At 55.9% G+C, this 57,671-nt stretch carries 43 protein-coding genes and 2 CRISPR repeat arrays (2 of these 45 cut by a window edge); of the genes, 25 read left to right on the forward strand and 18 right to left on the reverse strand.

Going from position 1 to position 57,671, the window contains the following annotated elements:
* The 21 genes from HWX74_RS04530 to HWX74_RS04630 all read left to right on the forward strand — a co-directional run.
* Nucleotides 1–1,782: the 3' portion of an HlyD family efflux transporter periplasmic adaptor subunit gene (locus HWX74_RS04530; protein ID WP_176012417.1), read on the forward strand. Its footprint begins 339 nt before the window's first position; the window shows 1,782 of its 2,121 coding nt (coding positions 340–2,121); the start codon falls outside the window, past its left edge; its stop codon occupies nucleotides 1,780–1,782.
* A 202-nt stretch (nucleotides 1,783–1,984) separates the two neighbouring features.
* On the forward strand, nucleotides 1,985–3,622 hold the full coding sequence (locus HWX74_RS04535) for a peptidylprolyl isomerase (protein ID WP_176012418.1): 1,638 nt from the start codon (nucleotides 1,985–1,987) through the stop codon (nucleotides 3,620–3,622).
* A 3-nt stretch (nucleotides 3,623–3,625) separates the two neighbouring features.
* Entirely contained in the window at nucleotides 3,626–4,447 is an 822-nt protein-coding gene (gene speD, locus HWX74_RS04540) for an adenosylmethionine decarboxylase (protein WP_303048084.1), read from the forward strand.
* A gap of 99 nt (nucleotides 4,448–4,546) precedes the next feature.
* Nucleotides 4,547–5,404, forward strand: coding sequence for a spermidine synthase (speE, locus tag HWX74_RS04545; RefSeq protein WP_176012420.1), 858 nt, complete (start codon nucleotides 4,547–4,549; stop codon nucleotides 5,402–5,404).
* A gap of 258 nt (nucleotides 5,405–5,662) precedes the next feature.
* Nucleotides 5,663–6,679 (forward strand): IS110 family transposase, encoded by a 1,017-nt coding sequence (locus HWX74_RS04550; protein WP_176014518.1) that lies wholly within the window; start codon nucleotides 5,663–5,665, stop codon nucleotides 6,677–6,679.
* A 46-nt stretch (nucleotides 6,680–6,725) separates the two neighbouring features.
* Entirely contained in the window at nucleotides 6,726–7,097 is a 372-nt protein-coding gene (locus tag HWX74_RS04555) for a VOC family protein (protein WP_176012421.1), read from the forward strand.
* A gap of 451 nt (nucleotides 7,098–7,548) precedes the next feature.
* Nucleotides 7,549–10,629: a type II CRISPR RNA-guided endonuclease Cas9 gene (gene cas9, locus HWX74_RS04560; RefSeq protein WP_176012422.1), complete on the forward strand. Its 3,081-nt coding sequence runs from the start codon at nucleotides 7,549–7,551 to the stop codon at nucleotides 10,627–10,629.
* Complete coding sequence (cas1, locus tag HWX74_RS04565) at nucleotides 10,622–11,503, forward strand: type II CRISPR-associated endonuclease Cas1 (RefSeq protein WP_176012423.1); 882 nt, start codon at nucleotides 10,622–10,624, stop codon at nucleotides 11,501–11,503. The genes cas9 and cas1 overlap by 8 nt, the downstream gene beginning before the upstream one ends.
* Before the next feature lie 32 nt (nucleotides 11,504–11,535).
* On the forward strand, nucleotides 11,536–11,832 hold the full coding sequence (gene cas2, locus HWX74_RS04570; RefSeq protein WP_254872337.1) for a CRISPR-associated endonuclease Cas2: 297 nt from the start codon (nucleotides 11,536–11,538) through the stop codon (nucleotides 11,830–11,832).
* Between the two features lie 114 nt (nucleotides 11,833–11,946).
* A CRISPR array of direct repeats spans nucleotides 11,947–12,780; the repeat unit is 36 nt; unit sequence AATGTAGCACACTTTTCAAACTCTACAAGCCCCAGC.
* A 297-nt stretch (nucleotides 12,781–13,077) separates the two neighbouring features.
* Nucleotides 13,078–13,449, forward strand: a complete 372-nt coding sequence (locus HWX74_RS04575) for a hypothetical protein (RefSeq protein ID WP_217704850.1) — start codon at nucleotides 13,078–13,080, stop codon at nucleotides 13,447–13,449.
* Nucleotides 13,450–13,639: 190 nt separating this feature from the next.
* Nucleotides 13,640–16,186, forward strand: coding sequence for a CRISPR-associated helicase Cas3' (gene cas3 / locus HWX74_RS04580; RefSeq protein WP_176012425.1), 2,547 nt, complete (start codon nucleotides 13,640–13,642; stop codon nucleotides 16,184–16,186).
* Entirely contained in the window at nucleotides 16,183–17,694 is a 1,512-nt protein-coding gene (gene casA, locus HWX74_RS04585; protein WP_176012426.1) for a type I-E CRISPR-associated protein Cse1/CasA, read from the forward strand. The genes cas3 and casA overlap by 4 nt, the downstream gene beginning before the upstream one ends.
* Nucleotides 17,695–17,699: 5 nt before the next feature.
* Entirely contained in the window at nucleotides 17,700–18,224 is a 525-nt protein-coding gene (gene casB, locus HWX74_RS04590) for a type I-E CRISPR-associated protein Cse2/CasB (RefSeq protein ID WP_176012427.1), read from the forward strand.
* Nucleotides 18,211–18,798: a type I-E CRISPR-associated protein Cas6/Cse3/CasE gene (cas6e, locus tag HWX74_RS04595; protein WP_176012428.1), complete on the forward strand. Its 588-nt coding sequence runs from the start codon at nucleotides 18,211–18,213 to the stop codon at nucleotides 18,796–18,798. Before casB ends, cas6e begins: the two co-directional genes overlap by 14 nt.
* Nucleotides 18,799–18,844: 46 nt before the next feature.
* A complete protein-coding gene (gene cas7e / locus HWX74_RS04600; protein WP_176012429.1) occupies nucleotides 18,845–19,897 on the forward strand; it encodes a type I-E CRISPR-associated protein Cas7/Cse4/CasC in 1,053 nt (350 codons plus the stop codon).
* A 17-nt stretch (nucleotides 19,898–19,914) separates the two neighbouring features.
* Nucleotides 19,915–20,607 carry a type I-E CRISPR-associated protein Cas5/CasD gene (gene cas5e / locus HWX74_RS04605; protein WP_217704851.1) on the forward strand — a complete coding sequence of 231 codons (693 nt, stop codon included), beginning with the start codon at nucleotides 19,915–19,917 and terminating at the stop codon, nucleotides 20,605–20,607.
* 57 nt (nucleotides 20,608–20,664) lie between these two features.
* Entirely contained in the window at nucleotides 20,665–21,522 is an 858-nt protein-coding gene (gene cas1e, locus HWX74_RS04610; RefSeq protein WP_176012430.1) for a type I-E CRISPR-associated endonuclease Cas1e, read from the forward strand.
* Nucleotides 21,519–21,812, forward strand: coding sequence for a type I-E CRISPR-associated endoribonuclease Cas2e (gene cas2e, locus HWX74_RS04615; RefSeq protein ID WP_176012431.1), 294 nt, complete (start codon nucleotides 21,519–21,521; stop codon nucleotides 21,810–21,812). The genes cas1e and cas2e overlap by 4 nt, the downstream gene beginning before the upstream one ends.
* Nucleotides 21,813–21,863: 51 nt before the next feature.
* Nucleotides 21,864–26,164: direct repeats of the CRISPR family, unit length 26 nt; unit sequence CTTCCCCGCGCACGCGGGGGTGTTTC.
* Between the two features lie 399 nt (nucleotides 26,165–26,563).
* Entirely contained in the window at nucleotides 26,564–27,535 is a 972-nt protein-coding gene (locus HWX74_RS04620; protein ID WP_176012432.1) for an ABC transporter ATP-binding protein, read from the forward strand.
* Between the two features lie 26 nt (nucleotides 27,536–27,561).
* Entirely contained in the window at nucleotides 27,562–28,017 is a 456-nt protein-coding gene (locus HWX74_RS04625) for a Fur family transcriptional regulator (protein ID WP_176012433.1), read from the forward strand.
* Complete coding sequence (locus HWX74_RS04630; protein WP_176012434.1) at nucleotides 28,014–28,697, forward strand: hypothetical protein; 684 nt, start codon at nucleotides 28,014–28,016, stop codon at nucleotides 28,695–28,697. The genes HWX74_RS04625 and HWX74_RS04630 overlap by 4 nt, the downstream gene beginning before the upstream one ends.
* 112 nt (nucleotides 28,698–28,809) lie before the next feature.
* On the opposite strand, the gene HWX74_RS04635 is transcribed toward HWX74_RS04630, so the two are convergent.
* The 8 genes from HWX74_RS04635 to HWX74_RS04670 form a co-directional block, all read right to left on the reverse strand.
* Complete coding sequence (locus HWX74_RS04635) at nucleotides 28,810–31,008, reverse strand: alpha-galactosidase (protein WP_176012435.1); 2,199 nt, start codon at nucleotides 31,006–31,008, stop codon at nucleotides 28,810–28,812.
* Nucleotides 31,009–31,172: 164 nt separating this feature from the next.
* Nucleotides 31,173–32,210 carry a Gfo/Idh/MocA family protein gene (locus HWX74_RS04640; RefSeq protein ID WP_176012436.1) on the reverse strand — a complete coding sequence of 346 codons (1,038 nt, stop codon included), beginning with the start codon at nucleotides 32,208–32,210 and terminating at the stop codon, nucleotides 31,173–31,175.
* 3 nt (nucleotides 32,211–32,213) lie between these two features.
* On the reverse strand, nucleotides 32,214–32,948 hold the full coding sequence (locus tag HWX74_RS04645; protein WP_176012437.1) for a ThuA domain-containing protein: 735 nt from the start codon (nucleotides 32,946–32,948) through the stop codon (nucleotides 32,214–32,216).
* 75 nt (nucleotides 32,949–33,023) lie between these two features.
* The gene (locus tag HWX74_RS04650) at nucleotides 33,024–34,145 is read right to left on the reverse strand and encodes a Gfo/Idh/MocA family protein (protein WP_176012438.1); all 1,122 of its coding nucleotides are present in this window, start codon (nucleotides 34,143–34,145) and stop codon (nucleotides 33,024–33,026) included.
* Nucleotides 34,146–34,167: 22 nt separating this feature from the next.
* Complete coding sequence (locus HWX74_RS04655; protein WP_176012439.1) at nucleotides 34,168–34,965, reverse strand: sugar phosphate isomerase/epimerase; 798 nt, start codon at nucleotides 34,963–34,965, stop codon at nucleotides 34,168–34,170.
* Nucleotides 34,966–35,240: 275 nt separating this feature from the next.
* Nucleotides 35,241–37,067, reverse strand: coding sequence for an ABC transporter substrate-binding protein (locus HWX74_RS04660; protein WP_176012440.1), 1,827 nt, complete (start codon nucleotides 37,065–37,067; stop codon nucleotides 35,241–35,243).
* Between the two features lie 19 nt (nucleotides 37,068–37,086).
* On the reverse strand, nucleotides 37,087–38,565 hold the full coding sequence (locus HWX74_RS04665; RefSeq protein WP_176012441.1) for a rhamnulokinase family protein: 1,479 nt from the start codon (nucleotides 38,563–38,565) through the stop codon (nucleotides 37,087–37,089).
* 92 nt (nucleotides 38,566–38,657) lie between these two features.
* Complete coding sequence (locus HWX74_RS04670) at nucleotides 38,658–39,704, reverse strand: 3-deoxy-7-phosphoheptulonate synthase (RefSeq protein WP_176012442.1); 1,047 nt, start codon at nucleotides 39,702–39,704, stop codon at nucleotides 38,658–38,660.
* Nucleotides 39,705–39,924: 220 nt separating this feature from the next.
* On the opposite strand from HWX74_RS04670, the gene HWX74_RS04675 reads away from it, so the two are divergent.
* The 4 genes from HWX74_RS04675 (at nucleotide 39,925) to HWX74_RS04690 (ending at nucleotide 46,341) form a co-directional block, all read left to right on the forward strand.
* A complete protein-coding gene (locus HWX74_RS04675) occupies nucleotides 39,925–41,589 on the forward strand; it encodes a hybrid sensor histidine kinase/response regulator (RefSeq protein WP_176012443.1) in 1,665 nt (554 codons plus the stop codon).
* Nucleotides 41,590–41,760: 171 nt separating this feature from the next.
* Nucleotides 41,761–45,078 (forward strand): AMP-binding protein, encoded by a 3,318-nt coding sequence (locus HWX74_RS04680; protein WP_176012444.1) that lies wholly within the window; start codon nucleotides 41,761–41,763, stop codon nucleotides 45,076–45,078.
* Between the two features lie 122 nt (nucleotides 45,079–45,200).
* A complete protein-coding gene (locus tag HWX74_RS04685) occupies nucleotides 45,201–45,500 on the forward strand; it encodes a 50S ribosome-binding protein YggL (RefSeq protein ID WP_176012445.1) in 300 nt (99 codons plus the stop codon).
* The gene (locus HWX74_RS04690) at nucleotides 45,481–46,341 is read left to right on the forward strand and encodes a metallophosphoesterase (protein WP_176012446.1); all 861 of its coding nucleotides are present in this window, start codon (nucleotides 45,481–45,483) and stop codon (nucleotides 46,339–46,341) included. Before HWX74_RS04685 ends, HWX74_RS04690 begins: the two co-directional genes overlap by 20 nt.
* Nucleotides 46,342–46,818: 477 nt before the next feature.
* Here the strand turns inward: HWX74_RS04690 and HWX74_RS04695 are convergent, their stop codons facing one another.
* The 10 genes from HWX74_RS04695 to HWX74_RS04740 form a co-directional block, all read right to left on the reverse strand.
* Nucleotides 46,819–47,691: a glycerophosphodiester phosphodiesterase family protein gene (locus HWX74_RS04695; RefSeq protein WP_176012447.1), complete on the reverse strand. Its 873-nt coding sequence runs from the start codon at nucleotides 47,689–47,691 to the stop codon at nucleotides 46,819–46,821.
* A 137-nt stretch (nucleotides 47,692–47,828) separates the two neighbouring features.
* Entirely contained in the window at nucleotides 47,829–49,010 is a 1,182-nt protein-coding gene (locus HWX74_RS04700; RefSeq protein ID WP_176012448.1) for an FtsW/RodA/SpoVE family cell cycle protein, read from the reverse strand.
* A gap of 87 nt (nucleotides 49,011–49,097) precedes the next feature.
* Nucleotides 49,098–50,369, reverse strand: coding sequence for an adenylosuccinate synthase (locus HWX74_RS04705; RefSeq protein WP_176012449.1), 1,272 nt, complete (start codon nucleotides 50,367–50,369; stop codon nucleotides 49,098–49,100).
* A 138-nt stretch (nucleotides 50,370–50,507) separates the two neighbouring features.
* Entirely contained in the window at nucleotides 50,508–50,696 is a 189-nt protein-coding gene (locus HWX74_RS04710) for a hypothetical protein (protein WP_176012450.1), read from the reverse strand.
* 129 nt (nucleotides 50,697–50,825) lie between these two features.
* On the reverse strand, nucleotides 50,826–51,929 hold the full coding sequence (locus HWX74_RS04715; protein ID WP_176012451.1) for a substrate-binding domain-containing protein: 1,104 nt from the start codon (nucleotides 51,927–51,929) through the stop codon (nucleotides 50,826–50,828).
* Between the two features lie 198 nt (nucleotides 51,930–52,127).
* Entirely contained in the window at nucleotides 52,128–54,542 is a 2,415-nt protein-coding gene (locus HWX74_RS04720) for a hypothetical protein (protein WP_176012452.1), read from the reverse strand.
* A 358-nt stretch (nucleotides 54,543–54,900) separates the two neighbouring features.
* Complete coding sequence (locus HWX74_RS04725) at nucleotides 54,901–55,605, reverse strand: type II secretion system protein (RefSeq protein WP_176012453.1); 705 nt, start codon at nucleotides 55,603–55,605, stop codon at nucleotides 54,901–54,903.
* 247 nt (nucleotides 55,606–55,852) lie between these two features.
* Nucleotides 55,853–56,176, reverse strand: coding sequence for a hypothetical protein (locus tag HWX74_RS04730; RefSeq protein WP_176012454.1), 324 nt, complete (start codon nucleotides 56,174–56,176; stop codon nucleotides 55,853–55,855).
* A complete protein-coding gene (locus tag HWX74_RS04735; RefSeq protein WP_176012455.1) occupies nucleotides 56,155–56,832 on the reverse strand; it encodes a type II secretion system protein in 678 nt (225 codons plus the stop codon). Before HWX74_RS04735 ends, HWX74_RS04730 begins: the two co-directional genes overlap by 22 nt.
* Nucleotides 56,833–56,891: 59 nt before the next feature.
* Nucleotides 56,892–57,671, reverse strand: partial view of an endo alpha-1,4 polygalactosaminidase gene (locus tag HWX74_RS04740; protein WP_176012456.1) — the 3' portion only. 105 nt of this gene lie beyond the right edge of the window; only the last 780 of its 885 coding nucleotides appear in the window; its start codon lies beyond the right edge, outside the window; the stop codon is at nucleotides 56,892–56,894.

The raw sequence follows: 57,671 nt of genomic DNA on the forward strand, positions 1-57,671 counted from the left end.
CGGGCGTTCAAGCGCAAACTGCTGCTGCAGATCGCCCTGTCCAGTTACCTGTTCTTCCGGATCCCGCTGTTGCGCCCGGACCGTTTCCTGAACCGCACCGTCGGGGCAGTCACCAAGATCTTCAACCATTGGACGTTCCTGTTGTTATGGACCCTGGTCGCCATCGGCTATCTCGGCCTGATCGTCAACTACGACCGCTTCGCCGACATGTTCGTCGCCTCCATTTCGTTGCAGGGATTCATTCGTTACTCGATTGCCGTCACCGTCATCAAGGTCATCCATGAATTCGCTCACGCCTATACCGCCAAAAGCGCCGGCTGCCGGGTCCGCCGCATGGGAATCGCCTTCGTCTTTTTTCTGCCGCGTTTTTATACGGATCTGACCGACAGTTGGCGGATTACCGACCGCCGGCGCCGCTTTTTGATCGACGGGGCCGGCATTTTCAGCGAACTGGTCATCGGCGGCTTGGCGGCGTTGGTCTGGAGTTTTTCACGTCCCGGCCTGACCAGCACGGTTTCCTACTATATCTTTGCCGTCAGCATCATCAACACCGTCTTCATCAACGGCAATCCGTTCATCCGTTATGACGGCTACTATCTGCTGATGGACCTGCTCAACCTCGACAATCTGCAACGCCGCGGTACGGACCTGTTGAAATCCTTCTGGCGGCGCCACCTGTTCGGGCTGCCGCTGCCGGTGGAACCCATGCCGGCCAAACAGCGGGCCGGCTTGTTCTTTTACGGCATCTCCGCCTTCACCTATCGGATTTTTCTTTATACGTCGATTATTTTGATTGTCTACTTTAACTTTACCAAAACGCTGGGTATAGTATTGCTGTCACTGGAAGTTTATCTGTTGATCCTCAAACCGATTTACGACGAAGGGAAATTTCTGTACATGAGCCGCCGCCAGATGCGCAACCGCAATGTTCTGCTGTCATTGACCGGCACGTTATGCATCGTGCTTCTCCTGGTATTGCCGCTGCCCTGGAACGTCACGGCGCCCTGTGAGGTCAAAGCGGCCAACAGCATGATGGTATACGCCTCCATCAGCGGTTTTCTGGAAACGATGCCGGTTGAAGACGGCCGGCTGGTAAAACGCGGCGATCTGCTTTACTCGCTGCGCAATCCATTCCTCGAGTGGCGGCATCGGGAAGCGGAGCTGGACGAAGCACTCAGCCTGACGGAACTGGACCAGGCCCAGCGCAATGCCGACCGGCTCGGGGAAGTCGATATCATCCGCCAGGCGCTGGACAACAACCATACCATGCTGGCGGAGCTGGAGCGCAAGGAAGCGCAGCTCAACACGCTGAGCAATCTGGACGGTGTTTTCGCGCTTCACAACCAATACCTCAAACCGGGACAATGGATCAACCGCGGCGAACTGCTCGGCGAAGTTTTCGATCCCCGGGAACGTTTCATCGTCGCCTATCTGGACGAAAACGACATTCAATCCATCCGCCTCGACGACCGGGTAACCGTCGTTCTCAACCGGGAGTTGACCCGTTATCCGGGCCGCATCGTCCGGATCAAGCCGGTGCCGGAAGAGTTTGCGCCGTCACCGCTATTGAGCGTCTTCGGCGGACCGGTGTTGAGCGTGCCGACCGAGGACGGCCGTTTTCTGCCGGCGCAGGGATGTTATGAGATCACCGTGGCGCTCGACAACGCGCCGGCGCTGCCGATCGGCCGTACCGGCAATGTCTACCTGCGGAAATTTTCCAGCGTCGGCGGCAATATTCTCCGTGACACCGTCCAGGTTCTGCGCCGGGAACTCTCTTTCTGACCGTTCCGGGAACCACCCGGCGGTTTCAGCGGCGCGTCCTCCCCCTTCCGCCGCAATAAAAATCGGCATTTTCCGGCTTGCCGACTTGCGAAAACGGCCATTCCATTCTACATTAAATGATTATGTAAATATCGAAAGCGATGTTACAACCGGAACCGAAAATTTTATCAAGATCAATATATTCAGGGAATGTAAACAAGAGATGGCAATCAGCAAAATCAACACTGTTTTCGCCAAGCACAGCCGGGTGCTTTTCGGTGTCATCACCGTCGTTATCATTATCACTTTTGTCGGTTTTCTGTCGCCGAGCGGCCTGACGGCGCTGTTTCCCGGCGGCGATTCGGAACAGGTCGGTTCCATCTTCGGCAAGAAAGTAACCTACAAGGACGTTGCCAAAGAGGTTCGTCTGATGCAGATTTTCTATTTGATCCAGATGGGTCAATTGCCTTCCGCCGACCGGTTGTCCGAGCAGGCCTTCGAGATCATGTGCTGGACGGCCGCCGCCGAAGCCCGGGGTATCCGGATCAGCGATCAGGAAATCGCCGATTTCATCATCGCGCTTCCGCAATTCCAGAAAGACGGCAAATTCGACCAGACGCTTTTCAATACCTTCCTGCAGGAGAAAGGGGTGACCGGTGAGGATTGCGACAATGCGATCCGCCTGATGCTGACGCTTCAACGCGTCCAGGATGAAATTTTCAACAACGTCATCATCACCCCGAATGAAGTGGAGCTGTTTGCGCTGCAGCGCAATGCGGAATTGCACCCGCTGGTGGCCTATTTCAACACCGTCGATTTCGAAAAACAGGTAAATCCGACCGACGAGCAACTGCAACAGTATTTCACCGAATGCCAGGAAGGCCCGCAGCCGCGTTATATCCAGCCGGCCAAATTCAAAGCGGAAATCGCGGAAATTTCCTATAAGACGCCGGCCATTCTGAGCGCCGCGGCCAAAAGCGCCACGCCGGAAGCGGTGAAAAAATATTACGACACCAATCCGCAACAGTTCACCAACAGCGAAACCGGCACGGCGGAGCCTTTCGACGGCAAAGGCGAGCAAATGGCGCGGGCGGCTTATATTGCCGCCAAAGCGAAAGAACTGGCGCTGCAACAGGCGCGGAACTTCGCCGATGTGGCATTCGAAATGGTTTCCGATGCCCAGAAAGATCAAGTGGAAGTCTTCCGCAAACAGGCGGCGGAATACCATTGGCCGGTGATCGCCACCGACTTTTTCGCCGCGGATGCCCAGAGCATCGGCGAACTGGCGGAACCGAAACTGATCGAAGCGATTGCCAGAGCCGATGAGGCGGTCCCGGTTTCCGAACCGGTCGCCGGCGAATCGGCAGTCTATGTCGGATTCGTTTCCGCCGTGCAGCCGGCCCAGGCGGCAGACTTCGAGGCGGTCGGCGATCAGGTCCGCCACGATTATCTGGCCTCCGAAGCGGATAAACTGGCGCAGGCGGCGGCGGAAGAGGCGGCCAAAACCTTACAGGCGATGACGCCGGAAGAATTGCGGCAGGCGGTCACCGACGGCAAACCGGTCAAATTTGAGGAAAAGCCGGTTATCTCCAGTGCGACCCAGCCGACTACCTTCGAGGCGATGCTGACGGCTTATACCGCCTCCCGTTTGCAGGTCGGCCGGGTATCCGCGCCGGAAACCTCCGGCAACGGTTATATGCTGATTTACCTGGCGGAGCGTACCGTGCCGGAAAGCATCGCGCCCGACCAGCTGAGTTTTCTCGAGGCGCTTTATCGCCAGAACCGGCAGCAGGCTGCCGCGGTGGAATTTCAGAATTTCGTAGGCGCCAACTGTTTCCAGTACAAACAGAAAGGCAATTGAACCGTGGGGGATGCCGTTTCTCTCCGGGGGCCTCAGGAGTATGCCCTCGGCAAACACATGACCATCGAATATTACGACTGCGACTCGGCAATTCTGGCTGATGCGCAGCGGATGAAGGAATTGTTCATTCACGCGGCCAAAGTCAGCGGCGCCACCGTGCTGGACTCCAATTTCCACTCCTTTGAACCGCAGGGAGTCAGCGGCTTCGTCATCATTGCGGAATCGCATTTCTCGGTTCACGCCTGGCCGGAATTCGACTATGCCGCAGTCGATATTTTCACCTGCGGCGAAAATATCTCCTTCCAAAAGGCGGTCGACAGTCTGCGGGACGACATGAAATCGCTCGGCATGGTGATCTCCAGCGTGATGAATCGCGGCATCGTCAGCAACAACGGCATCGAGCGGCTGGTGCCGACGATGGAAGACCGCACCTATTTGTACGCGCTTTCCTGGCGGACCCGTTTCGAAAGTGCCAGCGCCTGGGGGCTGCAGACGACGATCGACCTCTACCAGTGCGATCCGGAATTGATCCGCGACGAAGCGATCGTCAAAGAATTCGTCCGGGAAATGTGTGCGCAAATCGGCTTGAAGCCGTACGGCGAATGTGCAGTGGTCAATTTCAGCGATACCGTCAAGGGAGAAGGATTCAGCATGATGCAGATGCTGGAAACGTCGCTGATTTCCGGACATTTCGCCAATCACACCAATACGGCGTATCTGGACGTGTTCAGCTGCAAATTTTTCGAACCGCGCCAGGCGGCGGAATTCGCCATTTCATTTTTCAAAGGGAAATACTACCGCATGCAGGTCGGGCTTCGGCAATAACGTCAGTTTATCGGTTTTCCCGGTCAATGGGGTTTGCAAAGCCGGATGCAATGGTCTATTTGCATGATGATGCAACAAGTTTAGAGGGGAGAATCAGTCATGAGTGGAAACCGCTGGGTTACTGAAGCCGCCAACGGATTCGGAACCACCATCGAGATCAAGGAAGAACTGTACGTTGCGCAGAGCGACTATCAGAAGATCGAAATTTACGATACCTATAAAGTCGGGAAGATCATGCTTCTCGACGGTATCATCCAATTGACCGAATACGATGAATTCGCCTATCAGGAAATGATGGCGCATCTGCCGCTGTTTTCCCATCCGGCTCCGGAACGGGTACTGGTCATCGGCGGCGGCGACGGCGGAGTGTTGCGCGAAATCGCCCGCCATGCCGGTGTCCAGCTCATCGACATCTGTGAAATCGACCGGATGGTCATCGACGTCTGCCGCAAGTATCTGCCGTCGCTGGCCTGCGGCTACGATGATCCGCGGGTTAATATCCACGTCGCCGACGGCAACGAATTCGTCCGCGACCGGCAGGGTTATTATGATGTCATCATCGTCGATTCCACCGATCCGGTCGGCCCCGGCGAGGTTCTTTTCGGCGAAGAGTTCTATTTGCGCATGAAACGTTCGCTGCGGCCGGGCGGCGTGATTGCCTCCCAGTCGGAATCATTGTTTCTCCATCCCGCCATCGTCAAGCGGTTGCTGAGCATCGCCGGAAAATTGTTTCTTCACTCCGGCTATGCGATCTCCTATGTGCCGACTTATCCGACCGGTTCCATCGGGGTTTGTGTCGCCTCGGACGGCCGGGAGGTCCGGCAACCGGTTCGCCGGCCGGATGCGGCGCTGCAATCCCAGTTGCGCTATTACACGCCGGAGCTGCATACGGCAAGTTTCGTCCTGCCGTATTTCGGCGAACAATTGCTGAAAGGAGATGGTATGATAAATAACTGACGTTCGCGGAATCAGCTTTCTGCGTGTAATTTATGGCGATTAACTTACACGTTTGGAAGCGGACAGGTTGCAGACTGAATGTTTCAATGAGGCGCATCAGAAACGATGACGACCCCGGAAAGGAGATTAGTCAGATCTGTAAACCAGAGCGCCACCGTAGAGAGCGACTGATTAATCGACTACTCTGTATGGGAGGATGGTGAGGCCGTGACAGCAGTTCCGCTTCGATTCGTGAAAAACGAATGGAGGCAGAGAATGATGACAAGTTTTGTTGGAGTGGATTTGCACCGGAACAATTTTACTTATTGCATCCGGGTAAATGGGGAAGAACGGAAAATCGGCAAGTGTGAGATTACCGAACTGAAGGGCTTTGCCGCAATGCTCGGTCCGAACACGGCGATGGCGGTGGAGGCGACCGGAAATACGTTCATGTTTTGCAGCTCGCTGAAAGCTCATGTCGGGCGACTGGTGGTGGTGAATCCATCACAGTTCAAAGTCATCAGCATGTCCACCAAAAAGACGGACAAACATGACGCAAAAGTGTTGGCGGAGTTCCTGGAAAAGGATATGCTTCCGGAGGTAAGAGTGAAAGACGATTTGCAGGCGAAAATTTCAAGTCTGACGCAGACCAGGGAAAAACTGGTTCAGTTGCGTACCGTATTGAAAAACAAAGTCAACAATCTGTTAGCAGCTAACTTCATCGTGCTGAAACGGGAAGAACTGTCCACGGAGAAAGGGCTTTTGAAAGCATTGAGTTATCACTTCGACCCGATCACCGACACGGAAATGCTGGTGGTTGTCGAACAGATTCGCAGTCTGAACAAAAGCATTGAAAAACTGGATAAGGCGATTGAGGATCACGGCAGCAAGATGGACGGCTTCGACAACCTGAAATCCATCAAGGGAATCGGCTCGAAAGGTGCGGCGATCCTGTTGGCAACCATCGGCAATATCGCTGATTTCCGATCGGCAAAGCAGTTGGCCGCTTATATCGGAATCGTCCCCAGAGTGAGCAATTCAAATGACACGGTTTGCCACGGAAGAATCACGAAGAGCGGCAGCAAGATCGCCAGAACCGCTTTGGTGCAATGCGCTTTGATCGCCAAACGCTACAGCCCGTATCTCAATGCCTTTCATGAATCGGTAAAAAGTCGGCGGGGAGGTGCGAAAGCCAATATCGCCTTGGCTCGCAAATTCCTCGATATCGTGTATAGAACATTAAAAAACAATTGGATGTTTGAGAATTTTACTCAATTCAAGCTCGTAAAAAATTGAGTTTTTCTCGACATCGAAGTGGAAATTTATCATGGGAGACTGACGCATGAAATTCCGTTTTGCGCACAACAATTTCAATGTACAGGATCTGGAAAAGAGCCTGAAATTTTACCAAGAGGCGCTGGGCTTGCGGGAAATCAGACGCTATGAGCCGGCAGACCACAGTTTCATTCTGGTTTACCTGGGTGACGGGGTGACGCCGCATCAATTGGAATTGACCTGGCTGCGCGATATGAAACGGCCTTATGAGCTCGGCGACAATGAGTTTCACCTGGCGTTCACCGTCGACGATTTCGCGGCAGCCAAAGCCAAACATCAGGCGATGCAGTGTATCGTGTTCGACAATCCGGAAATGGGAATCTATTTCATCGCCGATCCCGACGGTTACTGGCTGGAGATCATTCCAGAGAAATTTTGAAGCCAAAACCATGTTGTTCCGGGGTCATATCTTTACGAGGGCAAGCCATAACAGCAAACTCGAAATCCCGCCGGAAAGCGGTAACTACGCGGAGTTTTACGGATAAATTCGGAGAATTATCGTAGCTTTCGCTACAAAATAAAGTGCTCTCTTTCGCTGTGTCACTTTGTTTAAGTTCGCTCTGTTTCCAATCCAAATGCTTGGGCATTGTTTGCCGTATCAAGACTATTAAAAAATCAGAAAAATTAAAATTTGTTATGACAAAAAAATAGCGGCTATGAAGCCGCCAAAATGGACTTTCCGCAGAAAGTAGCCAACAAATCCTTTTACAAGGACTTGTAGAGTTACTATTTAATATAGCCTGACATTTTTCAAAATCAAATTGCATAATAATAAAAACATGATATAATAGTTCAGTATTATGTTATTTATATAAGAGAAAGCCGATATCATGAGCATGATCACACTTGGGTTGGATTTGGGAATTTCATCAATCGGTTGGGCTATACTCAGCGAAAACAGCAAAGAGCGTGAACTCATTGCGTGGGGGAGCCGGATATTTGAACCCGGAGTCGAAGGTACAACCAACGAAATCTCAGCGGGAAAAGGCGTATCGCGCTGTGCAGAACGCCGTTTGAAAAAGGCCTTGCGCAAGCAATATTTACGTCGCAGAACCCGCAAAAAAGCACTGCTTGACATCTTGGTAAGCAACGGTTTTTTACCGGAAAACGTGAACTCTGATTTTTTTACGAAAATCGACCAAACGCTGCTCATGCAGCTCCCCAAAACCGAACGCAACCGTTTGGGGCATGTTTTGCCTTACCTGTTTCGCAAAATGGCACTTGACCGTTTGTTGGATAAGTACGAGCTGGGGAGAGCCTTGTATCACCTTGCCCAGCGGCGCGGTTATTTGAGCAATCGCAAGCAGGAGCTGAAAGATCAGGAAAATGCCGGAAAAGTAAAGAGCGGGATCGACGAATTGAAACAGGCCATTGCTGACGTCGGAGCGCGGACCCTGGGTGAATATTTTTCAATGGTCGATCCCGAAGTTGAGCGTATCCGTTGCCGCTATACCGAACGGGCAATGTTTCAAGATGAATTCCGGAAGATTTGTCAAGCGCAACGTGAACATATTTCCGAACAACTGGAAGCAGAGCTTTTCCAGGCCATCTTCTTTCAGCGCAAATTGAAATCCTGCAAGGGATTGGTTGGGAAATGCCGGATTTATCCGGAACGGCGGCGTTGTGCCATGGCGACCATGGAAGCTCAGCTGTTCCGGATTTACACGACGGTCAGCAATCTGCGCATTGCCTGTAATTCGCAAATCCGTTCGCTGACGGAAGATGAGCGGCAGAAAATCATCGAAATACTCAACAGCTACTCCTCATTGTTCAATAAATCCGGCAAGATGGCATTATCCAAACTGCAAAAAGCCGCCGGGTTGGGAAAAGGTGAAAAATTTACGCTTGGCGAAGGCGCCAAAGAGATTTACGGCAATGAATTGCACAATATACTCTACCGCGCTTTCGGCGATAAAGCCGCGGACATGACTGACGGTGAACGGGAGAAGTTTTTCAACGATCTGCGTTCGGTGGAAAAGAGCGGGGTATTGGTCAAACGCCTGACCGGTTATTGGCAACTTCCGCCAGAAAAAGCAGCGGAGATTTCCGCGATTCCCCTGCCTGACGGTTACTGCGCCTATTCGCTCAGGGCATTGCAGGAGATGCTTCCCGATCTCCAAGGCGGCGTCAGCCTGAGCGACTGGTTGAAAAACAATAACCATTCCTTATCCGCCGGCCAGGAGCTCGACCGGCTGCCGCTGCTTGACGAGTGTGGATTTGAATTGCGCAATCCTATCGTACACCGGACCTTAACCGAAATGCGCCGTGTGGTCAACCGCATTGTCGAGCGTTACGGCAAGCCCGATCGAATCCATGTGGAGCTGGCACGGGATTTGAAAGCAACCAACAAAGAGCGCGAGCAGATCACGATCCGAAACCGTATGCGGGAAAAAGAACGCGAAGCCATAGCGAAGCGTATTGTCGAAGATGTCGGTTTGGAGAAAGCTTCACGCAATGACATATTGAAAGTTATGCTTGCTGATGAATGCGGTCTTACCTGTCCCTACTCCGGCGAAAGATTTTCCATGACCGAACTGTTACATGGAGGTTGCGTGCAGATCGAGCACATCATCCCCTATTCGCGTTCGTTTGACGACTCTTTTGCCAATAAAACTCTGTGCATCAATAAATTTAATGCCAAAAAAAGTAATCGTACACCTTATGAAGCTTTTGGCTCTTCCCCTGAATATTGCGAAATGCTGGAACGTGTTAAACATTTCAAAGGAGCTTATGCCGAGCGGAAACTGGAGTTGTTCAAGCAGGAAAATGTCGAAACTGCAGAATTTCTGGAACGCAATCTGAACGACACACGTTATGCCAGCAAGCTTGCCATGCAGTATCTTGCTATGCTTTATGGAGGAATTGTTGATAAAACTGATAAGCGTCGTGTTTTTGCCATTGCCGGGGGATGTACCGCTTTGATCCGCCGAGCCTGGGGCGGCAATTATCTTTTGGGCGAAGGTGAAAAAGTCCGTTCGGATCATCGGCATCATGCAGTTGATGCAATGACCATAGCTTTGACTACGCCGGGCCTGGTACAGGAAATAGCAAAAATGACTCCTGAACGGCGCAAAAAATTCAATGATGCGACCCCAAAATTTATAGACAGCAAATTCTACAGCCAGGCATACTCCATGCTCAACCACTGTGCGGTATCGCACCATGTGGTCAACAAATTGCGCGGAGCTTTGCACAAGGAAACAATTTACAGCAAAGATTACAGCGACGGTCAATCTCTCCGGCACGAACGGGTGGCTCTCAACTCGCTTTCCGCTGCAGATATCAAACAGATTGTCGATCCGGTGATCAAGAACATCATTCTCGATCGACTCGGCGTGGCCAGCGATTGCGAAGTAACCGATGCCATGCTGAAAGTTTTTAAAGACGAAGCAAATTATCCGCAAATGCTTGACCGCAGCGGTAAAGCGGTAAATACGATCAAAAAGGTTCGCATCGCCCGTACGGTAAACACCCGTACCATCGGCAAGGGAGACGGCAAACGCGAAGTGGCCAATGGAGCAAACTATGTGTTGGCAATCTTCGCAAAACTCAATGAGCGCAGGGAAGAGGTGGCGTGGGAAGGCGAAATTATTTCTCTGATGGACGCCATACAGCGTAAGCAGCGCAGTCAACCGCTCTTTGAAAAAGAACGTTCGGGAATGCGGTTCAAATTCAGCTTGCAAAAAGGCGATATTGTGAAGTTTACCAAGGATGGACAGGAGAATCTGTGCATCATCCGCGGCATCTCCCTGCCGCAGTTTTCTTGCTGCTCCATCTTAGACGCAAGGCAAAAGAAGGATATTCAAGTTGCGAAATGCTGGTTCCAGCCCACTGTATCAGCAGCCTTCAAGTGGAATATGCAAAAATACAATATGAACGTTTTCGGAGAGTTGCAAATCGCCAATGATTGAGCGGATCATTGAAATCGCCGAACAATCGGCTTTTCTGAGTCTGAACAATCATTTACTGACAATCCGGCTGCCGAATAAGCAAACTGTCACCGTTCCCGTCGGCGAGGTGCAGTGTCTTATTCTTGCCAACCCGGCGGTTACGGTCACCGGAGCGTTGCTGTCAGCTTTGGCGGAAAGCGGCGCGGTGGTGGTCGTTTCCGGCAAGGAACGTCTGCCTGCGTCCATTCAGCTGCCGATCCAAGGCAACTGGATACAAAACGAGCGTTTCCGCAGTCAAATAGAAGCCAGGCTGCCGTTGCGTAAACGTTTGTGGCAAACAGTGATTCAGGAAAAGATACGCCGCCAGGGAAAACTGCTGCAGGAACTTCACGACAGTGATTTCGGGTTATTCAAACTGGCGGGAAAAGTTCATTCCGGCGATCCGGAAAATATCGAAGGACGAGCTGCGGTGATTTATTGGAAGAACTTATGGGATAGCGCGTTTCAGCGGAATCGCGAAGCAAAGGACAGTAACCTGCTCCTGAATTACGGCTACGCAATCTTGCGCGCCATAACCGCACGAGCCTGCTGCGGAGCTGGTTTGCATCCCACTATCGGGATCAATCATCATAACCGTTATGACGCATATTGCCTGGCGGACGATCTTATGGAGCCATTTCGGACAATCGTTGACCACGCGGTATATCGGCTGAACCCTAGTAATCAAATTGTAGACGTGTTGACACAGGATATGCGCAGAAGCTTGATCGCTTCATTGCAAGCCAAAACGGAAACTCCTGACGGTATGTGGAAAATATCCGACCTCATACAACGTTCCGCCAACCAGTTGGCTGAGTCGTTTCAAAGCGGAGAAATTATGTTACGTTACAATTGAAGATGATTTCGGAGATAAAATCCGTGTGGCTTATGGTTATGTTTGATTTGCCGGTGGTCACCCTTGAAGAAAAGCGGCAATACACGCGTTTCCGCAAATATCTGGTACGCGAAGGTTTTTTGCAGCTGCAATTCTCAGTTTACGCCAAATTCTGTTCCAGTAGAGAAAATGCCCAGAAGTATTATAATTATCTTCAATATGCAGTCCCTCCCGGAGGAAAAGTCCGGTTGCTGATGGTAACCGATAAACAATTTGGCGATATGGTTTCGTTATACGGCAAAAAAGTAGAAGAAGTAGAAAAGAAACCCGAACAACTTTTGCTTTTCTAAAAGACAAAAGTTATGCAAAAAACTTATCTTTGGTGTAAATCTTACCGGTTTTTCGCTCTTTTTTTAAAGGCCTTCTACAAAGTAATTTATTGCCTATCAATTTGTTGCAAAGATTACAATGTAGCACACTTTTCAAACTCTACAAGCCCCAGCCAACTCCATACAATACTTTGTCAAACCGTAAAATGTAGCACACTTTTCAAACTCTACAAGCCCCAGCACAGCTTGCCAACTATATTCCGGATGCAAAAAATGTAGCACACTTTTCAAACTCTACAAGCCCCAGCGTTTCACTTATTATCTGGACGACCGGCAGTAATGTAGCACACTTTTCAAACTCTACAAGCCCCAGCATCGTGACACGGAGTTTTCGACGCCGCGAAAAATGTAGCACACTTTTCAAACTCTACAAGCCCCAGCCAAGGCGACAATGGGAAGACCGTCTGGCAAAATGTAGCACACTTTTCAAACTCTACAAGCCCCAGCTTCTCCGGTCTGATGATTGGTCAAGGTTCCAATGTAGCACACTTTTCAAACTCTACAAGCCCCAGCGGGTGCCGGCATTGGACGAATCCCCGAAAAAATGTAGCACACTTTTCAAACTCTACAAGCCCCAGCTCAACGGATCGAGTAAAAAACTGGCGGACGAATGTAGCACACTTTTCAAACTCTACAAGCCCCAGCCCTGCAACGGCGTACCGAAATACCGCGAAAAATGTAGCACACTTTTCAAACTCTACAAGCCCCAGCCCTGATCTGCGGTATGGAATATTCTGCTTCAATGTAGCACACTTTTCAAACTCTACAAGCCCCAGCTTGGAACTTAAACCATTTAAGGCCACATTGCAATGTAGCACACTTTTCAAACTCTACAAGCCCCAGCGAATGGAACGCTATGGCCGGATTGTATCAAATGTAGCACACTTTTCAAACTCTACAAGCCCCTGCGGAATGTTTACGAAGTAGCTTTTACATGCGAATATAGCTCTCTTTAAATCGACAAGATCCTCCTTGACTTTGTGTGGCTGACGCGTTATAATGAATATGGTGCTCTTTTCAAACTTTATAAGCCCCGGTTCATTTTAGAAAGGGAGTACCCGGTTCATATTGGATTGAGATTATTTCAAAGAAATTCTGAATCACAAGCGCATGTTGTTTCAGGCAGAGGCAACAGATCTTTATGATCGGTTCCCGGCCAGGATTCCATTGAAAAACAAGGTGCCACCATCAGCGAGGAACGAAAAAATGTGTAGAAACCTATGCGGTAAAAAGATTCAGAATCAGATCATTCTGACGCTTGATGTCAATCTGATTCTGCAACGGCTTCATGCGCTCGGTATTTCCGAACTGACGGCGATTCAGTCGCTGTGTCTGCTCAACGGCGATTATATCAACCTGGAGTGCCGGCTGCCCAACGGTGCCGTGGGAAAACTTCTTGACGACGATAAGACTTATTACGCTACGCAAGTGGAAAGAATCGGCAGCGACCGCTGTTATGGAGTTGCCGCCGACGAACAGCAGATCGCAGTTTACGAATACGGCAGCAACGGCACGGATGCCGTGCTCGTCGCGTGGGTCAGATACCAGTCCGGCGATTGCATGAAACCGTCCGCTTGAAAGCTTTGCCGATTTCATGGCACAGCCCCGGCCAGCCAGACGGTTACTGGCTGAAGGCCATCCCGGCAAAACGATTAGGATTTTTCCTGCCGGTGTGATAAAAAAAAATGATACCGGCGGCAATGCCATTCAAACATTGCAGGCCGTATGTTTGCTCGAGCAGAGTCATATTTGTCATGAGGTGGAAGATATGAAAATACCCATTCTCAAAAAGAGCGCAACCGCCCTTTTGCCACCGGAGCAGTGTCTGGCCAAAACCTGCGGAATGCAAAAAGGTTGCAATGTTTATACGCATCTTGTACTGTGCGCTCTGACGGTGCGGGCTTTGCGGGATGTGTTCCGCGGGACGCCGCGCGAAAACCTGATCTCCGTTGCCGCCGAATGGCTCGCGGCCCTGCATGACATCGGGAAAGCCACTCCCGGATTCCAGCAGAAAATCTATGCCGCTCTCGGCGAATTTCCGGATCTCGGCGTGCAGGTCGCCAGAGCGGACCACGCGGAGTATTCCGGCTGGATACTGCGGGAACGGTACGGCGAAAGTTTTGCCGCTCTTGCCGCGGCCCATCACGGCATCGCCCGGAAACTGGGAAACCCGCAGTTCTATAATGATTCGGCGGCAGTTTGCGGCGGAGAAGGCTGGAGCGCCCTTCGGAAGCAAATACGTGAAGAAGTCATTGCCGCATTGAAGCTTGAACCGTGCGATACAACCTCGTTGCCAGCCTGGCAGGCGCCGCTGGTTCTCGGAGCGGTGGTGCTTGCGGATTGGATCTGCTCGGGACTGGAGCTGCCGTGGGGCGCCCCGTTTGATGCGATCGACCTGTCCGAGGCGGTTGCCGCGGCCGGGTTTGCGCCGCTTCGGGTCACGCCGGACCTTGATTTTGAAGCCATCTTCGAATTTCAGCCCAATCCGCTTCAGCAAGTTTGCCGGCGCAAACCGGTGCCCGGCGAGATCGTGATCATCGAGTCCGAAATGGGCAGCGGCAAAACGGAAGCGGCCCTCTACATGGCTTATCAGATGTTGGCGGCCGGCCAGGCCGACGGAATTTACTTCGCATTGCCGACACAGCTCACTTCGGAAAAAATCCATGCCCGCTTGAACCAGTTCCTCTCCAGAATCATCCCTGCGGAGAAACACCACGGCGCTTTGCTGATCCACGGCGATGCCTGGCTGGAATGGAATCTCAGAACGACCGATCCGGAAGATTGTACGACACCGGAAAATCCGGATTCGTGGTTCCAGACCCGAAAGCGCGCCCTGCTGGCTCCCTTCGGGGCCGGTACGATCGATCAGGCCCTGCTGGCGGTCCTGAATATCAAACACAATGCGGTGCGGGCCTTCGGACTTTCCGGCAAGGTCGTAATCATTGATGAATGTCACAGTTATGACCATTACACTGGATTTCTGCTGAAAAAATTGATCCGGGAATTGCGCCATTATCAGTGTACGGTCATCGTCCTGAGCGCCACCTTGACCGGAGAGGCACGCCGGGAATTCGCGCTGCTGGAGCCGCAACAGCCGGCGCAGCCGCTGCTGCCTTACCCGCTGGTCACCTGGAGCCATCCGTCCAACGGCGGGGAGCTGACGCCGTTTTCAGGCGCTGACGCCCGGACGGTGAAGGTCGCTTTCACCGAAAATCTGGCCGAAACGTTGCAACTCGCACTGGAGAAGGCCGCCCGGGGAGAACAGGTTTTGTGGATCGAGAATACCGTTTCGATGGCTCAACAGGTATTCCTGATGCTGAACAGTTGCGCCGGCGATTGCGAAATCGGCCTGATTCATTCACGTTTTCCCCGTTGCCGCCGCAGTGAAAATGAGAACAAATGGGTGGGGCTGCTGGGGAAAAATGGCGAAAAAAAACGGCTTGAACGGGGACGGATCCTGGTCGGCTCGCAAATATTGGAACAATCACTGGATATCGATTCCGATACCCTGATTACCCGGCTGGCTCCGATGGACATGCTCTTTCAGCGGATCGGCAGGCTGTGGCGTCACCGCAAACTCGATTTTTCGCGCCCGACAGGGGCGGAAAGGCGGGCCGTCATCCTGAAGGATCCGCGGCTGGACCAGCCGGAACAAATACTGCCTGACTGCGATGCCCTGCTGCCCTACGAAGCCTATCCGCTCTGCCGTACCTGTGAAGCCCTGAAAGACAAGCACCTCCTCACCCTGCCCGATGATATCCGGCCGATGCTGGAGGCGGTCTACCGCCGGCGCACGGAATCCGGGGCGCTCAGGGCCATGCAGGAGCGGCTGGAACGGAAGATCGAAACGCTGGAACGTCAGGCCCGGATCGCAGCAGGCCCGGTCATGGACGTGCGGGACGACGACCACGCGACAACCCGTATCAATGACCTTCCAACCGTGCAGATCTTGCTGTTGGAGAAAAATAATCGCGGCAAACCATTGACTGATGTTCTGTATTCGCCCTTTGACGGCGCTCCGATCACGCTGCCTTCCCCCTCGGCCTCCAAGTCAAGCCATGTAGAGGCGGCCAGACGGATCATGCGGACGCTGATCACCGTGCCGGAACACCACGCACCGCGCTATGACGGATTCACGGCGGAATTTCTCGCTTCGGCGATCTGGATCGGCAACGATTCGCTCCGCCCGATCCGGGTGGCATATCTGGATTCCGACGGCCGGCTGCTGGACCGGGCGGCGAATCCCCTGCCGTTCCGCTACCATGAAAAAATTGGTTACACTTATGATACCCCGCAGCAAAAGGAGTGGTTATGAATCCCGAAGAATTCAGATTCAATCTGATCGACGATCCCTGGATCAATGTCATCGGTCAGCCGCGACAAAGTTTGAAGATGTTCTTCGCCAACCCGGAACTGAGCAGACTCGGCGGCAACGCGCTGGACAAGATCGCGCTGCTGCGTTTTCTGCTGGCGTTGACCCATGCAGCGGTCCGCATCCCGGATGCTTCGACCTGGCAGGAACTTACGCCCGGGGATATCGCGGCAGGCGTCCTGCGTTATCTGGAACAGCATCATGACTGCTTCGAGCTTTTCGGCAAACATCCGTTTCTGCAGTTCCCGCAGCTGAAAAGCAGCCAAAAGCTCCAGCCGCTTTCCGCGCTGCAGCCGAGTGTCTCAACCGGCAACAAACCGGTGCTGACCCACTGGAATCTGCCGGCCGCGCCGGAAATTGCCGAGCTTCCCCTGCTGCTGCTGCGCGGCTGCGGCTTCGGGTTCGGCGGTAAGAAATACGACAATTCCATCGTACTGACTCCCGGCTATACGGGAAAATTCAATGAGAAGGGGAAGCCGGCTTCCGGCGTGCCGGGAACCCTGCTGGGTTTTCAGGGTTATCTGCACAGTTACCTGCAGGGCACAACGCTGCTGGAAACCATCCGCCTCAATCTGCTGACCGAAGAGGATGTTGCCGGATTGTCGGTCTTTTCGCGCGGTATGGGACGTCCCTGCTGGGAAAAGATGCCGGAAGGCGAAGATTGCCCGCGGGCGCGGGAATACCGGCACACCTACCAGGGGGCGCTGCTGCCGCTCGACAAATTCTACCTGCTTTGCCCGCCGAATGTCGTCATGACAGAGGGAATCCGGTATCCCAATCATCTTTCCGGGCTGGTCGATCCGGCGCTGACTTTGTACCGCGACAAAAACAAAGACCGGGCGGTATGGACCAATCCGGAGCACCGTCCCTGGCGGGAGCTGCCGGCGATTCTCGCCTTTCTGCAGGCAGAGCAGCGCCGAAAGGCGCCTTATACGCTCTCCTGCGGCCTCGAAAAAATCTCTCCGGACACCGAAATCCACGTCTGGACAGCCGGAGTCCAGGTCAGTTCTAATGCCGGGGAACAATATCTCTCCGGAAAAAATGATTACGTCGAGGCGGATTTTTATTTCCCGGCGGCAAACCTGGATCAGAACGGTTATCGCAAATACTGCAATATGCTCGCCGCGATCGATGGCTGCGCCAAAACACTGTATGCCTCCGTGGCCGGGTATTTCAAAGAACTGCAGAATCTGAACGGCGCCGGAATCGCCTCCCAAGCCGCGACGCTGTTCTGGGAACTGCTGGGCGAAGAGGCTCAGCAGATCGTGGCTGCCGCTTTCGCCGAAAAAATCGCCGATGAGGAAGTCCCGCCGGAATTGGCGGGACAGTGGCGCCGCCAGGTCCGGATGCTTTACAACCGCTTCTGCCCCTTCGATACCGCACGTCAACTGATGGCCTGGAGTGAGCATGAGCCGTTTCAGAGGAAAAAGAAAACCGGAAAGAAAGGTTGAACAGGATGAATGAGAAACAGAAATGGAATCCGCAGGGATTTGTCGCGGCAGTGATCCGCCGCGCCAAGGAGGACACCGCATTTCGCGCCGCCATGCGCCGCGCGGACAATCCGCAAACGGCCGCTTTCGCCTGGGAACATCTGGCTGCCTGGTGCGATATCGCCAGCGACCGGGAACGGCTGGCGTTTGCGCTGGCCGGAGCGGCAATCGCCCGGGAACAGCCCGATGCCGACGGCCGGAAAAACCTCGGCGAAGTTTTTCACGCCTGCTGTCCGGACCGGGATGCCAGGGAACGGGAACAGCGCCGGTTCCGCCGCCTTCTCGGCTGCGACTCCGCCGAAGAGCTCTGCGAGGTCCTGCGACCGGTCCTGCGGTACTTGCAGAACAAAGCGCCGGGCGGAATCGGTTATGCCACATTGCTGACCGATATTCTGTATTGGAATGAACGGGTGAAACTACGCTGGGCCCGCAGTTTCTTCGGACATGCCGAAACCGCAGACACCGGGGAAGAAAATCATGTTTCTGACTAAATTACTGCTGGATGTGAAATTCTGCCGCCAGGAGAAAATCTCCGACGCCTACGGTATTCACCGCACTGTATATTCCATGTTTCCGCCTCAGGAAGGATCGCAGCGCATCCTCTACGCGGACCGAGGACCGCGCCGGGACGGCCGGGAAATCGTGATTCTTTCGGGCGTGCAGCCGGAACTCCCGCCGGATGTCCAGGCGTCCACACTGCGAATCGGAGAACGTTTTTTTGCAGCCCGGGAATATCGCTTTGAAGTCTTGCTCAATCCGGTCAAATGCAACCCCAAAACCCGCAAGCGGGAACCGGTCATCGGTCAACTGCCGCTGTTGAACTGGTTTGTCGGCCATGCAGAACAATGGGGTTTTCAGGCGGATCCGGAAACGCTGGAACTATTCGTCCGTCCCAGCCTCAGTTTCGTCAAAGGCGGACACGCCTATCGCCTTCACAGTGTACAGTTCCGCGGGGTTCTCCGGGTAACGGCCCCGGAACGCTTCCGGCAAAGCTTCACCGCCGGGCTGGGACATGGGAAGGCATTTGGATTCGGCCTGCTGCAACTGATGCCCGTACAACAATAATGATCGTTCGTGTCGATTCAATCAATCATATTATGGAGGTTTCATTATGACCGGCAAATTCACCAACACCCGTATTGAATTTCACATCCTGCAATCCTTTCCGGTGTCCTGTCTCAACCGTGACGATGTCGGCGCGCCGAAATCCGCAATAATCGGCGGAGTGGAACGCGCCCGGGTCAGCAGTCAATGCTGGAAGCGCGCGGTACGCCTGGCACTTCAGGCAGAGGGCGTGGCCATCGCTGCGCGCACGAAACTTGTTGCGGCAAAGATCGCGGAGCAGTGTGAGGGAAAGGGAGCCTCCCCGGAACAGGCGCAGCAGTGCGGGGAAGCCGCGGCAAAAGCATTGACCAAAACGGTCAAAGACGGAGCCAGCGACACCTTGTTTTTCATTTCCAATTCCGAAGCGGCGGAGGTCGCTGCGGCATGTGCGGCAAACGACTTTTCGCCGCTGGGAGAAAAAGAGCTGGTCAAACTGCTCAAACAGCATGTCAACAGCGCGCTGGACGGTCTGGATATCGCGCTGTTCGGCCGCATGGTCGCCAATGTCCCTGAATTGAATATGGAGGCCGCCGCATCGTTTGCCCATGCCATCTCAACCCACAAAGCGACCTCTGAAGTCGATTTCTTCACCGCGGTCGATGACTGCAACTGCGAAGATTCCGGAGCTGGCCACATGGGTTCGCTGGAGTTCAATTCCGCGACCTATTACCGTTATGTGTCGCTCGATCTGGGACAGTTGGCGGCAAATTTGCACAGCGGGGAGCTGGACACGGCGGTCGAAGCTTTCGTAAAAGCGCTCTTCAAGGCTTTTCCGGCAGCGCGCCAGGCGACGATGGCCGCCGCCTGCCCCTGGAATTATGCGATCGTGACGGTAAGAAACGGCCAGGGCATGCAGCTGCCGTTCAATGCTCCGGTGCGCCCGCAGCATGGCGAAGACATGGTCTCCGCCAGCATCCGGGCACTGCAGCAACGGTTTGCCGAAGTGGAGCGCATGTATGGTTCTCTTTTCGGTTTGCGGGCAAAATTTGAGATCGGCACCCAATCCGGCGATATCGATTCCCTGCTCAGCGCCCTGAAGCAAACGATCCAGGCGATTTGACTGCCGGAGGATGAGGCATGAAGAAATTTCTGACCTTATGGCTTGAAGGGCCGTTGCAGGCGTGGGGCTATGACTCCCGGTTCGACACCCGTCGTACGTTGAGTTTTCCGACCCGTTCCGGTTTGACCGGAATGCTGCTCGCCGCCGCCGGCGCTTCCGGACCGCAGCAGGAGCTGCTGGCGGAATTAGCGGAATATCCGCTCAACGTTTACAGCTTTCACGACAGCGGCCCGGCACTCACCGACTTTCATATGGTCGGCAACGGTTACGGCTCCGCGACCAACTGGGCGAAACTGATGGCGCCCAAAAAGCTGGACGGTTCCACTCCGGTCGGCGGCGGCGCCAAACTGACCCGCCGGGATTATCTGGTTGATCGTTGTTTTGCGGCAATCTGGATCATGCCGGAACAGCCGGCGGAGAAATTCGCGGCGGCATTGCGGAATCCGGTCTACGAGCTTTATCTCGGCCGGAAATGCTGCGTCGCTTCCGAATTGATCTTTCAGGGAAGTTTTCCAACCGAATCCGAGGCGCTGGCCCGCGTCCGGGAACTGGCGGAGCGGAAAAAACGTATGCCGGAATGGGTCTATCAGGAAGTCCCGGAACGGGAAGCCGATTCCGAAAGTCTGCTGCTGGCGGATGTGCCGCTGCGCTTCGGTCTCCACAAACTCTATCGGGAACGGTGCGTGAACAAAATGGTTTTTGTTTTCTGATTCCGGCTCTGGCGGCAGGACGCAATCGTTCCGCCGCCAGAGCGGAAGGAATACAGCATGACGATGCGGGAACGAATTATTGTTAAAACAACCTTATCCGATCTGCCGTTGCTGCGGGATCGCTACCCCTTTTTGTACCTGGAACACGGCCGCCTCGAAATCGACGACTCCAGCGTCAAATGGATTTCAGCGGATGGAGAAGTGTTCCGTCTTCCGGCAGCGGTGATCTCCACTCTTCTCCTGGGGCCGGGTACGTCCGTGACGCACGAAGCAGTCAAGATTCTTGCTTCTTTAAACTGCACCGTCTGCTGGGTGGGGGAGGACTCCTTCTGCTTTTATGCAGTTGGAGAATCCCCCACCGCAACCTCCAGCCGCTTCAAAAAGCAAATGCAACTGGCGTCGGATCCGAAGAAATCCCTGGAGATTGCGCGAAAGATGTTTCAAGTCCGTTTCCCAAATGATGATATTTCCGGAAAGACCTTGACGGAACTCATGATGCTGGAAGGAAGCCGCGTAAAACTCTTATATTCTGAACTGGCGCAGAAATATTTCATTCACTGGGGCGGCCGTTCCTATAAACCGGGGGAATTTCAATTATCGGATTTGACCAATCAGCTCATCACGGCGGCGAATGCGGCATTATATGCGCTGACGACTTCGATCATCTATTCATTGGGGCTTTCACCGCGTCTCGGATTTGTGCATTCCGGCTCTCCGCTTCCGTTTGTTTACGATGTGGCGGATCTTTACAAAAAGGAGCTGGTCTTTGATCTGGCATTTTCCCTGACGCGTGAGCTGGGAGGAATATATGATCGCCAGCGGGCGATTTCTGAATTTCGCCGGCGGGTCATTGATTATGAGCTGATGAAAAAATGCCCGGCAGATCTGATCAATTTACTGGGCTTGAAAAAATGATCGTTATAGTCGCTAACTCGCTTCCCGACGCAGTACGGGGCAAATTGAAGCTGTGGTGCATAGAGCCGAAGCCGAATGTATTTGTTTCAGGCGTCAAAGATCAACTGGCGCGGAAAGTGGTTGATCTGGTATTGAAATACTGTCCGCCGGAATCGGGTATTTTAATATTTCTTGAAATCTCGGAACCGCCGTTTTTTCAAATCTTTGTCAAGGGAAATCCTTGTAAAAACATTTCCAGCCTATCCGGATTTCAACTGATCTGTGAAGAAAAGTCACAAGAGGTTGTTTGACAATTTATCAATATATTGTATATCAGTGCGGGTTCCCAACAATATGTTCCAGTCTTCCCCGCGCACGCGGGGGTGTTTCCGCACTGGTGACGCTGGCAGGCGGATCTACCATGTCTTCCCCGCGCACGCGGGGGTGTTTCCACCAGGTAGGGCACCTCTTTGGACCGGTTGACGTCTTCCCCGCGCACGCGGGGGTGTTTCTAGATCCGCGTTGAATAATTCTACAGATGATTTGCCTTCCCCGCGCACGCGGGGGTGTTTCCACCGGATACAGCAGCGCGGCAACCAACACCGGGCCTTCCCCGCGCACGCGGGGGTGTTTCTCCACCGGGTGAAACTGACCGTTTTCATCTTTTGCCTTCCCCGCGCACGCGGGGGTGTTTCTCTGGCGCTGCGGCTTGAGCGCACCGGCCGGCTGCCTTCCCCGCGCACGCGGGGGTGTTTCCTGCTTTGCAAGTTTGGGCTAGGGTCTATCGGGGCCTTCCCCGCGCACGCGGGGGTGTTTCCGACGAAGCGGCCGCCCGGCTCTGCGGCCTGAAGCCTTCCCCGCGCACGCGGGGGTGTTTCCATAGTCATACGGGCAGCTATCAGCCGCCTCAAGCCTTCCCCGCGCACGCGGGGGTGTTTCCAGATCCTCCGGTGGCTCTTCGAATTCCAGGTTGCCTTCCCCGCGCACGCGGGGGTGTTTCCTTCATTTTTCCGATCCTTTCGGTTATGATTTTGCCTTCCCCGCGCACGCGGGGGTGTTTCTCCGCGTTTCGGTCCCAAATCGGCCAGGACGTCGCCTTCCCCGCGCACGCGGGGGTGTTTCCCTTTCCCGCCTCCAGCGCAATGCTGGTCAAGCGCCTTCCCCGCGCACGCGGGGGTGTTTCTGCGGGTATAAAAGCGCAATCCGTCCCGGTCGCGTCTTCCCCGCGCACGCGGGGGTGTTTCCGGGATGTCGTCGTCCGGATCCCACGGCTGCACGTCTTCCCCGCGCACGCGGGGGTGTTTCTGGGAGCAGATGATTTTTCAGCGGCACGATGTTGTCTTCCCCGCGCACGCGGGGGTGTTTCCAGTACACCGGCATCAGAGACCGAAACAACAAAGTCTTCCCCGCGCACGCGGGGGTGTTTCTGGCAAAAGTATTGCAAGCCGCCGACAGCGGCGGTCTTCCCCGCGCACGCGGGGGTGTTTCTCAGGCACCAGCATCAGCTCCGCCTGTAGCGGTGTCTTCCCCGCGCACGCGGGGGGTGTTTCTTGCTTTTTTCATAGTATATGGTTCTCCTTGTTGTCTTCCCCGCGCGCGCGGGGGTGTTTCCAACGCGCCAGATTGGATAACTGCCTGTGGAGAGTCTTCCCCGCGCACGCGGGGGTGTTTCTTCTGATTCAATATACTTGTCCATTTCATTCCGGTCTTCCCCGCGCACGCGGGGGTGGTTCTGGGTTCGTTTTTCTTGATTTTAACTGCATAGAGTCTTCCCCGCGCACGCGGGGGTGGTTCCGAGACGGAATTTTACTCGATGAAGAGCGTCTAGTCTTCCCCGCGCACGCGGGGGTGTTTCTCATAGACGTCATCCATGCCATCCGGCGGGCTGGTCTTCCCCGCACACGCGGGGGTGTTTCTTGCACGCTCCGGGTAGTTGCCGTGCCGCCGGAGTCTTCCCCGCGCACCCGGGGGTGTTTCTTGCTATGTAGTCATACGGGCAGCTATCAGCCGGTCTTCCCCGCGCACGCGGGGGTGTTTCTTGCCGTTTTCATCCGGCGGCACGTGATTGATCGTCTTCCCCGCGCACGCGGGGATGTTTCTTAAATCTATTGCCAAAGACACCGATTTTTTACGTCTTCCCCGCGCACGCGGGGGTGGTTCTCAACAAGCCGTCCGGAAAGAGAATCCAGCCGGGTCTTCCCCGCGCACCCGGGGGTGTTTCTGGTGTGACTAGTTCTACTGGTGTTTCTGGTTCGTCTTCCCCGCGCACGCGGGGGTGTTTCTGCCGGAGTAGCGCCATGCACCGAAGAATAATTGTCTTCCCCGCGCACGCGGGGGTGTTTCTGTCTGCTGATCGCTTTGCAGAATCTTGTTGCCGTCTTCCCCGCGCACCCGGGGGTGTTTCTTTGTGGCAGCAGCTGGCGACCGATGCGCTGGCGTCTTCCCCGCGCACGCGGGGGTGTTTCTATAGGTCCCAATCAAAGCCGGGAGCTGTGATAGTCTTCCCCGCGCACGCGGGGGTGTTTCTTCTGCTTCAAACCGGCAATGGAAGCAAAATCAGTCTTCCCCGCGCACGCGGGGGTGTTTCGCCGCTGCCGGCCGCCAGCGGCGCCCCGATCCTGGTCTTCCCCGCGCACGCGGGGGTGTTTCTTCGTCCGGGAAACCGAACCGATCATCCTTGACGTCTTCCCCGCGCACGCGGGGGTGTTTCTGCCGCTCCGAACGGCATGCTCGATTTAAAAGAGTCTTCCCCGCGCACGCGGGGGTGTTTCTACCAAGACAACGACGGACCAAAACGCCGCGATGTCTTCCCCGCGCACGCGGGGGTGTTTCTTCGTCCGGGAAACCGAACCGATCATCCTTGACGTCTTCCCCGCGCACGCGGGGGTGTTTCCAAACCCGATCTATAGCGGCAGTCACCTCCGTCGTCTTCCCCGCGCACGCGGGGGTGGTTCCTCGTTTTTATACGGTGTGTTGTACTCCGGCAGGTCTTCCCCGCGCACCCAGGGGTGTTTCTGTCATCCAATCGACTTCTTGTAGACGTTCCGAGTCTTCCCCGCGCACACGGGGGTGTTTCTCAGGACTACTTACATTGAGGACGAAAACTAGGGTCTTCCCCGCGCACGCGGGGGTGTTTCCTCAGATGCGATTTGAGTTTTCTCATAGCAACAGTCTTCCCCGCGCACGCGGGGGTGTTTCCTGGTTCGGCGCTTCCTTCTGCATCGCTTCGATGTCTTCCCCGCGCACGCGGGGGTGTTTCTGGAAACGAAGTAAAAAAAGCCATTGTAAAAATGTCTTCCCCGCGCACGCGGGAGTGTTTCCTCTTTGAGTCAACTGCTGGCGATGGAGGCGATGTCTTCCCCGCGCACGCGGGGGTGTTTCCTGGTTCGGCGCTTCCTTCTGCATCGCTTCGATGTCTTCCCCGCGCACGCGGGGGTGTTTCTGGAAACGAAGTAAAAAAAGCCATTGTAAAAATGTCTTCCCCGCGCACGCGGGAGTGTTTCCTCTTTGAGTCAACTGCTGGCGATGGAGGCGATGTCTTCCCCGCGCACGCGGGGGTGTTTCTGTCTGATGTTTTTCGGCGCACTACCAAGCAGAGTCTTCCCCGCGCACGCGGGGGTGTTTCCAGCAATGACCAGATCGTTAGGAGGTCAGCATGGTCTTCCCCGCGCACGCGGGGGTGTTTCTCTGCGCTTTGTGGTCAACTGCTTTCTGGCGGCGTCTTCTCCGCGCACGCGGGGGTGGTTCCTCATATCGAAAGGAAAGAAAAATGAAGAAAGAGTCTTCCCCGCGCACGCGGGGGTGGTTCTTTATAAAGCTGGTGGTGGCAAAATGACTGGCGGTCTTCCCCGCGCACGCGGGGGTGGTTCTGTAACGAGGCTTGGTTGGCAGCCTTTGCTGAAGTCTTCCCCGCGCACACGGGGGTGGTTCTGTGTATGACTCCGCCGATGTTGCCGGTGAAGGGTCTTCCCCGCGCACACGGGGGTGGTTCCGGCTTCGACGGAATACCGCCGGAAAGGAGCAAGTCTTCCCCGCGCACACGGGGGTGGTTCCCTGGTTCGTTGCCCTGCAATATTGGTTGGACAGTCTTCCCCGCGCACGCGGGGGTGTTTCCAGGTACCAGCCGGTGCTGCTGAAACCGAAATAGTCTTCCCCGCGCACGCGGGGGTGTTTCTTCTGCTTCAAACCGGCAATGGAAGCAAAATCAGTCTTCCCCGCGCACGCGGGGGTGTTTCCGAATGATGATATTGAAAGCAATGCCGAATTTGGTCTTCCCCGCGCACGCGGGGGTGTTTCTGGTGGACGCTTTTAATACCAGCACGAACGAGCGTCTTCCCCGCGCACACGGGGGTGGTTCTCAGGGGTTGGACGCGCGGCTGGTGACGCCGGAGTTCTTCCCCGCGCACGCGGGGGTGTTTCACGATCCGCAGCGCGTGGCGACAATCGAAGGTGTTCTTCCCCGCGCACGCGGGGGTGTTTCTGGATAGAGTTGCGTCAAGACATGCTTCACGGCGTCTTCCCCGCGCACACGGGGGTGGTTCTCCTGCAATTTGCGGCAAATTTTATTGTGTGAAGTCTTCCCCGCGCACACGGGGGTGGTTCTCTGTTGTCATCATCTTTTGAGCAGTAAAAGAAGTCTTCCCCGCGCACACGGGGGTGTTTCTTACTGCGTTCAGAAAACAGCGGTAAATCCCGAGTCTTCCCCGCGCACGCGAGAGGAAGAGCCCGGTGGAGGAGATTTTAAGCGAACTGTCGTCAATTTCCCCGTGTACATGGGAACTCGAATTCAGTTTCTACCTTAAAAAACAATGAATACAAATATGAAAATAGTCGAAATTTTCAATTTTCCGGATAGAAAATCTGCCAAATGCAATGATCCAACTGGAAATGTAATGACGGACGACTTATATTGATACATGGAGTTATCGACAACAATCCGATCGAGATTGTCTTGGAAACGCAGTTTAACAAAAGCATGATTCAGGAGACGGGTTAACCTATGCTTATGCCCTCCGCCCATGACCATTACCGGCTGAAAATCATCCCGGAGCGCTGACCGAAGATGCCGTTGCTCGCCGTCAACGATTTGAAAGTTTATTATCCGGTGCGTACCGGGCTCTTCGGTCGGCCCGGGATGGTGCGTGCCGTCGACGGCGTCAGTTTCGAGCTGGAAGCCGGCGAGACGGTCGGCCTGGTCGGGGAAAGCGGTTGCGGCAAAAGCACTCTGGGCCGGGCGCTGGTGCGTCTGGAGACGCCGAACGGCGGCAGCATCCGCATCGACGATACCGACATTGCCACGCTGCACGGCCGGACTTTGCGGCACGCCAGAAAAAAATTTCAGATGATTTTCCAGGACCCTTACGGGTCGCTGAATCCGCGCCTGACGGTTTACGCCGCGCTGGATGAAGTGTTGCACCTGCATACCTTCCTCAATTCGGAGGAGCGCCTGAAACGCATCGTCGAACTGCTGGAACTGGTCGGGTTGGAAAGCGCCCATCTGTACCGTTACCCCCACCAGTTCAGCGGCGGCCAGCGCCAGCGCATCGGCATCGCCCGGGCATTGGCGGCGGAACCGAAGCTGATCGTCGCCGACGAGCCGGTTTCGGCGCTGGATGTCAGTGTCCAGGCCCAGATCATCAATCTGCTGCAGGATATCCAGCGGCAGACCGACACGGCGTTTCTGTTTATCGCCCATGACCTTGGTGTCGTCGAGCATATCAGTCGGCGAATTTTAGTCATGTATCTCGGAAAAATCGTCGAAGCCGGACCGGCCGCTGAATTGTGCGCCCGGCCCGTTCATCCCTATACCCAAGCATTGTTGTCGGCAGTCCCGGTATTGGATGCCGCCCGGCGGCGCCAGCGGATTATGCTCAAGGGCGATGTACCGTCGCCTTTGAATCCGCCCGGCGGCTGCAGTTTTCACCCGCGTTGTCCCAAAGCACAAGCCATTTGCCGGCGACAGGTGCCGCCGTTGCGTTCCTATCAATCGCCCGAACGGCAATGCGCCTGCTTTTTTCCGGATTGCGAGCAATAAACCAGTTGATTTCAAGAGGCCAAACGATGAAAGATCATGCCGCAAAAGTAGCACAATTGAGACAATATCTCAAACTGAACAACAAGCGTTACACCATCGAACGCGACCGGATGCTGGAAGCCATCGATGCGATGCCGGAGCGTTTCACGCTGCTGGGTTTGATCGACCTGGCGCGCAGCCGCGGTTACGTCTATGCCGCCAGTACGTTATACCGCAATTTCTTCGCTTTTGTCGAAGCGGGGCTGGTCAATGAATTGCGCGGCGTCAACGGCAAAATCGAATACGAGCGCAACGACGAAGATTGCTGTTATCTGCATTGCATCGGCTGCGGCAGCATCCTGAAACGGCCGCTGCCGGAGCAGAAGACCGCCATGTGGGAAGACGAAGAATTCACCCCGGTTACCAAGCAACTGCATTTGCGCGGCTATTGTCCCGACTGTCATAAAAAACTGCAGATAAAAAAGGAAAGCAGGATAAAATGAATTCCATGGCCATCGTTTTGACCACCGGCATGCTCGGCATGCTGACCCTGCCGTTGACCGGCGGCAGCTTTGCCGAAGGCGCCTGGACACCGGAAGATTGGTGGATTGTCCGCAGCCCGCGCTGGAGCCATATCGGCGGCTGGGTGCAGCATGCCGACCATATCACCAACGAAGTTCCCGCCGATGCCGGCGAGGAAGAAATGCTCGGTCCGCGCGCACCGGAATGTTATTCCAGCATGTTGTTGAAAAAAACGGTCGACGGCGCCAGCAGTTTCTCCATTGCCACCTCTTTCGACCATTTGATGGCACCGTTGATCGTACTGGCTCCGGCCGGCAGCCCGGTCCCGGCCGAGGGAGCGGCGCTGGAATACCGGGAACATTTCGAAATCGTCCTCTTCAATGAAGGCATCAACGTCTGGCATCACGAATTCAAGGACGGACAGCCCTGCTGGCATCTGGCCGCCTATCTCCGCATGGAATTGAAGCCGAAAACCATTTATCAATTGGAAGTCGCCACCGATTTCCAGGCCGCCGAACCGCAGCTCATCATCCGTTGCAACGGCGTCGAATTCGGCTATTCCGAACCGGACCTGCCGAACACTTACCACTGGGGCATCACCGGCTGCGAAGGAATCAATCGCTTTTACCAGTGGGATTTGAAAACGCCGGCCACCGATTGAGCCTTGGCCGGCAATCTTCTTCAAGCCCCTTCCCGGCCGGCGCCGCCGAACAATGGCGCCGACTTTTTTTCTGCTCCGGAAAAACGGCGGCACCCGGCGTGCCGCCAGCTTTTCAAGCTTTGTCCACCAGCTTCAACTGGAAGTGCCAACTGGCGCCGTCGCCGGGAACCTCCGGCATCGGCAGGCCGGCATTCATCAGCGTATCGCCGTACAGGACCAGGCCGGATTCAACGACCCGGTAACGCCGCTCCGGCTGCAAGCCGCGCAACCGGAACAGCCGCGGCTCCTCATGCGCGTAATGATGCGCCACCACATAGAACAGCAACGCTTCACTGCCGTCTTTGGAAACGAACTCCCAGGCCGTGTAATCGCAGTTGCCGAACGGATCGGTCAGCCGATACAGATCGCCGTTGGCAATGATCGGATGGAAACGGTGAAAATCGTCGAGCTGCCGGCGGACTATTTCACGCTCGGCTTCATTCAATGTCGCCAAATCCATCTCATATCCGAACGTCCCGGCCAACGCGACATTGCCGCGGGTTTCCAGCGGCGTCATCCGCCCGGTCTGATGATTCGGGCAAGCCGATACATGCGCGCCGAGCGACGAAGCCGGATAGAACAACGACGTTCCGGCCTGGATTTTCAGCCGTTCAATCGCATCGGTGTTGTCGCTGGTCCAGATCTGCGGCGCATAGTAAAGCATACCGGCGTCGAACCGTCCGCCGCCGCCGGAACAGCCTTCGATCAGCAGTTCCGGAAAGGCTTCCAGCAGCCGGCGGTGAAGTTCGTAGACGCCGAGCACGTAACGGTGCCCGAGTTCTTTCTGACGTTCCGGCGGCAGCGACGGCGAATACATTTCGGCCGGCTGCCGGTTCATATCCCATTTGACATATTCGATATTGGCCGAAGCCAGAATTCGGCTGATCGCCGCAAAGAGATAATCGACCACCGCCGGTTCCGCCATATTCAACACCAGTTGATGACGTCCCAGCGACCGGACCCGGCCCGGCGCGGTGAGCACCCACTCCGGATGGAGACGGAACAGTTCGCTGTTCTCCGAAATCATCTCCGGCTCGAACCACAGTCCGAACTTGATGCCGAGCGCATTGATCCTGCCGACCAATTCCCCCAGCTCGCCGATTTTCGCCGCATTGACGAACCAGTCGCCCAGCGACGAACGGTCATCGTCACGCTTGCCGAACCAGCCGTCGTCCAGCACCATCATTTCAATGCCGAGTTCGGCGGCGGCAGCGGCGATATTCAGCAATTTTTCCGCATTGAAGTCGAAGTAGGTCGCTTCCCAGTTGTTGACCAGCACCGGCCGCTTCCGGCCGCTCCACTGACGACGGCACAAATTGCGGCGCAAAACATCATGGAAATGATGCGACAGTTTGCTCAAGCCGCCGTCCGAATAGGCGAGCAGCGCCTCCGGCGCCTGAAATTCGCCGCCCGGCGGCAATTCCCATTCAAAATCCTCCGGATGGATGCCGGCGCAGGAGCGGGAACGGTTGAACTGGTCGAGTTCCACTTCACAGAGGAAACTGCCGCTGTACACCAGGCAGACACCCCAGGCTTCGCCGCTTTCTTCGGTCGCGGTCCGGTCGGCCAGCATGAAAGCCGGATTGTGCTGGTGGCTGCTCGAAGTCCGGCGGCTGCCAACCGACTGGGTTCCCTGCCGCAAAGCGGCGCGCGTCACATGACGTTCCCGCGCATAGGAACCGTCGAGCGTGATCAGGTCCAACGGCCGGTTCGGCAGCGCCAGGCAGCAGCTCATCACTTTTTCCAGATAAACCGGCCGGGGCGAACGGTTGACCACCCGGACGCTGCGGGCGATGACGTCGCAGCAGGCGAATACCGAATAACTCAAAATAAATTCCACCTGGCTGACTGCGTCGATCAGAACGATTTCCAGCGTTTCCGCCGGCGATTCCGGCGTCGCAAACGAAGCAGGCAAGCCCGGCAACGGCTTTTTGCCGGAATAAATCCGATGGGAAACGTACTTCAGATCGGTGCTGTTGACGCCGTCGGCGGTCCGGACGATCGCCGCCGCCGTTCGATAATCCCCGACCGCATGGGTGGAATATTCCTGCGCCATGTGATCCCGGGAAAGCAACGGCGTTCCGCCGTCCGGATAAGGACAGAAAGAACGGAACAACCGGAATCCGAGCGCGGCCGCTTCGGCGCCATCGCTGATTCTGCCGCCGAAATGGAGCTGCTCCAGATAACCGTACTCATCCACCCGGAAGGCGTAAGTCGTCTGATTGGTGTCCAGCTTGAACACCTGGTGGTCGGGGTAATAAATAATGCTCATTGCTTTACCTTATGTCGTTCATCATGAAATCGCATAATATAATCGCCATCAGGGCGATTTCAACTTCGGGAAGCGGGAACGACCGGCGGGAAACGATTCGACCGGTCAAAAAAAGCGCCGGACTGCTGTTCCGGCGCCTGACGCTTCCCATTTACCGCTTCCGATCAAACCCGAACCGGCCTGCCCCCGGCAGCCGACTCGTAGAAGGCATCCAGAAGTTTCATCACCGTCACGCCATCCTGCGGATCGACCAGGAACGGCACTCCTTTGACCAGCGCGTCCAGAAAGGAATAACAGGCATCATGACAGTCCGGAATCGGCGGATGCAGCTTGGCGTCGAACGGCATCCCGCCGATGTCCCGGTAACATTCCACCTCGAAGTCATAATTGTCGCCGACGTTATACTGATACAGTCCGCCGTTGGTCCCCAGCAGCCGGGTGGAAATTTCATTCATCTGCCGGATATGGCCGGCCCAGGAAGCGGCCACTTCCAATGTCGCGCCGTTTTTAAACCGGACAAAACCGCAGGCCAGGTCTTCGACATCGAACTGCTTGCCGCTGCCGGCCGCCAGCGGCGCCCCGATCCTGTTGTAAGTCGTTCCCATCACCCATTCCGGTTCCGGGTATCCCATCAGCCACAATGCCAGATCGAGCCGGTGCACCCCGAGATCGATCATCGGCCCGCCGCCGGACTGCGCCTTTTTGCCGAACCAGCCGCCGAAGCCGGGAAAACGGTGGCGGCGCAGCCAGACGGTCCGCCCGTAATAGATTTCCCCGAGTTCGCCGCGCTCCAGCAATTCCTTCATCGCCACCGACTGCGGCGCGAACCGGAACCGGAAATCGATGCCGAGCCGTTTGCCGGTCCGGGTCGCCGTGTCAAGCATCTGCTGCGCTTCCGCGGCGGACAGCGCCATCGGTTTCTCGCAGAACACATGGCAGCCGGCCTCCAGCGCGGCGACGGTAAAATGTTTGTGCAGATAATTCGGCACGGCCACGCAGGCGACGTCCAATTTTTCCCTGGCCAGCATCTCTTCGGCGTCGACATAAGCGCCGGCGATCCCGTATTCCGCTTTGACCCGTTCCATCAACGGCACGTCGATATCGGAAATCGCCACCACTTCACCGGCCGGATGGTTCCAAAAGGCGGCGATATGCCGCCGCCCCATGCCAAGCCCGATAATTCCGATCCGCAATTTCTCCATATTTCAACGCGCCCTTCCCAACTGTTCCCGCGGCGGCACTTTTTCACAGCGCAGCTCCTGCGGCGGCAAAACCGGCGCCGCCCACCGCGCCGCATTGCCCAGCACCCGCAGAATATCGGCGTGAAAATAAGTCGGATATTCTTCGTGCCCGGGCGCAAAATAGAAAATTCTGCCCAGCCCGCGCTGGAAAGCCACGCCGCTGCGAAATACTTCGCCGCCTTCAAACCAGGAATTGAAAATCAAATGCCCGTCATCCGGAATATCGAACCGTTCGCCGTACATCTCCTCCCGTTCGAGTTCGATACAGCGGCCGATGCCGGCGGCAATCGGGTGGGACGGATCGACGGTCCACAACCGTTCGCGTTCGCCGGCCACCCGGCAGATCAGCGTACAGCTGGTTCCCATCAGGGCGCGGAAAATTTTGGACATATGGCTGGAATGCAAGGCCACCAGCCCCATGCCGCCGAGCACCCGCCGCTGGATTTTCTCCACCAGCGCATCGGCCACTTCCGCATGGAAACGATGTCCCCACCAGAACAGCACATCGGTTGACGCCAGCAGCGCGTCCGGCAATCCCTGTTCCGGCTCATCCAGGGAAGCCAGGCGGATTTCCAGATCTTCCGCGGCGATGCCGTCGGCAATCGCCCGATGCATCCCCGCCGGATAAATCGCTTTGACCGGCAAATCGTTTTTCTCATGCCGGAATTCATTCCAGATGGTAACTTTGATCTTCTGCATAGTTCAGCCTTCTGCAGGAACGGCGCCTCCCGCCCCGTCGAAGAGCACGAAGGCGCCATTCCGTTTTTTTCACGGTCAGTCGTCGAGCATCCCGTCTTCCAGACCGAGCGGCAGCGGCGCCGGCCGCTCACAGGTGGTGGCCAGCTCCACTTTTTTGCCCAGTTTGCTCGATTTATCGAAGGAGAGCATGATCTCGAGCACGTGGTTGGCCAGTGCGCCGTTCGCCCGGTGCGGCCGGCCGCTCTTCAAAGCATTCGCCATATCGGCAGCGCCGATGCTGCGGCTGTTTTCGGTGTAACCGAACGGCAGCGGCACCTCCTGCCAATTTTCATAACCGGGCCGGAACAGCCGGACCGGGCCGCCGAAGGTATTCGGATCCGGCACCTGCAGGGAACCCTCGGTGCCGTAGATTTCGATCGGCGCGTGGCCGTGGTGATAGACGTCGAAGCTGGCGACCATCGTAATCACCGCGCCGGACTGAAATTCGATGACGCCGGTCAAGTGCGTGGTGACATTCACCGGATACTTATCGTACGGCTTATACTTGTCCTGGTACTGTTCGGCGACTTCCGCGCCGAAAGTACGGAAATCGAAGCCTTTGGTGGTGACGGCGGTGACGCTCCTGGCCGGTCCGAGCATATTGACCAGCGCCGTCACATAATAGGGTCCCAAATCCAGCATCGGCCCGGCACCGTAATCGTAGAAGAACGGCGCCTGCCCCCACTTCTCCGGACCGCGGCCCATGACGATTGCGGTACCGGACAGCGGTTTGCCGATCCAGCCGTCGTCGATCATCTTGCGGGCGGTCTGCTGGCCGCCGCCGAGGAAAGTGTCCGGAGCGCAGCCGACCCGCAACTGCTTCTTCGCCGCCAACGCCATCACCTTTGCCGCGTCGTCGGCATCGACACCGAACGGCTTCTCCGAATAGGCGTGTTTGCCGGCTTTCAGCGTATCCATAGCGATTTCGGAATGGACCTGCGGCGGCGTCAAATTGAGGACGATTTCGATCTCGGGGATGGCGAACAGCTCGTCATTGGTCATATTCGGCACGCCGTGCGCTTCGAATTTCGCCAGGGAACGCTCCGGGATGATGTCGGAACAGGCGATCACCTCGATGTTTTTGAACCGTTTGGAAGCATTGAAATAGGTCTCGCTGATCATGCCGCAGCCGACAATACCGATTTTAGTCGTTTTCATGAGTCTGCTCTTTTCTGCTGGATTATTTGTTGCCGGCGGCCAAACCGTTTTCCGTCATATACCGATAGCTCTGCTCAAGAGCGGTGAACATGTCGATGTTGCAATAATCCAGCTCGACGGTGATGGTTTCCACCTGCTCCGGCATGGCGGCGATCAACTGCTTGATCGGCAGTTCGCCGGTGCCGAGCGGCAACAGGTTGACTTCGCGGTCGAGAATGCCGTTGACCATCTTTTTACCGTCGACCTTCTGCTTGACGGTGCCGTCTTTCATGTGCAGCAGGATGGTGTCCCTGGCGAACAGTTTCAACATTTCGACCGGATCTTCGGCGCCGAGGTTGGTCGACCAGAAACAATCGATCTGGTATTTGACTTTCGGGCAGAGTTCCCGGTAAATTTCATATTTGAGCTTGCCGTCGATACGCTGGAATTCAAAATCGTGGTTGTGCTGGAACAGCGTGAAGCCGTTGCGCTCCAACACCTCCTGCATGCGGTTGGTCTGTTCGGCCGTCGCTTTGATCGCATCAAGGTCCTTGAATTCGTCCGGACCGTAACCGCAGACGATCTTATTGAGTCCGAGGATGCTGGCGATTTCCATCGTTTCTCCCAGATTGCCGCTGCGCGCCCACGGCGAATGCGAAGAGTACATTTTCAAGCCGAGATCTTCGATCATCTTCTTGAATTCCGAAGGCCGCAAATCCCAGAATCCGGCCGGCTCCACCCCCTTGTAGCCGACTTTGGCCACCCATTTGAGAACGCTGACAAAATCTTTGCTGGCAGCGTCGCGAAGCGAATACAACTGTACGGACAACGGTTTCAACATGATGTTTTTCCTTCTTTTAATACATTCGATGAATATACGAAAAATCCGCTGACTCCTTAAGATATCCTGCATTAAAAAAAAACTCAATTGACCAAAAGTATTATTTATTGACCTGAGTTCAGGAATTTTGCCAAAATCTTCCGCCGGCCGGGTAAGCCGGATTTAATATTTTCATAATAAGAATTTTGCAGGCAAAGCGGCTCCACCGGCCGTTTTCACGGACGCTTACGGGCGCTTATGACCAAAGGTCAAGTTCTCTTTCCGTCCCTTCCCCTTCAATCGGCCAATTCACGGAAGGAGAGCGGCCGGAAGGTTTTCTTGGCCGCCGCTCTGGCTTCGGCATCCACCGCCAGATATTTCCAGCGGTTGAAAGCAAAATCATGCAGTTCGAAATTTTCCAGCCACCGGTATTTCAACTGATAGGAGAGCGGCAGCGTTTCGAAAATCCACGGGTTTTGTCCGGCCAGGTAACGCACCATCGTTTCATAACGCTCCGTACGCTCCGGACCATCCGGCAGTTTCAAAATGGCTTCAAACTGCCGGTCGAACTCCGGATCGCGGAAAAAAGTCCGGTTGCTGCCGCCGGCATTGGGCGAATAAAACAGCTGCAGAAAGTTTTCGGCATCCGGGTAGTCACCGATCCAGGAGAGCCGGAACAACTGCATCTGCCCCTGGCGCAGCTTCTGGAAAAAACGCGGACTGTTGTTCAGATTGGCGGTGATCCGGATGCCGATTTTGGCCATATCCGACACCATCATTTCCCCCATCTGGCGGTGCAGCGCACTGTTGCCGTTCTGGTCGAACGACAGCGTCAGCGGTTCGCCGGTCGCCGGATCAACGCCGCCGGGATAACCGGCCAACTGCAAATAATGTCTGGCCTTCTCCAGGTCGTACTGCTGATACGGATTCTGCCAGTCCGGATCGCAACCGGCAACGCCGGGCGGAACCGGACCCTGGGTCGGCAGCATCTGATAATTGGAATACTCCACCCGGCCGGCGATATTGTAAGCGGCGGCAATGGCCCGGCGCAGCCAGAGATTTTTGCCGAGCACCGGATCGGTGAAATTGAAGCCGACGTACTGAATTTCGAATTCCGGCGCCCGCAGCAGTTCGACGCCGCGCGCGACCAGCGCCGGCGCCAATTGCCGGCCGCCGCCGACCACGATGTCGAAATTGTCCTTGTCCAGTTTGCTCATGTCCAGATTGCCCTGCAGAAACAGCAGCCAGGCGGTCAACGGCTGTTTGATGTTGTAGACGACAATCCGGTCGCTCAGCGGCAGCGCTTTCTCCCGGTCGGCCGGGTCGGCGGCCAGCGGATAATACTCCAGCCGGTAGTCCGGATTGCGGTCCAGCACCAGCCGGTAGTCCCGCAGCCAGTCCTGCAGCCGGAACGGCCCGGAGCCGACCGGATGCTCGGCAAATTTTTCGCCGTAAAATTCGACCGCCCGGCGCGACACCACCGCGGCATAAGGAATGGCCAGATTGTAGAGGAAACGCGGGTCCGGCTGATCGAGATGAATGACGAAACGCCGGTCGTCGAGGATCTCCAGGCCGGGAATGCCGGCGTCGTAGGCGGAAAAATCGTCCGCCGCCTGGTTGAGCGTTTTTTCCCGGAACGCATCGATGCCGGTAATTTTACCGCGGAACATCCAGAAAACCGGGCTGTAGGTCCGCCCGTCGGCGATGCGCAGCAACGAATAAACGACATCACCGCTGGTGATTTTCCGCGCCGCCGGGCCGGCAGCGCCGAAACAGGGGTCGGCAGTGAAATACAAATCGTCCCGCAAAGTGAAGGTACAACTGGTCAAATCCGCATTCCATTGCGGCATCTCCTGCAGCATCGACGGAATCAGCCGGTACGGACGCGCCGTGTAATCGTATTGCAACAGCGTATCGTAGATCGCCGCAACCATATTGCGGCTCGCCAGATCTTCAGCCAACGCCGGGTCAAGCGTTTTGACCCGGCCGCCGTTGGCCAGATAAATCGTCTGCGGCGGGTCGGCATCGTCGGACGGCGAACAACCGGCCAGCGCGGCCGACAGCAACAGCGCAATCGACAGCCGGCGCCACAAACGGCTGCAACCGGAGATCACCGACGGCATTTCCACCTCATCCCGATTTTCAGCCGGCCAACTGCCGGAAACGCGGCATCGCCGCGTCCCACTGCGATTTTTCCGACTCCACCGGCTGAACGGTATCCAGCGCGAAGGAACATTTGACCATTTCGCGGCCGGCTTCCAGATCCGGCAGCACGCCGGTCGCCATCGCCTGGGCGATGATATTGCCGGTCGCCGTCGCTTCCACCGGCCCGCCGACCACCGGAATGCCGAGCGCACTGGCAGTCGACCGGAGCAACCGCCGGTCCTTGACGCCGCCGCCGATGATGTTCAAGCAGCCGTATTCGACGCCGATCAACTGCTGCAGCGTTTCCAGCTTGGCGCGGAAACAGAGCGCCAGCGAGTCGTAAATGCACCGCAGCAGCGCGGCATCATCGGGCAGATCGCCCTGGCCGGTTCGACGGCAAAATGCAGCAATCTGAGCCGGCATGTCGCCCGGCGTCAGAAACGAACTGTCGTTGGGATTGATCAGGAAACGCCAGCCCGGCGCGGCGGCGGCCATCGCTTCCATTTCGGCAAACGAAATTTTCCGGCCGCTTTCATTCCAGACCCGGCGCACCTCCTGAAACAGCCAACTGCCCATGATATTGGTCAGGAAACGAATTCGGCCGGCCAGCCCGCCTTCATTGGTGAAGGCCGCCGCTTCCGCTTCAGCGCTCAGAATCGGCGCCGGCACTTCGGCGCCCAGCAAAGCCCAGGTGCCGCAACTGATATAGGCCCACGGCCGGTCGACCGGCGCCGGCACCGCCGCCACCGCGCTGGCAGTGTCGTGCGAACCGACCTTGACCAGCCGGATCGGGCCGCAATGGCAACGCTGCTGCAATGCTTCACTCAAAGTTCCGTTGTCGGAGCCGGGCGGCACCACCGGCGGGAAAAGGGCACGGGGCAAGCCGAGCAGGTCCAGCAGCTCGTAATCCCAGTCGCAAGTCCGCGGATTCAGCAGGTTGCTGGTCGAAGCGTCGGTATACTCGCAAGTCGGGTTGCCGCCGAGCAGATACCCCAGGGCGTCCGGAACCGGCAGCAGAAAACTGTCGACGAAATCCTCCGGGTGCTGCCGGTGGTGGGCAAGGAGTTGGTAGAGCGTGTTGATCGGCATGAACTGCATGCCGGTGCGCCGGTACAACTGGCTCCGGCCGATCTTCCGGAACACCTCCGGCGGAATTGCACCGGTGCGCGGATCACGGTAATTGTAGGGCAGCCGCACCAACTCCCGGGTGCCGCGCTTGAAGAGACAGTAATCGACCCCCCAGGTGTCGATGCCGATCGCCGCCAGGTTCGGACAGGCCGCCGCCGCCTTTCGAATGCCGGTCTCCAATTCGGCACTCAGCGCCGGCAAATCCCAATAGAGCGCCCCGTCGCGCTCCAACGGTCCATTGGCAAAGCGGTGCACCTCGGTCAAGCTCAATTTCCCGGCATGGATCGTGCCGATCATTGCCCGGCCGCTTGACGCGCCCAGATCGAAAGCGAGATAATTGGTCGTCATAATAGTGCCTCTCTGTGATGGTTTGCCCTGAAACAACGTTCACACTCCCTGTCGCCGTCCCGCCGCCGCGGGGCTCCGGCAGGCTGCTCCGCTCAATTGCGGTCGCCGAGCCGGTCGTAGGCGAAACGGATCAACTGCTCCGTCTCCTCCCAGCCGATGCAGCCGTCGGTGATCGAGATATTCGGCAGCGGTTTTTCGTCGGCGACGATCTTCTGCGCCCCCGGCTCCAGATAGCTTTCCAGCATCGTGCCGACAATCGCCCTTTCACCGGCGGCGACCTGTTCGACGACATCATGGAAAGCGATGTGCTGCCGGTCGTATTTTTTGCCGGAATTGGCATGGCTGCAGTCGATCACGATGTTCGGCCTCAAATTATTGCGGCGCATCGCCACGGTCAGGAAAGCGATGTATTCGGCCATGTAATTCGGGTGTTCGCCGCCGCGCAGCACGATGTGCCCGTACGGGTTGCCTTTGGTCCGGAAAACACCGACATGCCCATCCTCGGTAACGCCGATGAAACTGTGCGGCGACCGCGCCGTGCTGATGGCGTCCAGTGCCGTCTGGAAACTGCCGTCGGTGGCGTTCTTGAACCCGACCGGCATCGACAGGCCGCTGGCCAACTGGCGGTGGGTCTGCGATTCGGTGGTGCGGGCGCCGATCGCCGCCCAACTGACCGCGTCGGCAATATATTGCGCCAGGATCGGGTCGAGCATTTCGGTCGCAACCGGCAGACCGAGATCGACAATCTTCAGCAGCAATTTTCTGGCCTGAAAGATGCCTTTTTCAATATTGTACGATTTATTGATGTCCGGGTCGTAAATCAACCCCTTCCAGCCGACGGTGGTTCGCGGCTTTTCGAAATAAGCGCGCATCAAAATGAAAATGCGGTCTTTGACCTCTTCGCTCAGCTTCCGGAGCCGCTGGGCATATTCGATCGCCGCTTCCGGCGCATGAATCGAACAGGGGCCGACGATCACCATGTGCCGGTGATCGGCGCCGTCGAGGATATTCATGACGCTCTGCCGGGCCTCCACCACTTTCATCACCGCCTCCAGCGACAGCGGCAGTTCCGAACGGACGCTGCCGGGCGGCGACAACAAGCTGCGGCTCGCGATATTGACATTATTGCTTTTCAACATGACTACAGGTACTTTTTCAATTCTTCGATTTGATGATCCGGTAAATATTCCGCCGTTTCCGGCGCTTTATAAAGTAAATAACAATATACCAGTCAAAACGTTCATTTTCAATCCGTCATTACCTGGAAAAAGGGTGTTTTTCCCCGATTCCGCTTTTGCATTGGAAGGTTGTCAGGTTATATTTTCCGATAAGCGGCCCAAACAGAAGGAATGAACCATTATGAAGATCGCGAAAAAATTTGCCTGTTATATCGGCAGTTTGCTGGTGCTGCTGGCGATCATTCTCTGGTGGTACATCCAGCATCAGATCGTTCCGTTCTGGCGTTTTCTGACGGCGCAGTCGGAGAAGGCCCCGGTCGATACCTTCTGGCTGTTCGTCCACCAGGAAGAGCTGTTCAACGGCATCGTCTTCGGCCTGCTGTCGGTAATCACGATCGCCTACATCGTCGGGGTGTTCTTCTATTTTCAGCGGCATATCATCCGGCCGTTGGTCAAAATGGTGGCGTTTTCCGACCGGCTCGGCCAGGGAGAGTTTCCGGCCAAGCTGGAAGTGGAGAGCGACAGCGACGAAATCAGCGACCTGGAGCGTTCGCTCAATTTCCAGCGCGACCGGCTGCACAATTCGATCAATAAACTCAAAGTCAGCCATGAACGGGAACGGCTGGCCCGCGAGAAAGCGGAAAGCTCCAACACGATGAAGTCGAATTTCATCGCCCGGCTGGCGCCGGAACTGCGCAGTCCGCTCAATTCCATCATCGGGTTCAATGAAATCATCCGCAACGACATCTCCAAAGGCTGTTACGACCGGCGGCTGGCGATGCTGGTCGATGCGCTCGGACACAGTGCGGAAATGCTCGACCGCCAGATCTCCCGGCTGCTGGACATCAGTTTGTTGAGCAGCGGCAGCGACGAAGTGAACATTACCGAATTCGGCACCGCCGAATTCATGAATGAGCTGTTGGAATACAACGCCTTCTGCATCAACAACGACGATCTGGAATTGATCAATCATTTCACCGCCGATATGCCGGCGGTGCTGGCCACCGACCGTTCGATTCTCGCCATCGTGCTGGGAGTGCTGATCCGGACGCTGGCCCAGGTGGCCGGTCCCGGCGAAGTGATCTCCTGCAGTTGTATCCGCGACGGCGACGAAATCATCTTTTCCGTCCGCGACAACCGGCGCAGCAACAGCCGGGAGCAACTGGCGATGCTCTACAATCTCGGCGCCAATCTGGCGGCGCTGCCGGGGCATCTGCCGCCGGACACCATCAGTTTCAGTCTGTTGTTCGTCGCCCGCAAGGCGGCGTTGATCGGCGGCAAGATGGCGGCGGAGAGCAACGAGGCCTCCCAATCGGAATTCAAGCTGACTTTTCCGGTCTGGGAAATACTGCCCGACCGTGGCGACGACAGCGAAGGAACGCCGCGCATCGCCAGCAATTTACGTCACTCCAATTCGCTGCAGGACCGGCTCGACCAGGCGGACGCGGAGGAAATCCGGCCGGCGCTGAAGATACTGCTGGCGGAGAATGACCGGGACAACGCGCTGGTGATCAAAACATTGCTGGAGGACGACGGCCATCAGCTCGACGTGATCAACGACGGGATGGATCTGGAGTCGACGCTGCTGGAAACGGATTACGATCTGGTGATAATCTCGCTGACGCTGCCGCAGATCAACGTCGTCGGCGCAATCAAACGAATCTGCCGCGAGCCGGAATTCAAACGGATACCGGTGGTGGTCATCGCCGGCTTCCTGACCGAACCGGAACGGGAACAGATGCTGGAGTTCGGCGTCAAGCGCTGCCTGGTCAAACCGTTGAATTTCGCCCGCCTGCGTAAAATGGTTTTCCGGGTGGCGGAGCGCCCGGCCGGTCTTTCACAGTAACCTTGCGTTCGCCGGGAAACGGCCCGGCCGGAAAAATGATTTAAAAACTGTTTCTTTTCTTTTCCTTTTTGATGAAAAGAGGCTATATTCCTGATTCGGACGGCTGTTGCCGGCAAAAGCGGCAGCACAGAGTGGGATGGGAAACGGGATGGAAACGGTCAACAAAATCTTATGGCGGATTCTTTTAATTTAAAACGGATTGATGTGGTCGGCTGGCAATTTATTCTGCTGACCATGCTCGGCAACCTGGCAATCACCAATTTTCTCTACGCCTGGCATCCGGCCATGACGCCGGCGGGCGTCAGCGTAGGCGTATTATTTTTCGTGCTGGCGCTGTGGCTGGGCATCCAACTGCCGGTACGGCAACTGGAACGGGAAAACCGGCATGTTTATCTGTACATCGGCCTGGGTTTTGAGTTGTTCGGCATCGGCCTGACCTGGTGCGGCCTGCTGGCCGCCGAGGAATGGCGTATGTTCGGCTGGATCGGCGCGGAAGTGTTTTACGCGTTGAGCCTGGCCGCCCTTTTGAGCGGCTTTTACCGCGGCTGGCCGCTCGGCTACCGTTACCGGTATATCTTCCGCCAATTGACCTGGCTGCTGCTCGGCGGCTGTATGATTTTCACACTGTTCAGCCTGGCCGCCCTTTATCTCGGCCAGAATGGTTTCACCGGCGGCAAAATACGCTACGGCATCATCGGGGCCCAATTGCTGCTGCTGGCGGCGGAATGGCTGATGAGCCGTCTGCTGTCCTCCCGGACCCAGGCGACGGAAATGGAAAGAGATGCCGCCCGGCCCTGGATATTGGAACAGCTGGTGCTGATCCTGCTGGCGGCCGGCACGCCGTTTTTCGCGCTGTTGTTCTGGCACGACTGGCAATGGCTGCAGCCGGGAGCGATCTTCTTCCTGCTGGGCACCTGGGCCGGGGCGCTGTGGATAAAAATCAGCGCCGGCCCGGTGCTGAATGTCGGCCGCTGGCCGCTGGCGGTGCTCGGAACGGTCGGCATACTGCTGCTGATGCTGATCTGGCCGGAAACCTTTGCCGGCGCCGCCTGGCTCGGCGGGTTGAGCATGCTGCTCGGCATTTTTTACGCGCTGGGACTGCTGGCATTGGCGCCGGACGGCCTGAAGCGGGTGCCGTGGCCGCAGCGGGTGACCCGCAGCGCCCGGTTGATCGGCTGCACGACGCTCGGCTGCCTCGGCGGCTTGTGGGGCAGACGGCTGGAATTGGCGCCGGAGCTGCTGCCGGCGGGATTTGCCGTCTGGGCCATTTTTCTGCTGACGCTGTTGTGGCACCGGCCGGATATTTTTCTGCGTTCGGTCATCCTGCTATTGAGCAATACTCTTTACCGGATCAGGCTGCTGGGGATCGACCGGCTGCCGGAACACGGCCCTGCTCTGTTGATCGCCAACCACGTCTCCGTCGTCGATGCACTGCTGGTGATGTGCTGTACGCCGCGACGGGTTTATTTCCTCGTCCACCACTCCTTCTACAATTTGCCGGGGCTGCACTGGTTTCTGGTGCGCTGCGGCGCGCTGGAGGTGCCGTCCGCCCGTCATCCGAAAAAGATGTGCCGCCTGTTTCAAAGGGTGCAGCAGTTGCTGACCGCCGGCGAACTGGTCTGCCTGTTTCCGGAAGGCGGCATCACCCGGAACGGCATCATGCAGAATTTCCGGAAAGGCACCCGGGAAATGCTGCCGGACGAGCGCATTCCGGTCATTCCGCTGCGGTTGGGAATGCAATGGGGCAGCATGTTCGCTTTTTTCAACGGCAAGCTGCGTTTCATCCGCCCGCACGAGCTGCCGATTCCCGCTTCGATCACGGTCGGCGAACCGCTCGACCCGAACTTGTCGGCGTACGAGATCCGGCAACGCATTTCGGAGCTTGGCGCGGATACCGAGACATTGCCGCGCCAAAATGAAATGCCGATCCATACCCATTTCGCCCGGCAGGCCAAACGGCGCCCCTGGCATGCTTCCTTCAAGGATTACGGAGCGCCGGCAATCGGCAATTTTTCGTTGCTGGTGCGGGCCCTGCTGTTGAGCCGGGAAATTCGCCGCCTGGCCGGAGACAGCGACTATGTCGGCGTCATGCTGCCGAACTGCACGGCGGCGGCGACGACGCTGCTGGCGGTCATGTATGCCGACAAAACCCCGGCGGTACTGAATTTCACGGCCGGTGCGGCGGCCCGCCGGGAAGCGCTGGCGCGCGGCAACATCCGACTGGTGCTGACCAGCCGAAAGTTCCTGGCGAAACTGGCCCTGAAACCGGAACCGGAAATGGTCTGCCTGGAGGAAATCGCTTCCGGCATCGGCCGCCGGGCCAAATGCGCGGTCATCCTGGCGGCGGCTCTGCTGCCGACCCAATGTCTGATGAAAAAATTCGCGCCGAAATCGGCGGCGCGGCTGTTCAAACCGGCGGTACTGCTTTTTTCCAGCGGTTCGACCGGCGTCCCCAAAGGCGTCATGCTGTCGCATCACAACATCAACTGCGACTTTTTCTCCTTCTGGCGGGTGATCGGCTGGCGGAACAGCGACAAACTGATCGGCAATCTGCCGTTGTTTCACTCGTTCGGGCTGACGGTTTGCTTCTGGGTGTCGGCGATGTCCGGCTGTCAAGTGGTGTACCTGCCCAATCCGCTCGACGGCGTCACGGTCGGCAAATTGCTGGAGGAAGAAAAAATTACTCTGATGATGGCAACTCCGACTTTTCTGCAGACTTACATGCGGCGCTGTTCGCGGGAGCAGTTCCGTTCGCTGCGGCTGGTCATCACCGGCGGTGAAAAACTCCGGCTTGATATCGCCGACAAATTCAAAGCCGCCACCGGTCTGAGCATCGTCGAAGGGTACGGCTGCACGGAATTGTCGCCGATTGTCTCGATCAACCTGGCCAGTTCGATTTTCACGCTGGGCAAATGCGCCGGCAAATACGGCAGCATCGGGGTGCCGCTGCCCGGCATTGCGGTAAAAATCGTCGATCCGGACAGCGGGGAACCGGTGCCGGAAAATCATTCCGGGCTGCTGCTGGTCAAGGGCGGCAACGTGATGATCGGTTATCTGAACGATCCGGAAGCGACCGCGCAGGTCATTCACAACGGCTGGTACAACACCGGCGATATCGCCCGGATGGACTTCGACGGCTACCTGACGATCACCGGCCGGCTCTCCCGGTTCAGCAAAATTTCCGGCGAAATGGTGCCGCACGAGCTGCTGGAAATCCAGATCAACGAATTGCTGGAAACGGAGGAACGCTGCATCGCGGTCTGCGGCATTCCGGATTCCAGACGCGGCGAACGGCTGTTGCTGTTTCATTCGCTGCCGTCGCTCGACGTCGATCACATCACCGCCCTGCTGCGTGAACACGGGGTGCCCAATTTGTGGATTCCGAAAAAGGACGATTTCATTCCGATCGATCATATTCCATTGCTCGGCAACGGCAAACTCGATCTGCAGCAGATCAAGGTGCTGGCCGCCCAAGTGCCGGTGCAGTAAAAATATCGCCGCCCCGGGCAGGTCCGGAGAAAGCGGCTTCGCCGGCGGCCGGGCAATTTGGCAAAAGCGGCCGATGAGACTATATTAATTGATTCCGATGATAAAATTGAAGGAAAGAAACGATGAAAAAACGTTTGCGGAAAAAATTGCAAGTCGGGGAATTTTTTGTGCCGGCTTTTACCCTGGAAGCGACGCTGAAGGAGCTGGATGACGCGGAAATGGATCAGTTGTACGATCGTTTCATCGAACTGCTGCAGGCGCAGGAGCTGAGATGTTACGGCGGCTGGTGTGATGAACATCTTTATATGACGATCTCCACCGGGCCGGTCGGCCATGACAATGAAGAACGGCGGCTGCGTTTCCTGGAATCGCTCGGCTCGCTCCAAGAAATTGTCAGTTTCAATGCCAGTGAACTGGGATAAGACCGAAAAGCTGCGGGCGCCGGCCGGCAATTGGCAACAGCGCTGCCGCCGGCAACTGGAACGCTGGCTGTTCGCTTCCTTCAATGAAATTCTGATCCGGCAGACGACGTTGGAATTGAATCATTTCGGCAATGGCAAGCTGGATGGTTTGCGCGTCGTGGCGCTCAGTGACCTGCATGCCCGGGATTGGCATGTCGGCGAAGGTTTTCTGGCGTCATTGATCGAAGCGGTCAACCGGCGGCAACCGGACCTGATCTTTCTGCTGGGCGACTACGTCGACCGTCATGGCGACGAAGCAATTTCCCCGGAGGAAATTGCCGCCTGGCTGGGCAAATTCAAAGCCCGCTACGGAATCTTGGCCGTGCTGGGCAACCATGATATTCATTGTGGCAAACTCCGGCTGATGCAGGCATTGAGCGCGAACGGCATCGACGTATTGAGCGATTCCAGCCGGACCTTATCGATTGGAGACCATAAATTGCAGATTGCCGGAGCCGCCGAATTGTGGACCGAAGCGACAGTGCCGGGTCATATGCTTCACCGCTTGAATCCGGCGGTGCCGACCATCGTTTTGACCCATGCGCCGGACTTGTTCAAAAGCCTGCCGCCGTGGATTGCATTGACTCTGGCCGGCCATACCCATGCCGGGCAGGTGCGCTTGCCGTGGTTGAAACGTTTTGTCATTCCTTCTCAAATTCCGGAACGTTACGATTACGGGATTTTCCGGGATCGGGAAAAAACACTGGTGGTAAGCGCCGGAATCGGAACCAGTCGTTTGCCGTTGCGAATCAATTGCCCGCCGGAAATTCTGGAATTGACTTTAAAAAATAAAAAAAGCTAACGCAACGGGTCGCACCCGGACGCGGTCCAGCGGGCGGATTCCGCTGGGCGCACAGATCCAATGTGCGAAGCTAATTCCGAGAAGCGCCGGTATCTCCGGCGCTTACCTCAAGCCCACCGGGCGAACGACGACCGTCAACGGCGGTACTCAAGATTTCAGCGGCTGGCTGAAATCGCGAAGCGTGTGGGCGGGAATGTCGTTGAACCTAATAAAAAAAGCTAACGCAACGGGTCGCACCCGGACGCGGTCCAGCGGGCGGATTCCGCTGGGCGCACAGATCCAATGTGCGAAGCTAATTCCAAGAAGCGCCGGTATCTCCGGCGCTTACCTCAAGCCCACCGGGCGAACGACGACCGTCAACGGCGGTATTCAAGATTTCAGCGGCTGGCTGAAATCGCGAAGCGTGTGGGCGGGAATGTCGTTGCTCCAAATAAAAAAATAATCGCACTTAGTACGATTATTTTTTTATTTCTACAATCAGTCTTCGATACTTACGCGGTCCCATTCCGCCGCCATCCGCTTCGAACAGTCAGTCGTAATCGAATCGGCACCGCGCTCCACCAGAATTTTGGCGGTCTTGGTATCGTTGATCGTCCAGAAGTGCATTTCGAAACCGGCATCTTTTACTTTGGCAATATAGTCGGCATCGACACAGAGATTTTCCGCATAGCAGTCGGCTCCCGTAACATCGAGCTCCTTCAACATCGAAATCAATTTTTCAGCCGACGGCTCCGGCTTGCCATCCTTGTCATAGATGCCCAGCAAGAACAACGTGCGGTTGTCCGGCAACACCTGACGGACGCGTTTCAGCTCGTCGCCGCTGAAAGAGATGAAAGTAATCTGATCCAAACGGGTGCCGGAGCCCTCGAATGCCCGGGTAAACGCCTCGGCGAAACCATCGCCGACACTCTTGATCTCGACAAAAATATGACCGTCCGGCGGCAGGGTCGCCAATACTTCCCGCAAACTCGGAATGCGGCACTGATACCACTCCGGACCTTTCCAACTCCCGGCATCCAGTTCGCGCAGCTCGGCAAACGTCCAATCACTGATTTTGCCCGGCACGCCGGTCGTACGCTTGGTATCGCCGTCATGATCGCAAACCATCACGCCGTCTTTGGTCAAATAAACGTCGGTTTCCACCCCCCAGGCCGCATTGTTGCGCCAGGCCAGTTCATAAGCTTCCACCGTGTTCTCCGGTGCCGTGATCGATTCACCGCGGTGAGCGACAAATTTGACCGGGCGTTCGCTGCGCGGCACATAACCGCATTTGCAGTTGCCGGACGCACAGCCGGCCGCCGCCAACAACATGGCCGCACCGACGAAGGAGAACAGTGTTGCTTTCTTCATGAGATTTTCCCTTGTTTAAACGTTTCAACACTTCCGGACAGCGCTGAAAACCTTTTCACGCTGTCCAACAGAAATAATCTATTATGATACCGACGGCGTCAATTTTCAAGTCACGGAACGCCGAAATCCGCCAATATTTACTCCTCCCGGAGTCCGTTGCGGTAAATCGACTGCACCAACCCGAGCGAAGCCATCCCGGCCATCGTAAAGGAACCGCCATAGCTGATGAACGGCAGCGGAATGCCGGTCACCGGCGTCAGACCGATGCTCATCCCCATATTGATGAAGCCGTGCGTGATGAAAACCATCGCAACCCCAACCCCAATATAGCGGCCAAAAGGATCCGGCGTCAGATAAGCAGTCCGCAGGATGCTGTAAATCAACAATAACTGGGCCGCAATCAGCGCCATGACACCGGCAAAGCCGATCTCTTCGGCCACCACCGAAAAAATAAAATCGTTGTTGGATACCGTACGCGGCAGGAAGCCGAGCACATTCTGCGTCCCCCGCCCGACGCCTTTGCCCCACAGCCCGCCGGAACCGACCGCCAGCCGGGATTGATGCTGGTTATAGCCGTAATTGGTGGGGTCCCGCTCCGGGTCGAGAAAAATCAGAATCCGCTCGCGCTGATATTTCTTCAACTCCGGCAGAATCGGCTTGATGCTCAACATCTCATTGGCAACCACGCCGCCGACCAGCACCACCAGCGTGACGACGATCGCGATGATGGTGCGCCAACGCAATTCGGAAACAAACACCATGCCGGCAGCCACCGGCACCAATACCGCCGCAGTTCCGATATCCTCCTTGGCGATCAATAGAAAAGGCACGGCGAAAACCACCCCGAACAACAGAAAATGCGTGAATTTATTGATATGAAAAAGATGATTGCTCAGCAATGCCGCCAGTGCGACAATCACCACCGGCTTGGCAAATTCCGACGGCTGCAGCCGCAAACCGAGCGGCTTGATTTCAAACCAGTTGACCGCGCCGTTGACCTCGACGCCAAACAGCAGCACCACCATCAGCGCCCCCAGCGCCAGCAGATAGCCCAGCCAGGAAATCGGCAGCCACTGCCGGTAATTGATCCCGGCAGCCATTACCCAGAGACTGGTCCCCATGACGATCCAGCGGATCTGGCGCTGAAAAAAAGAGTTGCCGGATTGCTGGTCGGTCGACCAGATGAACGTCAATCCCACGCCGAGCAGGAACAGCATGGCCGCAATCTGCAGCCAATCATAGCCGGCCAGATATCCCCGGACCGCCGGCCACAGTGCGCCCTCCTGAGGCGCCTCGGCTTGTATCGTGCGAATTTTCATGCCAACCCATAAATCAAAAAAGGCCCGGCGCAGACAATTTTGCGCTCCGGGCCCTGCTCATTCTGACCACCCCACCGGTTCGCCGGCTCAACGCCAGAACGTCTGTTCCCGTTTCGGACCGACCGAGATGATCGCCACTTCCGCCTCGACCAGTTCGGCCATCCGGTCCAAATACTTCCGGGCATTTTCCGGCAAATCGTCCCAACTGCGCGCCTCGGTGGTGCTCTCCTTCCAGCCCGGCATCGATTCATAACGCGGTTTCACCCGGGCCAGCATATCGGCCGCCACCGGCATATCGGCAGTGACCGTCCCATCGATCTCGTAGGAGGTACAGATTTTCAACTCCTCCAGACCGTCGAGGACATCCAGTTTGGTGATCGCCAGCTTATCAACCCCGTTGATCATGCAGGAGTAACTCGACGCCACCGCATCGAACCAGCCGCAACGCCGCGGCCGGCCGGTCGTCGCCCCGAATTCACCGCCGGCATTGCGCAGCTCGTCGCCGGTCGCGTCCAGCAATTCGGTCGGAAACGGCCCTTCCCCGACCCGGGTGGTGTAGGCTTTCATAACCCCCCAGACGGTGCCGACGTGCTTCGGCGCGATCCCGGCCCCGGTACAGGCTCCGCCGGTGGTCGTATTGCTGCTGGTGACGAACGGATAGGTGCCGTGGTCGATATCCAGCAGCGCCCCCTGGGCGCCTTCGCAGAGAATTTTCTTCCCGGCCTTGATCGACCGGTTGACGCTGACGACCGTATCCCTGACAAACGGCGCCAGATAGATCGCCGCCTCCCTGACCTTCGCCCATTCGGCGTCAATATCCAGCGTCGTCGCTCCGGCTTCCCGGAACAACCGATTGTATTTCTCGGCCTGGCCGCGGAACAGCGTTTCCAGATTGGCCAGATTCTGCAACTGGGCGCCCCGGATGCCGGTCCGTCCCGCCTTGTCGGCGTAAGCCGGCCCGATGCCGCGTTTTGTCGTGCCGATCTTATGGTTTTCGCCCAAAGCCGCTTCCTCCAACGCGTCGGCCGCCTGGTGGTAAGCGAAAATCAAATGCGCCTTGTTGCTCAACTCGATGGTCGAAATATCCAGCCCGCGCGCCGCCAGCGCCTGCATTTCCTGCATCAAACCGACCGGATCGACGACCAGGCCGTTGCCGATAATGCAGGAAACGCCGGGACGGAAGATTCCGGACGGCACCAGATGCAGCACATATTTCTCCGTACCGATCTCGACCGTATGCCCGGCATTGTTGCCACCTTGAAAACGCACGACCATATCGACGTCCCGCGTCAGCACATCGATCAGTTTTCCTTTTCCCTCATCTCCCCACTGGGTGCCCACCAGAATATCTACAGGCATTGCTAATTTCCTTAATCTCAACTGGTTTTATTCCAAAAACGAACATCTGAAACAAAGTGTTAAGATAGCATTTCAAACCACAAAAAGCAAACTGCCGGAAGAATAAATCTCTGATCTCCCCCACCAGCGGCGGCCGGATCATTTTTCCAGCCGGAGGATTGCGGGCACGCCGGTGACGGTGAGATGCGGAATGGTGATCAGGCCGTCGGCATCGGCGGCAGCCGAACCGGACCGGGAGCCGAACGTCCAGCGCACCGTCTCGGCCGGAACAACGCGGAACTGCTGAAGCCGCCACGGCGAAAATTCCCGCCAGAAACAAGACGGCAAGAGAGAGAATTCATTTCACGGTTGATACCTTTCTTGAAAGAATCATATTCCCGGCGGCAGTTTCGCGCGCGGGAAAAATCGCAGACGCCCGCATTGCGGGCGATCGATGTAAAAATTGTCGGCGGCGTCTTATGATTTCTTCATGACGCTGTCGCGGACGATGATCTTGCCGCGCCGTACCACCATCAACCCGTCCTCCTCGTCGCCGGAAATGGCGCCGAGCAGCAACTTGTACGCTTCCATGCCGACTTCCCGGCCGGAAAATTGGAAGGTGGTCAGCGGCACCGGCGCGCTCGCCGCATCGGCGATGTTGTCGCAACCGAACAAGTTGACGTCTTCCGGAATCCGGATGTTGCGCTCCTCCAACGCCTGCATGACGCCGAGCGCCTGCAAGTCGGTCAGACAGAAAATCGTGTCGCAATCCAGTTTGCCGCCGCGCCGGTCGAGATACCCGTTCATCCGGCAGTAAGCGCTTTCACGGTCGGACTGCGGATTTTCCAGCAGCTCCACGTCGAAGCAATCCCGGAAAACCTGCAAGGCCCGCAGCCGCGGATTCTCCCAATTCAGATTCAAGCCGATGATCAGCAACTTCTTCACACCGTTGTGCTGCAGATAACGGTATCCCATCAGAAATTCAAGTTCGAGATTCTCCACCACCCAGTATTTGTCGGCAAAACGCAGATCGTATTCGGAAATGACCACATACGGCCTGGCGTTGCCGGCCAACGGGGCGACAAGCGCGTCGAACGTCTCCTGGACTTCCAATTCGTAGTAGCGGAAAATGATCGCGCCGTCGAACCCGGACAAATCGAAATCCTCCGACAGGTCGTAGACCATCACGTTGCCGCCGAACATATGGGAGGCCTGATAAATCCCGTTGATGCGCCGCAAATTGAGCTGCCAGTGGCGGGCATCGCCCTCCAGCGTCATTTTGGCGACATCCGGCATGACCACCGCCACCTTGAGATCGGTGTTTTCCGGTTTGTGCTGCGGATGCTCCAGCGGCACGCTGCCGACGACGAAAGTTCCCAGCCCGGCGCGCTTCTTCAACAGGCCGTCGCGGCTCAGCATTTCGATGGCTTTGCGCAGTGTCGTGATCGAAACGCCGTATTGGACGATCAGTTCCTGTTCGACCGGAATTTTGGAATGAAGCGGATAAATGTCCTGGGCAATCTTTTCCTTCAAGTCAAGATATACTTGCATGTAGCGCAAAGATTTGTCACGCAATTCCATAAATCCGCTTCCTTTCGAGCGTTCCAGGGTTAAATTCGCCAGATTTTCTCGATAAGATAGCATGATTTTCGGCTCAATACCAGTTTTGATAGCTTTCAATTTACGATTCAACAGTATGAAACAATTCGTCCGCCATTGACTCGTCTACCCTATTTCAGGCGGAAACTCTCTCGGCAAATTTTGCCTATTTTGAAACTTTTAACGCTGGATGGCACGAAACTCCATCGGCTGCAAAATTATGGTTTCAGTGCGTCCCCGATCGTCGAAGATGAACGTACGCTCTCTCATGCAATCAGTGTTCAACAGATAAATCGCTTCCGGCCACACCGCATAGGCAATATATTGCGGCGCATTGTCACCTCGTTCGGCTTCGCGTACCCGAATATCTCCGGCCTGCCGATCGGCCAGCGCGACAAGAATTTGTTTATAACTGGAAGCAAGAGATTCTTTTCCGGCATATTCCCAGGTCAACAGCACATAGATTTCTCCATCGCCAATCTTTTCCCGTACCAAGAAAGGACGCTCCCCGGCGGCAATGACTGTTTCAACGCCTTCGCCGGCGACAACTTCGGCAATCGGCTCCTGCGCCAACGTTGCGTCAATTGCCATCTCATCGCTTTTGAGCAAACCGCTGCCGATCTCCCGACCGACCACCTTGAGGTCGCACAACGCCGCAAGATCACCGCCGCCGACCAGATCTTCCACCGTATAGTTTTTGTATTCCCGATCCAGACGGGTGGAGAAATGCGGCATGCTGATAAACAAAGTTCCGCCATTTTCCACATAGCTTCGGAGTATTTTCATGATTTTCGGCGTCATTGAATTCCAGCCGCCATAAAAGAGAAACGAATAACGATCAATGTCGCCAGGCCGGGTTTCGTCATCAATATTGACAACATCGCACTGCCCATATGGCGAACCGCCGATCCAACTGTTGCGATATTCGCCGAGCGCATCCGACGGCACCGGGAAAATCGTCTGCTGTACGGCGACATCGGTACGTTCGGGGTCGCCGTAAAGCCAGTTGGGATTCTGTTTCGCCTGTGCGTGCTGGCTGAACGCGGCAAACCAATCGATATAAAGACCGACGAAAGAGCCGCAATTGCCGAGCACGGAAGCCATTCGGGTTTCCGGCGTGCCGCCGGAGCGCGGATTGCTTTTGACGAAATCGTAGAAATCGGTCATTTCTTTTTTATAATTTTTAACCGGCTCATCATCGCTGTTGTAGTCACGATGCGGATATGCCGCCTTCGGGTCCAACGGTTGTGTGTATTCCCCGGCCTGCGTGGACTGTGAACCGGATTCCAGAATGATGATCCGGCTGCCCATGAGATACTGCAGGTAAAGCCCGACTCTCAGCATGTGGTACTTCTGCGGCGCCAGATAAGGGACATTGCAGCTCTGCCATTCGGCGGCAAGCCAGCCGCCCCAGAACTCCGGCTGCCATTTGCGCGCCGCACCGCGCATTTCGGCCGACGACCAGGCCAGATTCTGGGCGCCGAGCGCATATAATTCGCACAGCATGAAGTCGACGCCGCCGGCCAGTTCGTAATTGGCCAGAGTGGAGCCGGAAGTGGAAAAAATATACGGATAAACGTCATGGTAACGTTCCACGCCGCGCCGGATATAATCATTGATGAAAAAATCACAGCATACCGCCAGGTCGCCGCTCTGGTTGACCCCCTGCGGCAGGCAATGCTCATCCTGATAAAGGTAGCTGGCATATTCCCCGATGTTGTTGTTGAGCCAGAAATAATTTTTGCCGGCCTCAGTGTATTCCAGATTTTTTTCCGGAGCGCAGGTCTGATAAATCGTCATCATGTGGATGCCCTTCTCCGCCGCAGCGGCGACGCTTGCGACCGGAGGATTGAACCAGGGCACGATGAGATTGGTGCCGGCCTCTTCGATGAGGAGTTCTATTTCCTTTTCCGGCTGGTGCTTATATGTGACAAAGGATGGCGGATTGGCATTTTCGCGTTTGTCTTCGCTGTAACGGTAAACGCAAAGCCCAACCAGAATTTCGTCATCCGGCAGCGGAACCGCCGTGGTCTTTTCATGCGGGGTGACCGCAACCGTCTTTTCCAACCAGCCGCCATCGGTCAGTTTCGCCCGGCAGGTAACGGAGAATGGTCGGCTGCCGTTCAAACGGCGGCGGGCAGTCGGGGACTCGGAAACCAGCGTCCGGCCGGGAAATTCATAATGATAAGTCTCAACTTCATCGCCGAGGTCGTTCAGCGCGATGATGCAGTTGCGGTTCATCTTGTCGACAAAGGAATGACCGTCCAGCCGCGGGCCGGTCCAAATTTCCACCGCCGTCGGAGCGTTTTGGCTCCAATTGCGGATGCCGCCGGGAATAACCAGCCTCAGCGGATCGGCCGGATTGCGTTGGGCCGGAAGCGGAAAGTCCAGTTGGAATACACGATTTCCGCTCAGGCAGCCGTAATCGTCCCATTTCGGCGCGGTAACCGTAAGGTATTCCGCCTGTGAATCTGCCAGCCGGATGGCATTTTCGTCCCGGCCATTGACCGTCCAGGCCTGATTGACCAGAAAATACACTGAAAGGAAGCCTTTTTCATAATCCTGGTCGCGAACGGCATGATCCGGCAACCGCACTTCAATTTTCCGGTTTAAAACCAGTTCATCAGTCGAATAGAGTATAACCTCGGCCCGGGCCGTAACTGTGCAAACGAACAGACCAAACCACAAAAGGACGCTCTGCCGCCATCTGCTAAAGAATATTCTGGTTCCCATCGGATCTCTTTCCATCAAATAAATTTTCACTGTCACGGATAAAAAAGCACTGGTGAACATGGTCAAATATTTCAGCCGCCCAGGCCCCTTTTCCGAAGCCGATACCGGAAAAGCCCCAGAAAGCATTTGGCGCCTGCGGGAACTTTTCCGGGTTGGAATAAATTTGAATAATAATCGCCTATATTCCGGGAATAATTAAAACAAACCTAACCAATAACTGTCAGTTGGCATTCAGTTGCCATTCCGTTTCGGTGGTCTGAGTCGGGCGGCGAGCTTCAACGTGACCATCGCTCCAACCGAAATTATCACGCAGGCTCGGATGTCCATAAGTAACGCAGGTGGCAGTATTCTTCTCATCAGAACCCAGCGAAATCTGCCAGCCATTATAATCCACCCAGGAACTGTTCGCACTGCATTGCTGATTGTGAGCTTCCCACAGATCTTTCAGAATGACAAATTGTCCTTTCGCTCTCGACATCTTCTTCAAATCGGTACCGCTCCCGGTATATGCGGTCGTAGCATAACTGCGGGGCGGCAGCTGATAGCTGCCCGGATCTTCCCACTCATCACTGCGGGCAATCGAATCAGCCGGGCACTGGAAAATCGCCAGCCCTTTCTTGTCTTTGCAATTTGCCAGATACGTGTCCGAGCCGGGGCCGAGATAGGGCGCAATCAGATAGTCCCAAGTCAGTCCCGGATAGTTCCCGGTATTCCAGTAATCGAGAAAACGCGGCACCATATAGTCGTCCTCGTCAACCGAGTACATCTGGAAGCCCAGGCACAGTTGTTTCACATTGGAAACGCATTTGATGTTCAGGGCCGCAGCTTTTGCCTTGCTGAGCGCCGGCAGCAACATACTGGCCAGAATGGCGATGATCGCAATCACGACCAACAATTCAATCAGCGTGAAATTTTTCTTGCTCATTTTTTTTCCTTTCTTACAAGAATTTGGGGGGTGCCATATCCAAAGATATTATTGATAGTGATAAACTTGATATCTTCATAAAAGATTATAGCAAAAATCTGTAAAAAAGTCAATCCCCCCATCAAAGAAAATTAAAAAATTATTTTCCCGTTTTATCATAATTTCTGATGATAAGAAAGTCATAAAAAAACGTGCAGGCATATCTCCCCGCCGGCGCATCGCAACTTCAAGCCGCCCGGAAATATATTCAGGCGTATTCCACTTTCCATGCTGGAAAGAAATTAATCCCGGAAGCAAAGGGGGCTGGAAGGCGATTGGCGACTGCCGGCTCGGGGCGCCGCCGCATGAAAGCGGCGCGATGGAATTTTGGGGAGCCGGGCACCGAAACACCCGGCAGCCACCCGCTTTTCGGCAATTCCGCCAAACTGAAACGCCGGCAAAAAGCCCGCATTGGCCGGAAAGCTTCCGCGGCGATCATAAACTTAATTCCTTCCGGCCAAAAATCAGGGCTGATCATTTCCAGCGCCAGAAATAAGTATGGTCTCCGGCTCAATACCAATCGTCCATCCAATATTCATCCGAAGTCACCGTTACCCGGTGCGATGCGACATGGGAATCCATATAAAGATTATTGCCGGAGGAGCCATGACCGTAACTGTCGTTCAGATTGTTCTCGTTATCCTCAATGTTCCATTTCGTATAATTCAAATAGAAACCGTCGGCCGTCCCCTGCCGGTTCCAGTTATTCCAACTGTCGCGAATGCCGATCGTCTGTGACGGGGCTTTGAAACCGGAAAGTTTACGCGGCCCAAATCCCCAGATCTCATCCCACGGGAAACAATATAAACTGCAGGCGTACGAACGGAGCGGCCGGGTATCCACCCGAGCCGCGCCGTCGGCCGGGCATTGCAGAATTTTCAGACCATTCCCGGCTTCAATGGCAATGATTGCATCCACATTGTCCTGGGAACCGAGGTAGGGAAAAAATCGATAACTCCAATCGGCATACCAGGATTCTTTCGTGTTGTAACCGTGCGGCAGAGAATCGTCATAATCACCGGCATACAGTACCATGGCCAAACCGATTTGCTTCAAATTGTTACGGCAACCGGCGTCTTGTGCTTTGGCTTTGGCCTTGGCCAGCGCCGGCAGCAGCATTGAAGCAAGGATGGCGATGATCGCAATCACAACCAACAACTCGATCAGTGTAAAACGGCATCTTTTCATTTTCTTTTCTTCCTTTTTCTTACAAAAGTTTGGAGTGTTTCCCGACAGCCAAATTTATTTTATTGTTCCAACGGCAGAAAGCCGTGATGATAATCGCGATAGCAGGAATAATTGAGATATCCCAGCTCCCGGGCTTTTTCGGTCATCGCCCGGCGCTGCGCCTCCGGCTTCTCGGTGTCGGCCGGAACCGCCCACAGCGCCAGCACCCGGAACGGCCGCCTGGCCTGTTCCCGCTTAAAATCGTCGCGAACCTGGCGCATAAAGGTGACAGCCGGATGGTCGGCGGCAAAAAAAGCCGGATTGCAGTTCTCCCAGCAAACCATATCGACATATTTCGCCGCCACCGGCAGTGTCTTTTCCACCGTCCAATTGGAGATCATAATCAACTCCGGATAAGCCTTGCGGATTTTGGCGAGCAGCTCATCCATGCCGCGCAACTGCTCCTGCCGGAGCGATTCCGGCAAATCCGGATGTTCGACATCGGCCAGCGTATCCATAAAGACACCGTCGCAGCCGTAATCAATCACTTCGCTTTGCATCAGCTCAACCACCAGGTCCTGCCAGGCCGGATCGGCCAGATCCATCGCCAGGTTGTCGCCGAAGGGCTGGAACGGCTTGCCGTCCAGTTTGAGAATTTTGGTCAGATCCGCCCGGTCGCGGTAGCGGTGCCAGGAAGCCACCTCCATACAGCTCAGGTAACCGATGACGGTCCGGCCGAGCCGCTTCCAGCCGGCAATCTGTTCTTTCGCCTTGGCGCCGAGCGCCTGCGGATCGATGATGATCATGTCGTATTCGCCCAACTGCCGGAATGCCTCCTCTCCGTCGACCGGCCCGTAATA

This window comes from Victivallis sp. Marseille-Q1083 (assembly GCF_903645315.1).
Taxonomy (GTDB): Bacteria; Verrucomicrobiota; Lentisphaeria; order Victivallales; family Victivallaceae; genus UMGS1518.

What these genes read in the sequence shown, in the direction of transcription:
- HWX74_RS04535 (WP_176012418.1), top strand. Translation starts at nt 1,985, where the DNA reads ATGGCAATCAGCAAAATCAACACTGTTTTCGCCAAGCACAGCCGGGTG.
- casA (WP_176012426.1), top strand. Translation starts at nt 16,183, where the DNA reads ATGAATCCCGAAGAATTCAGATTCAATCTGATCGACGATCCCTGGATC.
- cas6e (WP_176012428.1), top strand. Translation starts at nt 18,211, where the DNA reads ATGTTTCTGACTAAATTACTGCTGGATGTGAAATTCTGCCGCCAGGAG.
- HWX74_RS04680 (WP_176012444.1), top strand. Translation starts at nt 41,761, where the DNA reads ATGGCGGATTCTTTTAATTTAAAACGGATTGATGTGGTCGGCTGGCAA.
- HWX74_RS04645 (WP_176012437.1), bottom strand. Translation starts at nt 32,948, where the DNA reads ATGCAGAAGATCAAAGTTACCATCTGGAATGAATTCCGGCATGAGAAA.
- HWX74_RS04735 (WP_176012455.1), bottom strand. Translation starts at nt 56,832, where the DNA reads ATGAAAAGATGCCGTTTTACACTGATCGAGTTGTTGGTTGTGATTGCG.
- cas1e (WP_176012430.1), top strand. Translation starts at nt 20,665, where the DNA reads ATGACGATGCGGGAACGAATTATTGTTAAAACAACCTTATCCGATCTG.
- cas3 (WP_176012425.1), top strand. Translation starts at nt 13,640, where the DNA reads ATGAAAATACCCATTCTCAAAAAGAGCGCAACCGCCCTTTTGCCACCG.
- cas2e (WP_176012431.1), top strand. Translation starts at nt 21,519, where the DNA reads ATGATCGTTATAGTCGCTAACTCGCTTCCCGACGCAGTACGGGGCAAA.
- HWX74_RS04705 (WP_176012449.1), bottom strand. Translation starts at nt 50,369, where the DNA reads ATGCCTGTAGATATTCTGGTGGGCACCCAGTGGGGAGATGAGGGAAAA.
- HWX74_RS04650 (WP_176012438.1), bottom strand. Translation starts at nt 34,145, where the DNA reads ATGAAAACGACTAAAATCGGTATTGTCGGCTGCGGCATGATCAGCGAG.
- cas9 (WP_176012422.1), top strand. Translation starts at nt 7,549, where the DNA reads ATGAGCATGATCACACTTGGGTTGGATTTGGGAATTTCATCAATCGGT.
- HWX74_RS04660 (WP_176012440.1), bottom strand. Translation starts at nt 37,067, where the DNA reads ATGCCGTCGGTGATCTCCGGTTGCAGCCGTTTGTGGCGCCGGCTGTCG.
- HWX74_RS04725 (WP_176012453.1), bottom strand. Translation starts at nt 55,605, where the DNA reads ATGAGCAAGAAAAATTTCACGCTGATTGAATTGTTGGTCGTGATTGCG.
- HWX74_RS04640 (WP_176012436.1), bottom strand. Translation starts at nt 32,210, where the DNA reads ATGGAGAAATTGCGGATCGGAATTATCGGGCTTGGCATGGGGCGGCGG.
- HWX74_RS04675 (WP_176012443.1), top strand. Translation starts at nt 39,925, where the DNA reads ATGAAGATCGCGAAAAAATTTGCCTGTTATATCGGCAGTTTGCTGGTG.
- HWX74_RS04620 (WP_176012432.1), top strand. Translation starts at nt 26,564, where the DNA reads ATGCCGTTGCTCGCCGTCAACGATTTGAAAGTTTATTATCCGGTGCGT.
- HWX74_RS04630 (WP_176012434.1), top strand. Translation starts at nt 28,014, where the DNA reads ATGAATTCCATGGCCATCGTTTTGACCACCGGCATGCTCGGCATGCTG.
- cas2 (WP_254872337.1), top strand. Translation starts at nt 11,536, where the DNA reads ATGGTTATGTTTGATTTGCCGGTGGTCACCCTTGAAGAAAAGCGGCAA.
- HWX74_RS04695 (WP_176012447.1), bottom strand. Translation starts at nt 47,691, where the DNA reads ATGAAGAAAGCAACACTGTTCTCCTTCGTCGGTGCGGCCATGTTGTTG.
- speE (WP_176012420.1), top strand. Translation starts at nt 4,547, where the DNA reads ATGAGTGGAAACCGCTGGGTTACTGAAGCCGCCAACGGATTCGGAACC.
- HWX74_RS04670 (WP_176012442.1), bottom strand. Translation starts at nt 39,704, where the DNA reads ATGTTGAAAAGCAATAATGTCAATATCGCGAGCCGCAGCTTGTTGTCG.
- HWX74_RS04715 (WP_176012451.1), bottom strand. Translation starts at nt 51,929, where the DNA reads ATGGAATTGCGTGACAAATCTTTGCGCTACATGCAAGTATATCTTGAC.
- HWX74_RS04555 (WP_176012421.1), top strand. Translation starts at nt 6,726, where the DNA reads ATGAAATTCCGTTTTGCGCACAACAATTTCAATGTACAGGATCTGGAA.
- HWX74_RS04685 (WP_176012445.1), top strand. Translation starts at nt 45,201, where the DNA reads ATGAAAAAACGTTTGCGGAAAAAATTGCAAGTCGGGGAATTTTTTGTG.
- casB (WP_176012427.1), top strand. Translation starts at nt 17,700, where the DNA reads ATGAATGAGAAACAGAAATGGAATCCGCAGGGATTTGTCGCGGCAGTG.
- HWX74_RS04665 (WP_176012441.1), bottom strand. Translation starts at nt 38,565, where the DNA reads ATGACGACCAATTATCTCGCTTTCGATCTGGGCGCGTCAAGCGGCCGG.
- HWX74_RS04690 (WP_176012446.1), top strand. Translation starts at nt 45,481, where the DNA reads ATGCCAGTGAACTGGGATAAGACCGAAAAGCTGCGGGCGCCGGCCGGC.
- HWX74_RS04575 (WP_217704850.1), top strand. Translation starts at nt 13,078, where the DNA reads ATGTGTAGAAACCTATGCGGTAAAAAGATTCAGAATCAGATCATTCTG.
- HWX74_RS04550 (WP_176014518.1), top strand. Translation starts at nt 5,663, where the DNA reads ATGACAAGTTTTGTTGGAGTGGATTTGCACCGGAACAATTTTACTTAT.
- cas7e (WP_176012429.1), top strand. Translation starts at nt 18,845, where the DNA reads ATGACCGGCAAATTCACCAACACCCGTATTGAATTTCACATCCTGCAA.
- HWX74_RS04635 (WP_176012435.1), bottom strand. Translation starts at nt 31,008, where the DNA reads ATGAGCATTATTTATTACCCCGACCACCAGGTGTTCAAGCTGGACACC.
- HWX74_RS04700 (WP_176012448.1), bottom strand. Translation starts at nt 49,010, where the DNA reads ATGAAAATTCGCACGATACAAGCCGAGGCGCCTCAGGAGGGCGCACTG.
- cas1 (WP_176012423.1), top strand. Translation starts at nt 10,622, where the DNA reads ATGATTGAGCGGATCATTGAAATCGCCGAACAATCGGCTTTTCTGAGT.
- HWX74_RS04625 (WP_176012433.1), top strand. Translation starts at nt 27,562, where the DNA reads ATGAAAGATCATGCCGCAAAAGTAGCACAATTGAGACAATATCTCAAA.
- HWX74_RS04655 (WP_176012439.1), bottom strand. Translation starts at nt 34,965, where the DNA reads ATGTTGAAACCGTTGTCCGTACAGTTGTATTCGCTTCGCGACGCTGCC.
- cas5e (WP_217704851.1), top strand. Translation starts at nt 19,915, where the DNA reads ATGAAGAAATTTCTGACCTTATGGCTTGAAGGGCCGTTGCAGGCGTGG.